The sequence below is a fragment of the Streptomyces sp. NBC_00691 genome (genome assembly GCF_036226665.1).
Classification (GTDB): domain Bacteria; phylum Actinomycetota; class Actinomycetes; order Streptomycetales; family Streptomycetaceae; genus Streptomyces.
In genome coordinates, this window is sequence record NZ_CP109007.1 from 8188646 (window position 1) to 8245218 (window position 56573).

The following is a 56573-nucleotide window of genomic DNA, read 5'->3' on the forward strand; positions in this document are numbered from 1 at the left end:
GTGAACCGGCCACAGCGCCCACGACCCGAACGCGACGACGGCGGCTGTCACTGCGAGCACGGCTGCGACTCGGTGGCGGGGCGTGGAGAGAAGACGTGATATCACCAGCGGATACTACGGAACGGCACACAGGCTGCCTCACCTCACGGAGAAGCGAGCGCGTAACGCCCGGGAGGAGTAGGCCTTGTATGCCAGGCAATTGCCGGTGTGGTCCTGGATCCGCCGACCGGGGCTACTGCTGCGACGACGAATCACGACGCGCGAGGCGAGCCCGGACCTCGAAGCGGATCACGAGCCGTCGCGACGTCGGAGACCGACGTCCGCGGCCTGCGATACGCCGACGCCGGACGTGTCCCAGTGCTGCTCCGGGGAAATTCGTGGAGGGGTGCCGGAAGGCAGGTCTGGACACGCCGGAAGTGTCAGGCGAAGGAGAAGCGCGCGGCGGCTTCGGAGGGTGTGGTCCCTTGGCGACGTCCGGGGACATCGTGAACGGTCGTTGCGCCCTCGGAGCGGAGCTGGTCGGCACCGGCGTCTCGGGCCATGACCGCGGCGTAGGCATGCACGTCTGCGGCGGTGAGGTCGGTGCGGCCTCGCTCGGTGTACTGCTGGAGGAGGTCGGCGGCGTCCGGATTGAATCGCAGCATGGTCACCGGGGCGTCGAAGCTCCTGGCGATGGCGATGAGCCGTGCGCGTGCCTGCGGGGTGACGTTCGTCGACTCGGCGACCGCGCTGCGTCCGGTGGCGAGCCTGGCGACGATCCTGCGGTCACGTTCCTCGAAGATCCGCGCGTCCGCCGCGTCGGATTCCGTTTCCGCGGATGAGGTGCCGAAAAGCTCTCCGCGGATCTCGTCGCTGGACACCACGGCTTCCGCGTCGATCTGCCGACGCGCGATCAGTGCCCGAACGAAGCTGGTCTTGCCCGAGGCCGGTGGGCCGACGAGGACGACGAGTCCCGCCGGCACCCGGATGGCCCGCGCGAGAGCGTTGAGGAAGAGGTCGCCTGCGCAGTCGAGGGCTTCCTCCGGGGAGCCGGCCGGCAGTCCGCTGGGCAGGGTGTCGTCCCGGTAGCCGTCGTTGCCGGCCAGAGGGAGGGCGAAGCCCCAGGTGTGCAGGACGCCCGTGAAGCGCAGTCGGCACAGCGGCAGTCTCTTCCCGCCGGGCAACTCGGCCGCCACGTAGGCGAATCCTGCGCGAAAACGGACCGTGAGGGCGTCGACGAGGGGCCAGCATGCGCGGGCGTGGCGGTTCAGGCGCTGGCGCAGGTGGTGCTGCATCGATTCCGGGGGGTTCTTCGGCACGGGCCCATCCTGCCGGGCGCGGCACCAGCCCGCCATGATCGTCGGCAGTGGAGGGTGGGCGACGAGCGGGGACACCGGTGGCGGTGGCGATCGATTCGCGGGTCCGCGAGCGGCTGGGCTCACCCGCCCCTCCACTTACTTCCGCGGAGCAGCACTGGCGCTGACCCTGTGCCTGATCCGCTCCGCCGTCCCCCGAGCCCAGACCGCGTCCTGCCCGCCACCATCGAGAACGACCGCTACCACTGAGAACGCCCGCTACCACCAAGAACGCCCGCCACCAGGACCCGTCCACGCATCAGGCCGACTGGCCGTCACCACCCTCGGTTTGCGTATCGCCTTGCGTACTTCTACGGAGGTGGCCGGCTCCTCCGGCCGGACAGGATGTGGGCCGCCCACCCGAACCGCTCCAGATCGGAGGACCCGTGAAGCTCCGCCAGACCCTGGTCGCCGCCACCCTCGGCGCGACGTGCTCACCGCCGTGCCGGCGGTGACCGCCTCGTACACCGCCTACGCCTGCGAGGACAACCAGACCAGCTGCGACCACGAGGAGAACCCCTGGCCGGACGAGGACCCGGGCGGTTTCCCCGGTGGCGACCCCGGCTACGGAGGCTGGGGCGGCGGAGGGGACGGCGGCGGCACCGGCGGCTCGTGGGGCGACATCGACATGTTCTCGGCGCCAAGACCGAGGTGCCGACCGACTGCCACCGCAACGCCGACTCCATGCCCGTACGGGGCAACAGGACCGTCAAGTACCAGGTCTCCTACCAGGTCAGCGCCAACATCTCGGCCAACGCCGCCACGGTGCTGTCGTCCTCGCTCGGTGCGCAGCTCAACACCCAGATCGAGCAGTCGTACTCCGTCGACGTCACCCTCGAACCGGGTCAGTCCTGGGCCCTGTTCGTCGAGTACCAGACCTTCACGTACTCCGTCACCTCCACGAACTGGCTGGGCTACACCACCACCGAGTACGTGGACGTGGTGCGGCCCACCGGGAAGGTCACCAGCCGGTGGTGCTGACGACCCCACGCCCCTCGGGCCCGGCGGTGCGACGGGTCGCCCCCGTCGTACCGCCGCTGGACGCGGAGGCGATCCCCCCGGCGGAACGACAGAAGGCGACCGCCGCACTGGCCGAACTCGCCGACACCGCCGGGCGGCACCTGACCGACCCGGACCTCTTCCACCGGCCCCGGTTCCGCACGGTCGTGCACACCCGCCACCTGGCCCGCACCCCGACGGGCTGGTGACCGTCTGGATCGCCGCCGCCGAACGGCGCGCCGAGGCCGGGCTGCTGGCCGCCGCCTCCACCCGCGCGGAGATCGCGGAACGCCCCGGCCGCAGACCCTGCTTCACACCGGACGCCCTGAGCGGACTGCACACCCTGATCGTCGCCGGAGACCCGAGCATCCCCGCCCCCGGCGGCCTGCGCCGCTCCACGGCCAGGATCACCTGGGCCGACGGCCAGGTCTTCGCCATCGCGGTGGCACCCGGGCGGGAACTCCGGAGCCACGTGGACGGCTGGTACCGCTGGGCCGCACGCACCACCGCCCCACCCTGGACGCGGCCGCCCTCTCCATGGCCCGGCTGCTGACCGTCCACCCCTTCGCCGACGGCAACGGCCGGACCGCGCGCCTCCTCGCCCGCCGTCTCCGCAGACTGGCTGTGCGACCGCGTCCCCTACCCCCCGGAGCCGGTCCTCGCCCGACTGACGACGAGGGGCGTCCTCAGCCTCCACCCCCGCCTCCCCGGCGCCCTGGTACACCCCCCTTCCCTGGCGGTCCTCGAAGAACCCTGGACCCCGGAGCGCTGGACAGGCATCGCGTCCAGACATGCCCCTTGTGATGGAGGTGGATAGAGCCGCCCTGCGAACCTCGTCGCGGTTCCCGGGGGCGGGGTCCGCGATCACCTACGACTGCCAAGCGCGCACCTCGCAGCCATGCGCATCTGGGCTGCGAGGTGATGCTCAGGAATCGGCCTGGGGGGCGTCTAGTCGATCATGTATCGAGATGCCTGGAGTGGCTCGTCCTCGTAGGTCCCTTGACCGTGTCCCGGCTTCCGGGGTGTCCGGCTTCCTCTGTCCGCTCCGGCATCGTGCACGCTTTTCGCCCCTCCGACGACGACGGCGGTGGGGGGCACCGGCTGACCGTCGTCCACTCCCGGCCTTTCCCTCGCGCTTCGCAGAGTCCCGCCTGTCCGCCGAACGGCGCCCCGAGCCGCGCCACGCGGAAAGGGAGGTCGAGATCCCTATGAGTCGGAGGGCTATCGGGGAGGCCAGGGCAGACGCCGCCCGCGGGCCGATCGGCCCGCGTCACGCATCCGGCGGCCTTCGGCTCGCAGAGAGGGATTCTGGAGAGCCTTGCCGTCGGACTCCTTCATCAGCCCCCGGACCTGCATGTACGCGGCTTTCACGACGCCCATCGGTTGCTGTCCTTCCGGATCTTCTACGCCAGCGGGCTCCTGGGACGGGCTCGCCCGCAGGAGTTTCACCAAGTGGTGTTTTGTACGGTTTGCCCACGTCTTGGAGGCGGAAACGTCCCTTGCCGATACGAAAGCGCCGACACGGGGGATCCGGACCTCTCGCGGGAGCGAGGGCTCACAGAACCCGTAGCGAGAGGCGGACGCCCGACTATGAGGGCCCTCGCCACCGACTGTCAGGGGCACCGGCCTGGCCGCCACCGGCCCGGGTCGCAACCGGGCGCGGCAGGCAGATGCCGCGCCAGAGCCGGTACCGCAGGCCGGATCCCGCGCCCTGTGTGGTGACCACCCGCCGGGGGAGCGGCCGACGTGGACCGGGAACGCCACGTCGTGTGTCTGCCCCTGCCCGCCCGACCGGCGGCCGACGCCCGCGCGGGAGATCCTGAGTACGCGAGCACCGGAGGCGGCCCGGGCAGAACCCCGGGCGACTTCTCGCCAGACACACGGCGGGCGGAGGCACTCGTGGGGATCCCTACGCACCGCCGACCCCTGCGAGACCGCACGGTGGTGGTGACCGGCGCCGCGCACGCGCTGCGCGCCGAGGTCGCGCACCAAGGGGTCCCGGTGGGCAGCGCGTACCTCAACTGGATCGACACCGACATGCCGACCGGCACGCCGTCCTGCGGGAACTGCGTGCCCACATGCCGCCCCCACACGCAGGGTCTACCCCCCCGGACCAGGTCGCGGAGCGCCTGGCCACCGCGGTGGAGCGTCGGGCGGGATCGATCTACGCCCGGCCTGGCTCCGCGCCGTCCAACTGGCGCGCCCGTTCCAGCCGCCCCTCGTCACCCCTATGGCGCGCACCGAGCTGCCGCGCTTCGAACGGTCCGAGCCGTTCGAACCGACCGGCCTCGGCGCCGGGGGTCAGGCCGCCGACGACAGGCCCCGGGGCCACCGAGACCGCTGACGTCGGGTGCGAGGCCTCAGCTACCCGCCGCGCCCGGCGAGGGCGGCGTACCCGTGGCCACGGACCCGACAACTCCGGCTTGGCAGTGGGTGTCCACGTCCGTGGTGGTCGCCCCGCACTCGGCGAGCCACCGCCCGAACCTATCCCAGTACGCGTCGGCGCCGGCAGCTTCCTCAGATGCGCGGTGACGGCGGTGTGGTAGCCGTCCCAGGCGACGAACGTCGGGGACAGCTGCACGAGGGGGCGGTCCTGCGCCTCGGCGAGGGCGCGGGCGGCATGGGCGCCGATGTCGTAGGGATACAGATCGGCCGGGTCCTCGTCGTAGACGGCCCTCAGCCGCGGGAGCGTCTGGACGGCGTCGTCGAGGAAGAGGACCCGATGCCCGCGGGCCGCCAGCTGGCGGATGAGCGCGAGGCTGGGCAGGACATGGCTGACGATGGGGGCACCGATCATCGCGACATGGGCGCGGCGACGGGGCATGGGTGATCCATCGTTTCTGGCGTGTGGCCGGGTGGGGTCGGCGTGGCGAGGACGCGGTGTCAGGGCTGATCGACGTGTGCGGCGGCCTCCTCGAGGTCGGCGACGGTCCCCGACATGATCGTCCGTACGTGCCGGGTGATGTGCTCCACGGGCCAGTCCCACCACGCGACGGCGAGGAGCCGGGCGACGTCCGCGGCGTCGTAGCGGCAGCGGATGAGCCGGGCGGGGTTGCCTCCCACAATGCCGTAGTCGGGGACATCCCCGGCGACCAGGGCGCCGGCGGCGATGATCGCGCCGTGACCGATCCGTACGCCGGGCATGACCGTGGCGCCGTGGCCGAACCACACGTCGTTGCCGACGACCGTGTCGCCCCGGCCGGGCAGGCCGGTGATCAGGTCGAAGTGATCTGCCCAGGAGCCTCCCATCGTCGGGAAGGGGAAGGTGGAAGGGCCGTCCATGCGGTGGTTGGCGCCGTTCATGACGAACCGGACGCCCGTACCCAGCGCGCAGTACTTGCCGATGACGAGCCGCTCGGGACCGTAGTGGTAGAGGACGTTGCGCGTCTCGAACGCGGTCGGGTCGTCCGGATCGTCGTAGTAGGAGAAGTCACCGACCTCGATCAGCGGCGACTTCATCAGCGGCTTGAGCAGAACTACACGCGGGTGCTCGGGCATAGGGTGCAGCACGGTGGGGTCTGCGGGAACGGGCGGCATCGTGGAGGCGGTTCCTCTCTCGTGGACCTGGGAGGTCATCCTGAAGTGTGGGGGAAGGTGTCCTGTTGTAACACTTCTTGTGGAGACCCTCGCGTGGGCGAGGCGGTCGCCGATGTCAACGGCGCCCCGCAGAAGTCGTGTTCGAGGCGGTGACCGCATCACGCTCGATGGAGGGTGCCCTCGCCGCGGAGCCTTGCGCGGGTTGGGACCCCATCGGCCAGAGGGCGGTGAACACCGCGGTGGTTGCCGCTCGTGCGGCCCACCGCCTCCATCGTCCCCGGCGTATGACGGGGACCGGGGCGTAGGGCAGTCCGAAGCCGAACGGTGTCCCGTGCGTCGTTCAGACGTTGACTCCGGCGAGTGCTCGGCGGCCCTCGGGGCTGGGGTCAGGCCGGTCCGGCGGCGGCGATGACCGCAGGCAGGTCGACGGACCCCGCGCGGCGGGCCTGCACCAGCCTGAGCCGGGGGCAGGCGAGCGCCCGCCTCTCGGGGGATGTAAGGCGGGCACTCACCTGCACTTCGGTTGCCCGGCCCGACCCGGATGCAGTCCGCGTGACTCCGATCGAGTGCCTGTGCACGATCTCGTACTCGCTGGGGGAGACGCCCCAGCCCCGCCGGTTCTCGTCCGTGCGTCGAAGGAGGCGTCACCCACGCCCGATCCGCAGAACTCCGGCGCGGTCGCGGACGACGAGGTCTCCGACAGGGCCACCCACCAGGTTGCTCGCCCGCCGAGTCCGTCCCATCGAGGTCGGGGGAGCGGGCGTCACTCTGCCTGGTCGCCCTTCCGGTCGGAAGCCGGCCAGACGTAGGGAAGGTCGTCCGGGACGCCGGGGAACTGGGTCCGGTAGAACGCGGGATCCTTGCGCAGCAGCGCCGACTGGTGGCTGCGGTGAAACGCGGACTCGCCGAGCCAGGGAGGCAGCTCGCCCGCGGCCGTCAGCCCGCTCTGCTCGCGCACGGAGGCCGACGGGCGCCAGGCGCGATAGTCGTTCATGAGGGTGACGGAGCAGGTGTCGGCGCGGCCCTCGTCGGTCCAGACGCCGCAGACGTCCAGGCCGTACCGCACCAGGGCCTCCTCGTATCCGACCCACATCCGCACCGCGGGGTGCCGGCGCCACCCGTAGTCCGGCACGGTCAGGCCCCGGAACACCTGGAGGGCCTCGACGCGCTGCTTGCCCAGACGCTTCGGGTCCAAAACGGCCGCAGAATCGGTGAAATTCTCGAAAGGGAGGAATGTCTGCATACGTACTTGGTCCCCGGAGCAGGGTGTCCGCATACCTGGGCGTCGGGCGCCTGGTCGTCACGACACGTGGTCTCGCCCGGGCGCGCAACGAGCGAACGCCTTTCTCCGGCGGGGCCCGTCCGGGCTTCGGGAGACGATCTGTCCCCTCAGCGCAGCGCTGAGCGAACCCCGCCGTCGAAGGGCCCGTGCCAGGCACGACGAGCATTGCCTGGGGTTCCCCTTGATCCCGGCGACGGGCCGCGATGCCCGTTCGACAGGGCCCGACAGCCGAACCTCTCCCGCCTTCCGGTGGCCAGTCCGAGAGCGAGTACGTGCGGTCACCGGCGAGGAGCCCGTAGGCGCGGCGCGCCGCGGGCGCGAGTCGGGCCGCGGCCTCAGGACCGACGTGCTCCGTCTCCGCCGGTCCCGGGGGAGGGAGAGCTCCTCGAACGGAGTGCATCGTGCATGAGTACTCCCGTGAGCGGTCCGACGCGGTGTACAACGATGTAAGACCGTGTCGCAGCATCGTGGTCTGAGATGCGCATGTCAATCTACTGGTACGGACCTACCTGCCCCGTGCGACGGTAATTGTTGAATTTCATGTTCTTCCGCGAGGGATTCCGTTGAGAACTGTTCCATGTTAGGTTCCCCGGCACCTCGGCCCATCCGAGGAGCGGGCCACTCGCCCGCTGTCTGAGCCGCTCGCCAACTCCGCACGGAACCAACGAACTTCGACCGTCATGAGGGTCGGCGTGCCGACGGTTCCGGGCGCCGTCCCGCCCAGGAGGAGTTCGATGCGACGCATCGTCGCCTGTCTGGCGGCCCTGTTGGCGATGGCCGGAGGCCTTGTCTTCACCGGCACCACCGCCGCCTCCGCCGTCGTCCCGAAGACGCCGCCCCTGACCACCCCGTGGACCTCCCAGGTGTCCACCACGAACCCGCTGCCCGACTACCCACGTCCCCAGATGACGCGGCCCGACTGGATGTCCCTGAACGGGGAGTGGGAGTTCCTCAACCCGCCCGCCGACGGAGCCGGGAACGTCGACCGCAACGCCGCGCCCCCCGTCGGGCAGACCCTGCCCGAGCGCATCCTCGTCCCGTACCCGGTGGAGTCCGCGCTCTCCGGGATCATGCGCAACGACAACCGGGACCTGATGTTCTACCGCCGCACCTTCACCGTGCCGCAGAACTGGTCCGGCCGCCGGGTCCAGCTCCACTTCGGCGCCGTCGACTACGAGGCCACCGTCTGGGTCAACGGCACCCGCGTCACCGGCCACCGCGGCGGCTACGACCGCTTCGAGGTCGACATCACCCCGCAGCTGCGCGCGGGAGCGAACGAACTCATCGTGCGCGTCTACGACCCCACCGACGGGCGCGGCGAGAAGCAACCCGTCGGCAAGCAGACCGTCAACCCCAGCGGCATCTTCTACACGCCCACCTCAGGCATCTGGCAGACCGTCTGGCTGGAACCCACCCCCGTGTCGTCGATCTACTCGGTCGACATCCGCGCCGACCTCGCGACGAACACCGCACGGGTGAAGGTCTTCACACGGGGCGACGTCGCCGGCCACAGCGTCCAGGCCGAGGCGCTGAACGGCGCCCAGGTCGTCGGCACCGCCACCGCCGGCTTCACCGAGTTCTCCGTACCCGTGCCGAACGCCCGTCGATGGTCGCCCGAGGACCCCTTCCTCTACGACCTGCGGGTCACCCTGCGCAACCCGTCGGGCGCCGCCGTGGACACCGTCACCAGTTACTTCGGCATGCGCGAGATCGGCAAGAAGCTCGTCAACGGCGTCATGCGACCCACCTTGAACGGCCAGTTCGTCATCCAGATCGGCACCCTCGACCAGGGCTTCTGGCCCGACGGCCTCTACACAGCGCCCACCGACGCCGCTCTCGCCTCCGACCTGCAGAAACACAAGGACCTCGGCTTCAACATGGTGCGCAAGCACATCAAGGTCGAGCCCGCCCGCTGGTACTACCACGCCGACCGGCTCGGACTGCTGGTGTGGCAGGACATCCCCTCCACCCTCGCCTTCGACGCCAACCGCACCCCGGCGCAGATCGCCGAGTTCGAGACCGAAGCCCGCGAGATCATCGACGAGCACCGCTTCTCGCCGGCCGTCGTCACCTACGTGCCCTTCAACGAGGGCTGGGGGGAGTGGAACCTCGACGACACCCGGCGGGTCACCACCGACCTGGAGAACTACGACCCCGGCCGGCTGATGAACCCGCACAGCGGCTACAACTGCTGTGCCTCCAAGGGGGATCCGGGCACCGGCGACATCATCGACTGGCACGTCTACACCGGCCCCGACGGGCCCAGGCCCTCCGCCACCCGCATCTCCGTGCTCGGCGAGTTCGGAGGCATCGGACTGCGTACACCCGGTCACGAGTACAGCCCCGACGGACGGTTCTTCGCCTACGAGCAGGTGTCCAGCGCCGCGCAGCTCGACGACCGGTACACCGGCATGGTCCGCGACACCCAGCAGCTCATGCCGACCAAGGGCCTGTCCGCGTACGTGTACACCGAGATCACCGACGTCGAGGGCGAGTACAACGGCCTGTTCAGCTACGACCGCAGGGTCCAGAAGGTCGACACCGCCCGACTCCGCGCCGCCCACGGCGCCCTCATCGCCGCCTCCCGCAACCTCAACGCCACGCCGGGCCTCACCCTCGGCCACGTCCGTTCCTTCCGAGTCACCACCCCCGGCTACACCGATCGCCACCTCCGCCACTCCGACTCCCTGGCCCGGACCGACGTGCTGACCGCGGCCTCCGCCGACGGTGCCCGCCAGGACGCCTCGTTCCGCACCGTCACCGGCCTCGCCGACCCCCGCTGCTACTCCTTCGAGTCGGTGAACCTCCCCGGCCGCTACCTGCGCCACTCCGGTGGCCGGGTGCGCCTCGACGGCGACACCGGCGGTTCGTTCGCGGCCGACGCCACCTGGTGTGCCCGCACCGGACTCGCGTCCGGCGGCTCCTCGTTCGAGTCCCTGAACTTCCCCGGCTCCTACCTGCGTCACTACGCCGACGGCGTGTACCTCGCCCGCAGCGGCGGCCCCAACGCCTGGGACGCGGCGTCCTCCTTCGCCGCCGACGCGACCTGGAGCACCGGTGAGCCGGCCCTGTGGCGCAGTTCGGTCCTGCTGCCCACCGACGTGCGGCGCTCGCTGCGCGTCACCACCTGGGGACACACCGACCGTTACCTCCGGCACGCCGACAGCCTCGCCTGGACCGAGATCGTCGACGCGGGCAGCAACTCCCTGTTGAAGCAGGACGCCACGTACACGCTGCGCCGCGGACTCGCCGACTCCTCGTGCTATTCGTTCGAGTCGGTCAACTACCCCGGCCGGTACCTGCGGCACGCCGACAGCCGGGTGCGCACGGCGGCGGACGACGGATCGGTGCTCTTCCGTCAGGACGCCACCTTCTGCGCCCGCCCGGGCATCGGCGGGACCGGCGTCACGTTCGAGGCGCTGAACATTCCCGGCTCCTATCTGCGCCACTTCGATTCCGCGGTGTACATCGCCTCGGGCGCCGGAAGCGAGGGCTTCGACCGCCCCCAGACCCTCGGTGCCGACAGCAGCTGGTCGGTCGAGGCGCCCTGGGCACCCTGACAGGATCCCCGCCCGGCCCGCGGGGGCCGGACGGGGATCATCACCGCGGGTCCTTCCGAGCGCTTGCGCCCGGAGGGACCCGTTCGGTCTTACGGGCTCAGGTGGTGTGCCGCCGCAGGCCGTACCGGCAGACGACCTCCTTGATCGACCAAACTCCTTAATCGACCAAAACCGCGTCTCCCACCGCCATCACCGACCCCTTCCACCGTCATCACCGACCCCCCACCGCCCGGCGCGCCCAATGCTTCTCGCCGGGGGGCCACGGCTAACTCCCCGACAGTCCTTCCGCAGCCGTCGACCGCCCCAGATACCAGACCGGTCCAGGGTCGGCCACGTCCAACAGCCCGAAGCCCAGCCGGTCGTAGAACGCCCGCGCCCCCGTGTTCGCCTGCACCATGCACAGGTGCACGGCGGGCACGCCGCCCTGACGCAGCGCCGTGAACAGTGCCTCCATCAACGCGCGCCCGTGCCCACGGCCCTGCCACTCCGGCAGCAGATCGATATGCAGATGCGCCGGGTACGCTGCCAGCTCCGCGAGCACCATCCGCTCCGGTGTGTGCAGGAGCCCCGCCATCATGTCCGCCGCCGTCCCGCCACCCGACTCCGGTGCCGGGAACCTCTCCTCCACCACCGGCAGCCACTCGTCACGGAACCGTTTCACGAACGCGGCCGTGTCCGGTACACCGAGCACGTACCCCACAGCCCGCCCCGTCCCGTCGTCCAGGACGAAGGCGAAATCCGGCTCCAACTCCACATACGGATAAGCGAAGATCGTCGGCATCAGCTCCGGATCCGGGTACATCTCGGACGAATCTCCGCCCTCGTGGGCCGTCCTCACACAGATCTCTGCGAGCTCCGCCCGATCCGAACCCCGATAACGGCGAATAAACGGTTCTGTCTGCATGCTCGGGGACGATCCCAGAATGGGAGCGCTCCCGCACGCCATTTCGCAGGAGGCGGAAGGACCTCGTCGGTGCCCCCACGGCATCCGCCGCTCCGCCGCCGAACCCCCGTCAGCTTCCGAGGCATCCGTCTCCGCCCCTCGGGAACCACGGCCACGGCGTTCGTGTCTGGTGCTGGCAGAGGGGGCGACTGCTCAACTGCGCGGTCCCCGGCCGGCCCCTGGTAGAGCCGGGCGCCACACCGAGACGGGGGCGACGTGGACTGGTGGCTGACCGACAGTGAGGGGATCGTGGCCTTCTGGCTGCTGATCTTCGCGCTGTGCAACGGACTGCGCGGGATGTACTGCTGGTTCCGCGACCAGGACGAGCGGCGCGTGGTCGAGCGACTCCTCGCCTTCAAGCCCCATCCCGTACAGGCCTCGTTCCTGCTCGGCGGACTGACCGAGGCTGCCGAGACCGCGGTCTGCATGCTCGTCGACGACGGCACCGTGAAGGTGTCCTCCACGGGTGGGCTCCGCCCCACCCACCGCGGGAGGAAGCAGACGGACCATGCCCTCCGCGCCCTGGCGGAAGCGATCCGCGCCACGCCGTCGAGGGCGGCTACCCCACTTCACGAGATCCCCACCGAAGCCCGCTTCGCCCCGTTCCGACAACTCGTCGAACACCGCGCACCCGTAGTGCACTTGACCGCCTCGGGCAAGAGCCAGTCCCTCATGCTCGCGACCTCGCTGCTGACCACGTTCGGCATGGGCGTCCACGCCGGCGGAGCCTTGGCCCCCACGGCGTTCTTCCCCGAAGCCCACCGCATGTCCTGGCTCTACGTGTGCATGGCCGCCTTGCTGGTCCAGTGGGCCCCGGCATGCCTCTGGCCGTCCGAGAAACGACGCCGCTGGAAGGCCCTCGACGCCGTCTGCCGGGACGAGACCGAGATCGCCCGCGCAGCTCTTCCCGACGCGACCCGCCAGGCGATCGCCCGCACCAAGGAACGCCCGAAGCCATCACCCCCGCCACCACTGCCCACCCGCCACCGCACCCGCGGCGACAGCGGTGACACATCAGGCGCCGGCGGCGACGTCGACTCGTGCGGCAGCGGCAGCGACAGCGGTTGCGGTGGCTGCGGTGGGTGCGGGGGAGAGTGAAGCCACCGGACAGGCTTCCGGCGGCCGCCCGGTACGGACTCCGGCGGCCGCCCGGTACGGACTCCGGAGACAGCGGTGACGGTGATGAGCGTGATGTGCACGTGTCGAGGATCACGTCGCAGGGCGTCGGCATGCCCTCCGGTAACCGGGGTACGCGGGGCTTCGAGCCTGGCGGTCGGCGCCCGGGCGGTGAGGAGAGATCCACTGTGTTGATGGCTCATCCCGTGGTGCTGAGCAGGCTGGTCGAGGAGTACGAGGCACTGAGCGTGTTGCACGCGGAGGACGGGAGCCCCGAGGTGCGGCGGCGCATGGAGGACCTCGCTTACACGCTGTGTGTCTCCACCGGTACCCGGGACGTCGACACCGCGCTGATCGCCGCCCGCCACCGCCTGCCCGGAGCGCGCCCCGAGGACGACTCGGTCCTGCTGGCCTGAACCGGTCGGATCCGCGCCGGGGGCGGGCGCGGAACCGGACCGGGACAGCCCGAAGGCGCCTGCCGGGCATGGCTCGGCAGGCGCCTTCCTCGTGCCCAGGGGCAGGAGCCGGAACCGTCAGGTCGGATCCGCGGTCGGGAGACAAGGGCGAGCCGACGCCTGCCTCGATGAAACGCCTCGTCAAAGCGCTCCCCTGCCGGTGGTCCGGAGGAGTGATGGGAGACTGGCGGGTATGGATATCCGCCGCAGGAACAACGTCACCGTCACCGGCCGGGCGGAGGGGCCGGTCCTTCTGCTGGCGCACGGGTTCGGCTGCGACCAGAACATGTGGCGACTGGTGCTCCCCGCCCTGGCCCCGGAGTACCGGGTGGTGCTCTTCGACTACGTAGGCTCGGGCCGGGCGGACGCCGCGTCGTGGGACGAGCGGCGCTACAGCTCGCTGGAGGGCTACGCGCTGGACGTGCTGGAGATCTGCGAGGAGCTCGACCTGCGGGATGTGACCTTCGTAGGCCATTCGGTCAGTGCGATGGTCGGGGTGCTCGCCGCGGCGAAGGCGCCGCAGCGGTTCTCCCGCCTGGTGATGGTGGCCCCCTCGCCCCGCTACATCGACGACGAGGGGTACCGGGGCGGGTTCGGCGCCGACGACATCGACGAGCTGCTGGAGTCCCTGGAGTCGAACTACCTCGGCTGGTCGGCCGCGATGGCCCCGGCCATCATGGGGAACGAGGACCGGCCGGAACTGGGTGAGGAGCTGACCGCCTCGTTCTGCGCGACCGACCCGGACATGGCGCGGGTTTTCGCCCGCACGACGTTCCTGTCCGACAGCCGGGAGGATCTGAAGACGGTCGCGGTGCCGACGCTGGTTCTGGAGTGCGAGCAGGACGTGATAGCCCCCCGCGAGGTCGGCGCCTTCGTCCACGCCTCGATCCCCGGGAGCCTTCTGGTGACGCTGCCGGCTACCGGGCACTGCCCGCAGCTGAGCGCACCCGGGGCCACCGCCGCGGCGATCACCGGCTTCCTCGGGACGACCGGATGATGTGCCGTACCGCCCAGGACCCGGACGGGGAGCCCGACGTGGACCTCGCGGACGCGGCGTTCACCTCCATGTTGGAGGACAGCGCGGAGGAACTGTACGAACAGGCTCCGTGCGGGTACCTGTCGACGTTGATGGACGGCACCATCGCGAAGATCAACCACACGCTGCTGGAGTGGCTCGGTCTGGAGCGGGCCCGGGTCGTGGGGCGGATGCGGTTCGCCGACCTGCTGACGGTGGGCGGCAAGCTGTACCACGAGACGCACTTCGCCCCGACGCTGCAGCTGGAGGGCGAGGTCAGCGGTGTCGCCCTGGACATCAAGGCTGTCGGTGGGCAGCGGATGCCGGTGCTGGTCACGTCGAGGGTGAAGACCAGCCAGAGCGGTGAGCCCATGCTGATCCGCACCAGCGTCTTCGACGCCCGCGACCGCCGTGCGTACGAGATGGAGCTGCTGCGCGGCCGCCGTGCGGCCGAGGAAGCCCGCCGACAGGCCGAGGCCGACCGCGACCGTCTCCAGGAAGCCCTCGCCGTCCTCCAGCAGAGCCTGCTGCCGGCCCAGCTGCCCGCCATCCCGGGCCTGGAGGCCGCGGCCCACTACCACACCGCCTCCCGGGACCTGCTCGGCGGAGACTTCTACGACCTGTTCCCCCTCGGTACCGGCCGGTGGGCGTTCTTCCTCGGTGACGTGTGCGGCAAGGGGCCCCAAGCCGCGGCGGTCACCTCGCTGACCCGGTACACCCTGCGCGCGGCCGCCCTGCACGACCCCGACCCGATCACCGTCCTGACGACCCTGAACACCGTGCTGCACCAGCGGTACACGAGCGGCGACACCCGCTACTGCACCGCCATCTTCGGCACCCTGCACCCCGGCGACGGTCACGTAGACGTCCACCTGGCCTCCGGCGGACATCCGTCGGCACTCATCCAGCGCGCGGACGGAAGCGCCGACTACCTGCCCACCCCCGGAGGCATGCTCGTCGGCGTCCTGCCGGACGTCCAGTTCGCCTCCGCGCACACCCGGCTGTCCTCCGGCGACACCATGCTGCTCTACACCGACGGCCTCACCGAAGCCCGCACCGGGCCCAAGCGGGAGCTGTACGGCGAGGACGCCCTGCGCGCCTCCGTCGTCGGCCGGCCCCCGGCCGGCCCGCAGGCACTGATCAGTGCCCTGACCGAGCTGATCGCCGGATTCGGCGACGGACTCGACGACGACACCGCACTGCTCGCCCTCGGCGTGCCCTCCGCGCGCCCCGCGTCCCTTCCCACCCCCGCGAGCGAGACCTGAGATGAGCCCGCTGACGATCACCGCCCTCGACGCGTCCACCGGTCCCGTACTGGAGATCACCGGGGACCTCGACTACGCGACGGCGCCGCAACTCCGCCAGGCCGTGGGTCATCTGACTCTTGTCGGCGGCCAGTTGCTGGTCCTTGACCTCGGTGGCCTGGAGTTCTGCGACTCCAGCGGCATCACGGCTCTGCTGGCCAGCCGGAACCTGGCCATCGAACAGCGGGTCGACATCGCTCTGGCCGCGGTCCCCGCCAACACCGCCCGGATCCTGGCCGTGGTCGGCCTGGACCGGGTCTTCACCATCCACCCGGACACCGCGACGGCCACGGCGCCCCGCTCCGAGTCGCTCTGAGCCGTCCTCGACAACCATGGGCTCCCGGCCATGGGCTCCCGCCCCTGGCCGGGCGGTGAACTTGCGTACGCGATTACGTAGTTCTACTGATGCTTCCGGAAGCCGGCGTTGGAAGACTCGCCCCACCGGCTTCCTGGCGGAGCCGTGGTGTCACGTCGGGCAGCCCGCTGCCTCCTGGGCGACCGTCGCCGACGGTTCGACGGGTGACGAGCACTGTCCAGCGACACGAACCCGACAGAACATGGGAGAGTCCTCCGTTGGTTTCCAAGCTTCGAGTCCTTCTGGGCATGCTCGTTCTCCTGGCGCTGGCCATCGGCGCCATCGTCCTGCTGGCGGCCGTGAAGGCCGGTGCCATGTGGTTCACGGTCGTTCCCCTCGGCATCCTCTTCATCGGCTCGTCCGTCATCCGGTCGCTCGGGTGGTTCTCGAAGGAGCGGTGACGGAGGTCGGCGGCACGCACGGCGGCTCATCGGCACACGCGAAACCCCCCGTCCCAGCCCCGCGTTCCCGGATCGGGATCGATCCGGAGGACGGGAAGGACGAGGGGCGGGGCGGAACCGTCGGTCAGCCGAAGGCCTTGACCGCCTGGTAGTAGGTCCATGCCGTGCTGTTGCAGGCAGTCTTCGTGGCTCCGCCGTAGTTGAGACAGACGCGCTTGAGGTCCTCGTACAAGGCGCTGTCCAGACGGGACTTGTTGGCGCTGAAGGAGCCCGCGGCCTTGTAGTTGCGGTAGCCGAAGTCGTGCCGGGCGCACGACATCGAGAAGGGGAAGCCGAAGGGGTTGTCCGGCGAGGTGGAGCAGTAGTCGGTCGACCAGTCGAAGGCGTAGGCGGACCAGGCGCCTTGGTTGTTCCGGGCGGCGGCCCAGAGGTTGTAGCTCGAGGCGCTGGTCTGCGTCCAACTGGAAAGCACCTGGGGTTTGTCGGCCGGGGCGGCCGTGGCGACCGTGGCGGTGCCGACGGTGGTGAGCAGGGCGAGGGCCGAAGCGGACAGGCCGACGGAGAGCCTTTGGCGCATCCCATACCTCCATGAGGCTGCGCCCCGCTTGATGGGGCGCAGGTACATGACAAAATGATTGACGGGGCGACAGCGTTTGTACAGCCCCTGGCAGGTGGGTCTTCGCGTCGCGCGGGCGGCGCGAGCGGCCGGGGGGAGCCGTGACCCCGCCTCATGCCATCGCGGGCCCGTGCCCACGGGGGGCCGGCAGCGCTCAGCGGAACGCAGCGCACCCAGCACGGCTTGGATGCGGGCGTCCTGGGTCGACCCCACTTCTATGGCCAGCTCTTAGAAGCCGAAGCCGAAGCCGAAGCCGAAGCCGAAGCCGAAGCCGAAGCCGAAGCCGAAGCCCAAGCCGAAGCCGCGGGCCAGTTGGCCGGGTCCCGGAAGGAGGCAGGACTCGTCATGGCGTGATCATGCCGCACGGCGCTCCCTCGGTACCGTCCGCACCGGCGGCACCGGCGGCACCGCGGCACCGCCGGCCGGCACCGTGACCGGGTCGGCCGATAGTGTCGGCCCATGTCAAGTCCTGGAGACGTGCCGCCGGAGATCCTGAACAGGCTGCGGTCGATCTGCCGCCGGCTGCCCGAGTCGTACGAGGAACCAGCCTGGATCGGGGTGCGCTGGCGGATCCGCCGACGGACGTTCGCCCACGTCTACGCGCCGGAAGTGGAACGCTCCCCGGTCTACGCCTCGTATGCGACCGCGGAGCGGGAACCGGTCGTGATGACGTTCCGGGCACCCGCCGACGAGTTGCTCGGCCTGACCGCCACGGGGTCCCCGTTCTTCCGTGCCGAGTGGGGGCACAACGCTGTCGTCGCCGTCCTCGGTGACCACACCGACTGGACCGAGCTCTCCGAAGTGATCACCGACAGTTATCGCGAGATGGCTCCGAAGTTCCTCGCCGCCCGGCTTCCGCTCCAGCCGCCGCCCAGCTGACGGGCGGGCCACCGCGCGGCGCACAGCCCGACTGGTCGTGACGCTTCCGACGACCCGCGCTCAGGCCGTCGGGGGCGGGGGTGCGGAAGGCGGATCCGCCTCCGCGGTCCGCGGTCGCACTCCGGACCGTACTGCGAACGGAGCCGACGCCGACGACGCATGCCGAGCGCCACCCCTACGGCGATCAGCGAAATCATCACCACAGCGGGTATGGCGCGGGCCGGAACCGTTCCTGCTGGCACCGGGCTCGCCCCTTCGGGGGTCGTCCGTAGGCACGACGACAGCGGGCGGTGAGCGGGGGCGTCGCCCCGCTCGGGAACGTTCTCGCGGGGGCGTCGCCCCTTTCGGGAACGTTCCCGCTCGTCCGGACGCCGGTCCCCGGCGGTGCGCGGGACGAGGCGGAGGACACGTCCTCGCATGAGGTGCGCCGGCACGGGCAGGCGGACCGACGTACGGGAGCGGATCACTCCGAAAGGACAGCGACGTGCCCCAGGGCCAGCTCAAGAACATCTTCGTCGTCGGACTCGACGACGCCAACCTGCCGACTCTGCAAGCGGTCCCGGACGCGGACTCCTACCGCTTCCACCGTCTGCTCACCATCGAGGAACTCCAGGAAGGGGAGGTCTCCGTGAACCACCTCCTCGACAGAGCCCGGTCCGTCCTGGACGCCCACGACGGAAGCATCGACGCGATCGTCGGCTACTGGGACTTCCCCGTCAGCACCCTCGTTCCGATACTCGGCGAGGAGTACGGCACCCGCACCACGAGCCTGGAGTCCGTGGTCAAGTGCGAGCACAAGTACTGGAGCCGCCTGGAGCAGCGGAAGGCCGTCGACGCGTACCCGCGGTTCGGCCGCGTCGACCTGGGCACCGACGATCCGCGGCCGCCCGACGGCGTGTCCTTCCCCATGTGGCTCAAGCCCGCCCTCGCCTACTCCTCGGAGCTCGCCTTCGGCGTCAAGGACGAGGCCGAGTTCCGGGCCGCGGTGCAGGAGATACGCGCCGGCATCGGCCGCGTCGGGCGGCCCTTCGAGACCGTCCTCGATCTGCTGGACCTGCCGGAGGAGATGCGCGGGGTCGGCGGGGAAGTCTGCCTGGCCGAGGACGCCATGACCGGTATCCAGGTGGCCGTCGAGGGATACGTCTACCAGGGCCGGCCGACGGTCTACGGCGTGCTGGACTCGATCGACTACCCCGACTCACCGTGCTTCCTGAGGCACCAGTACCCCAGCACCCTTCCGCCCGACGTGATCCGCGTACTGCACGAAGTCAGCGAGCGGACCATGTCGCAGATCGGCTTCGACTCGGCGACCTTCAGCATCGAGTACTTCTACGATCCTCATACCGGCGACGTCAGCCTGCTGGAGATCAACCCCCGCCACTCGCAGGCGCATGCGGAGCTCTTCCTGTACGTCGACGGCGCCCCCAACCACAGCCGGATGATCAGCCTGGCGCTCGACCGCGACCCGGCGCTCCCCAGCGGCCGCGGGAAGTACGCCATGGCAGCCAAGTGGTACTACCGCTGGTTCGCCGACGGAACCGTGCACGGGATACCGAGCCCCGAGCGGATCGCCGCCATCGAGCGGGAGATCCCCGGCGTCCGGATCGACATCGTCCCCGAGGAGGGGCAGCAGCTCTCCACTGTCTCCCAGCAGGACAGCTACAGCTACGAGGTCGCCCACATCTTCACCGGCGGCGACGACGAGGCGGACCTCCGCCGCAAGTTCGACCGCGCGGTGGCGGCTCTCGGCCTCACCTTCGGCTGACCGGCCACGGTCCGTCGGCCGAGCCGCCCACGATGCCAGACTCACCGACCACTCAGGAGGTCGCTCCCCCATGCGATACGTGGACCAACTCCCCTGCGCGATCAAGGAGGAGAAGCACGTCACGATCCCGATGGCCGACGGAGCCCGGCTCTCGGCGCGGATCTGGCGCCCGACCTCGTCCGACACCGAACCCGTCCCCGCGGTCCTGGAGTACATCCCGTACCGGAAGAACGACCTCACCTCCACCCGCGACGCCATCCACCACCCCTACATCGCCGGACACGGCTATGCCTGCGTCCGGGTCGACATCCGTGGCACCGGAGAATCCGACGGCGTCCTCCTCGACGAGTACCTCGAACAGGAGCAGGCCGACGCCGAGGCGGTCCTGGCCTGGCTGGCGGAACAGCCCTGGTGCGACGGCAACACGGGAATGATGGGCATCTCCTGGGGCGCCTTCGCCGCCCTCCAGGTGGCGGCCCGCCGACCGCCGAGCCTGCGCGCGATCTGTGTCTCCTCGTTCACCGACGACCGGTACGCGGACGACATGCACTACCTGGGCGGCGCCATGCTCTCCGACAACCTCGCCGAGGCCGGGACCATGTTCGCCTACGCCACCTGCCCGCCCGACCCGGCTGTGGTCGGCGACCGTTGGCGCGAGATGTGGGGCGACCGCCTAGAGGCGGCACGCCCGTGGGTACTGGAATGGTTGCGTCACCCGCAGCGCGACGACTACTGGCGCCACGCCAGCCTGAGCGAGGACTACAGCGCCCTGCGGTGCCCGGTACTCGCCTCCAGCGGCTGGGCCGACGGCTACTCCAACGCCGTGACGCGCCTGCTCAAGCACGTCGACGTGCCGCGCAAGGGCCTGATCGGCCCGTGGTCGCACAAGCTTCCACACCTCGGTGAACCCGGCCCCGCCATCGGATACCTCCAAGAGGTGGTGCGGTGGTGGGACCACTGGCTCAAGGGCGTCGACAACGGCGTGATGGACGGACCCATGTTGCGAACCTGGATGCAGGAGAGCGTCCCGCCCTCCACCTCGTACGAGGAGCGGCCGGGCAGGTGGATCGGCGAGCCTTCCTGGCCCTCCCCGAACGTGACCGAGACCGTACTGCTCCTTCGGGGCGGCGGGCTCCGGATGCCCGGGACGCCCGGTCCGGACGACGGCCCCCCGGTCGCGGATCACGCACACACGGTCCAGTCCCCGCTCTCCGTCGGCCAGTTCGCCGGCAAGTGGGCGTCGTACAACGCCCCGCCGGACCTTCCGTACGACCAGCGCGAGGAGGACGGCGGCTCGCTCGTCTTCCAGACCGAGCCTCTGGCCGAGCGCATCGAGATCCTCGGCGCACCCGCCGTCGTCGTCGAGCTGTCCGCCGACGCTCCCGTTGCGCAGCTGAACGTCCGTCTCTCCGACGTCGCACCGGACGGCCGATCGACCCGGGTGACCTACGGCGTGCTCAATCTCGTACACCGCGACAATGAGGCCGCCCCAGACGTCCTGAGCCCCGGCCGGCGCTATACGGTCAGGGTGCCGCTCCACGGAGTCGCCCAGGCGTTCCCGCCCGGTCACCGCATCCGGCTGTCGCTGTCCACGTCGTACTGGCCGCTCGTCTGGCCCGCCCCCGAACCGGTGCTGCTCACCGTGTACGAGAGCGGCAGCTCCCTCACCCTGCCGGTCCGCACCGCCGACGAGGCGTCCGACGCGGAACTGCGCCCCTTCGGCGAACCGGAGGGCTGCGCGCCGCCGGTCGTCACGCGGCTGAGCGAACCGGAACAGGCCTGGACGGTCTCGCGCGACCTGGTGAACTACCGGTCGGTGCTCGACATCGTCAAGGATCAGGGGGTCCAGCGGTACGAGGACGCGGGCATCGACGTGGGGCTGAGGGCCTGCGAGCAGTACAGCTGGATCGCCGAGGACTTCGGCTCGGTGCGCGGAGAGTCGGCCTGGACCATGACCTTCGCCCGGCCGGACTGGGACGTACGGGTCGAGACCCGCACCGTCCTCACGTCGGACGCCGACACGTTCCACGTCGACGCGACCCTGGACGGCTACGAGGGAGGGCGCCGGGTGTTCTCGCGGACCTGGAACGAACACGTCCCACGCACCCACGTCTAGGCTGTTTCGTTTGGATCTTGCGGGGCTTGTCATACTTCCCGAGTGGAGATGCAAGCCGAGGAGGCAGCGCGGCAGTGGCTGGCTGATCAGGGCGTCAGCCAGGTGTGCGACGGGTGGGTGAGCGACGAGAAGCCAGACGCGTTGCTCACCGCCAACCAGTTAGCGCACTCTTGGGCCGGTGATGTGTTTGCCGAAGACCTGGACGCGGCCGACCAGCTGCGGCTGGCTTTCGGGCTGCTGGACCTCCTCGACGAGTACTGGGTCACGTGCGAGATCCGGTTCGCGAACGAGGATGAGGAAGGTCCCCTGCCGACCGACGTGTTGTGGGACGGCTACCGTCAGCGGCTGGAGGCGGACCGGGACGTCGAGGCCGTCACCTACTCGCTGTGGGTGGACTGGTTCGAGGACCACACCACGTCCGCGACGGCCTTCGCCGAGACCCTCGGCAATGACATCGACCGCGTGGTCGCCGAGGCATCGGAAGCCCTGCTCCGCCGAGCCCGCCGGGTCCTGGAGTGCTCGGGCCCGGTGCGCTGGACGGTGAAGGAACCGATATACCGCACCGCCATGCGGCTGCCCGCCTTGCACACGGCCGTTTTCCGCGGCCTCCTGGCAAGCTTCCACGACGTCTACGGCGATCTGGAACCGGCTGCCGCACTGGACCTGCTCGACCTGCTGGACCTCCCCGCGGACACCCGGCACCTTGCCGAACTGCACCACGTACTCGCCGCGGGGCACAAAAACCACTACCGCAGTCCCGGCGCCTGGGACGATGCGCTTCGCTCCGGCCCCTGAGTCGATGGCCTGGCGGACCAAAGAAAGATGCCCGCGATGTGGAGTCCGGTCAGGTAGATGGCCGCGGTCTTCTCGTAGCGGGTGGCGATGCCCCGCCACTGTTTCAAGCGGTTGATGCAGCGCTTGACGGTGTTGCGCTGCTTGTACGCCTCGCGGTCGAAGGCAGGTGGCCTGCCGCCACGGCTTCCGCGCCGCAGCCGGTGGCCGCGTTGATCGGCCGGAACGGGGATGACCGCCCGGATCCCACGCTTGCGCAGGTGCTCGCGGATCGCGCGGGAGGAGTACGCCTTGTCGGCCAGGACCACGTCCGGCCTGGTACGGGGACGGCCTCGCCGACGAGGGACGCGGAGGCGGGCCATGACGTGAGCAAAGGCGGGCGCGTCACCGGCCTGCCCAGCGGTAAGCACGAAGGCCAGCGGCCGGCAGTGGGCGTCGGAGGCCAAGTGGATCTTCGTGGTCAGCCCGCCGCGGGATCTGCCGATGGCGTGGTCCGCAGGTTCGCCGGTCGGAGCCCCTTTTTGCGGGCTCCGGCCGCGTGCTGGTGGGCACGCACGACGGTCGAGTCGACCGAGACGACCCAGTTGAGTTCCTTCTCAGCGTCGGCCTGCGCGATGAGCGCGGTGAACACCCGCTCCCAGGTGCCGTCGACGGCCCACATCCGCAACCGGTTGTAGACGCCTCGCCAGTTTCCGTACTTCTCGGGAAGGTGGACCCACTGCGATCCGGTCTGAAACTTCCAGGCGATCGCATCGATCACCTCACGGTGATCCTGCCACCGGCCACCCCGTCGCGGCGTCCGATCCGGGAGCAACGGCTCGATCCGCGCCCACTGCGCGTCAGTCAACGGCACGACCAGACCAACGAGTCGACGACCGGGATGAAACGGCCGTACCACCTCGTCTCATACGAGCTACTGCCCTGTCGCCCCGGGCCGGTAGTTCGGATTTGCCTGGTAGCCGCCCGAGAGCCGGCCGCGAGCGTCTACCTGCCAAGCCGCGATGATGGCCTCAGGGGGCACAGCCCCGTTCGGATCATCGACCATGTTCCCGTCGATCTCGTATACCCAGCCCCCTGGGTTTGCCTTGGCCTCGGCAACCAGCTCGGGCGGAGGCATCCGCTGCCCACTGCGCTTCCTTCGGAAGATTCCCATGTCTCACGCCTCCCCAGTCCTGAGGGGCGATGTTACGCAGCTCTGGATGATCCAAAAGAGGTGCCCTAGGGGTACTTGTGGGATGCACGGCACCAGACACCGCTTCCTGAGCCTGCCTGAGACGACGTAGTCGTGTCGGCCCGACGGGCCCGTACGGGCGCAGGACGGCGGGCAGGACGGCTGGCAGGGCGGCCTGCTGAGGAGGGGCGATGTCGGTGTACCCGCGCAGGTGGTCCGCGTGGACGCGGTCCGCCAGATGCCTCTCGACCACCGTGACCGCCGAGGGGCGTCGAGGTTGTCGTAGTACACGCCGTCGGGCGCGACCCCCACGTTGGCGACGGACCGATCGCCTTCCACATGCGTGCACCCCCACGCCAGGTGCGGCCGGCCGTCACTGCTGGTGAGCCGTCGGCCCTCCAGGTCTGCTGCCCATGCCTCACGAAGCCGAGCAGATGTGCCCGGCCCGAGCCCGCCGAGAGCCCCGACTCGTACCGACGGCCCCAGGGGCGCGGGGCGTGCCTGGCCGCAGCGCGTGGGGTGGAACAGGGGAGTGGGGGCGGCCTCGGCGATCGCGGCGGCGAGTCGTCGGCTACGACGGCGAGTTCGGCGCCCGGTTCGTCCACGCCGGGGGAGTCCCCGGCGGATCCCGCGGACCTGGCGCAGCGGCTTCTGGGCACTCTGCGCGAGCCGCTCGGCCAACGCGTGCCGCGTCCAAGGTCCATCCACCCCTCCATCCACCCCGCCGTCGGCGCCCCGTACGCCGTGCCCTCCCGGTGATTCGGGTCCTGCTGGGGCTGCGCCATGTCTCGTCCTGGGATGAAGGACGATCGGTGTGGGAGCGGTCGCGTTCGGGTTCCCCACACAAGCTCACCCACGTGTATACGAGGGGCACCGGAGCGGCAGCCCACGTGAGCGTCGCAGCCGCCTTCTCCGACCGCGACGCCGACTGGCCCGCACGGCAGCACGGCCGCCCCCGAGAGCCGCGCGCCACCCCTCCGCGAGGAAGTCGCCGGTCGCCCGCGCCGGTCAGCCCTGGACGCCGGCCAGTCGTGGAATTCAGGGGATCGTGGAGACTGGAGAGGTGGCGGAAAGCGAGAGGGAGACGGTCCGGCGCCTGGAGCAGACGATCCTGGGGCTCCTGCAGCGCCGTGCTCCCGGCGCGTCGATCTGTCCTTCGGACGCGGCACGCGCCGCCTACGAAGAGGACGACGACGGCTGGCGCGCCCTGATGGAGCCTGCCCGCCTCGCGGCCCGCCACCTGGTCGACGGGGGAGAGGTGGAGATCACCCAGCACGGCCGGCCCGTCGCACCAGGCGAGACCCGAGGCCCGATCCGTATCCGACGGGCCCGATGACCGAGTACACCAGATCGCGTTCGGACCGACCTGTTCCCGAGCGTCCCACGGTGGCTCCGGCACGCGGTGTCTGCTCAAACCGTTCGGTCGCCCGTGTGGCGGCCGAGATGGGCATCTCCCGGGCCACGGCCCACAAGTGGATCCGCCGGTGGCGGGCCGGCCTGCACGACCGGTCGAGCCGGCCTCTCACGACGCCCCACCGGACCCCGGCCGTGGTGGAAGACCGCGTCTGTGACCTGCGACGGACCCGCAAACTCGGCCCCGCCCGGATCAGTCCGATCCTGGGCCTTCCCGCCTCGACCGTCCACCGGATCCTGACCCGCCACCGGCCCAATCGCCTGGCCTGGCTCGACCGACCGACCGGCACCGTGATCCGCCGCTACGAACGCGACCGTCCCGGCGAGCTGGTCCACGTCGACGTGAAGAGACTCGGCCGGATCCCCGACGGCGGCGGGCACCGCTTGCGGGACCGCGACGCGGGCCGCCCGGTCCGCGGCATGGGCTTCGACTACGTCCACTCCGCGGTCGACGACCACAGCCGGCTGGCCTACAGCGAGATCCACCCGGATGCGAAGGTCGCGACCTGCGCGGCCTTCCTCATCCGCGCCGCAGCATTCCTCCACAGCCAGGGCGTCGACCGCATCGACCGCATCGAACGCGTCCTCACGGACAATGCCTGGGCCTACGGCAAGGGCCTGGCCTGGAAGAACGTCCTGGGCGGCCTCGGCGCGACCGGCAAGCTCATCCGGCCCTACCGGCCGCAGACCAACGGCAAGAGAGCTCGGGAATCCGGAGCACCAGTGAGGAGTGAGCACAGGAGAAGAGGGCAGGCGGTCGGTGCGCCGTGCTCGCCGATTTGAGAGGCCTCCTATGCCCTGCGTGTCCAGCCTGATCGCTGTGCGTCTCGATACGGGCGAGAGGGCGGTGCCCCTCTTCGCTCGATTCGCCTACTCCGCGGACCGTCCATATGCGGTGCAGGCGGACTTCCTCGACGGACTGGCCGTCCTGGCCTCCTGGCAGTTCGACCGGACGATGCTTGCCGACGGGCTGCGTCGGCCCGTAGGCGAGGGCGACGTCACGTTCCGCCCTCATCGGGGGGCCGGCGGTCACGAAGTCCGCATCGGGTTGGGCAGCCCCCCTGACACCCGGGAGGGACATGCGGTTCTCTTTGCCGAGGCCAGAGCGCTCAAGGGATTCCTGCGTCAGACGTACGACGTTGTCGGCGAAGGCGAGGAGTCCATGGATCTCGACGAGCTGCTCGACGAGATCCTGGCCCGCTGAAGCAAGGAGCGTGTCGACCATGGCGAACGACCTGTGGGGCTTCAACCCGTCGTGCGGAGACCTGAGCGACGTCGATCTGACCGGATGGCGGGTCGAAGCCGCTGACGGGCGGGTCGGCGTAGTGGACGCGTACTCCGATGCGACCGGCGAGGCGTTCCTCGTCGTGGAGGCCGACGGATGGATCTTCGGAAAGGTCATGATTCCGGCCGGCGCGGTGACGCACCTCGACCCTGCCGGACGCACGCTCGGGCTCGACCTGAGCCGGGGGCAGATCGAAGACGCCCCGCAGTACCTGCCCGACCAGCACCGTGCAGACCCGGAGTACCGCGCGGAGATCGCCGAGTACTACTGGAAAACCGGGCCTTGCTAGGCAACGTCCTCAAATGATCACCGCTGGGGGATCGCGGCATCGCGATACCTCACCATGAACTGCCCGATGCCGAGTGGGAGTTCGTCCGACCTCGCGCCCCTGATGTGGGCGTGACAGTCGACGACAGGACTCAGTGCCGCATCAGGAAAAGTCTGCCCTGTTGTGACGTGCCGTCCGGGTGCTGCCGTCACCACTACCGGACGCCCGCGTCACGCACCGAAGTGCGTCGGGTCGGCTGCCAGCTTGGTCGCGATGAGGTTCGGGTACGCGCCCGTGGTGCGGTCGCACCCGTCCCGGTCAGGATGCCGAGCGCCGGAAAGGGGTCGCCGACGACATACGGGCGTCCGTGTGCTTCGGTCCGCGCTCCAGCTGGCCCCGTGCGGGTGGTGGACACCTGGCCCGACAGGTTCCGTCCGAGGGTCCTCACGGGCCTCGCCGTAAGGGCGAGTCCTGGCCCGGGCGTCCTTCGTCTCCCCGGGCTGCGACGGCCGACGAAGTCCGGACCATTTCCGCGGTCCTCGTGTCACTGACAGGTATGTAACGCCTGCTACATTAATCTTCGTGATGAACGAGCAGGCTGTCCGGTGGCTGATCCTGGTGATCAAGCTCCCCGCTGAACCGTCCCGGCACCGCGTCGCAGTGTGGCGGGAGCTGCGCAGGATCGGCGCCCTCTCGCTGGGTCAGGGCATCTGGGCGGTGCCGGAGGTGCCCGTCTTCACCGGGGGAGTACAGCGCGCCCTCGAACTCACCGAGTCCGCCGGCGGCCAGGCCGTGGCGCTGCAGGCATCCGGCCGCTCCGAGCAGGACGCGGCCCGTCTCCGGGACATGTTCACCGCCGCCCGCTCCGCCGACTGGACCGAGTTCCTCGCCGACTGCGGCAAGTTCGAGGAGGAGATCGCCAAAGAGATCCGGATCGGCAAGTTCACCCTGGCCGAGCTGGAAGAAGAGGAGCAGTCCCTGGAGAGGCTGCGCCGCTGGCACCGCGACCTGACCGCCCGGGACGTCTTCGGCGCCCCCGAGGCTGCTGAGGCCGCCGCACGGCTCAAACACTGCACCGCCGTCTGCGAGCACTACTCCGAGCGCGTCTTCTCCGCCCTGCACTCCACCGACGAGGCCGCATCGTGACCCCAGAGCCCATAGGCCCGGCCGCACCGGGAGCGGCCATGTGGCCCTTGTACGCCGCCGGGTTCACCACCGCTTTCGGCGCCCACGGCATCGCCGCCAACCTGGGCGGCTTCTCCGAGGACGCCGTCACCTCCCTCCTCGTCCTGGGCGGACTACTCGCCCTGTACGACGGCGCCGAGGTCCTCCTCAAGCCCGTTTTCGGCTCGCTCGCCGACCGTATCGGCGGCAAACCGGTACTCCTGGGCGGACTCATCGCCTTCGCCGGGGCCTCCGCGCTGTACGCGGTCGCCGACAGCCCCGGTTGGCTGTGGGCCGCCCGCCTCGGCCAGGGCGCCGCGGCCTCCGCGTTCTCCCCCTCAGCCTCCACCCTGGTCGCCCGCCTCAACCCGGCCGCCAAGCGCGGACGGGCTTTCGGCTCCTACGGCTTCTACAAGTCCATCGGCTACACCCTCGGCCCCCTCCTGGGCGGCGTACTGGTGTGGGCAGGCGGCCTGCGCCTGCTGTTCACGGTCATGGCTCTGTGCGCGGCCGCCGTCGCCCTGTGGGCGGTTCTCGCCGTGCCCGCCGTACCGCCACTGCCCCGCCAGCGCCAGACCGTCGCCGACCTCGCCCGCCGTCTGGCCTACCGCTCCTTCCTCGCACCCACCGCCGCGCTCGCCGCAGCCACCGCCGCACTCTCCGTCGGAGTGGGCTTCCTGCCCGTCTCCGGAGCCGCAGCAGGCCTCGGTACCGTCGCCACCGGTGCCGCCGTCTCCGTCCTTGCCGCTACCGCCGCCATCGTCCAGCCCAAGGCGGGCCGCGCCCTCGACGCCGGTCGGCTGACCACCCGCACCGGACTGCTCACCGGACTGCTCATCACGGCTGCCGGACTCGCGGCTGCCGCGCTGCCCGGACTGGCCGGAGTTCTGCTCGCCTCCGCTCTCATCGGAACCGGCACCGGCCTGATCACCCCGCTCGGCTTCGCCGCACTTGCCGCTTCCACTCCCGAAGAGCGCATGGGCCAGACCATGGGATCGGCCGAACTGGGACGTGAACTCGGCGACGCCGGCGGCCCCCTCCTCGTCGCCGCTGTCGCCACCGTTTCCACCCTCAGCCTCGGCTACGCGGCCCTGGCCGGTTGCTGGCAGCAGGCCCCTTGCTGGCTCTGGCACTGGGCCCCCGCAAACGGCGAAGCAGCCCAGCAGCGCCATAGAACGGCTGAGCCACAGGCCAAGGCCCGGCCCCCCTCACGGAGCAGCAGGTCGTAGGCGCGGGGTGTTCTGCCGGGCACTTCTGGTGCGGCCCCTGCGCGGGCGCGAAGGCGTCGAAGGGGAAGAGAGGGGCGGGGTCCTGCCTGCGGGCATCCGCCAGGGCCTGGTGCAGGCATCCGACGATGGCCATGCCGAACTCTCCGGACGCCTCAGCCGTGCGGTGCCGCCGAGCCGGGCCGACTGCCGGTGGACGCTGGCCGCGCCGAGAGCCCCGGTGCCGTCGGGCGTCCGCGGTGGTTTCCTGTCCGTGATGACCAGGTAATGACCAGGACCTTCGCACAGCGGCTGCCAGCCACACGCGTACCCCCTGCGGCCGGTAGGCCACCAGCAGGTGCTGTACGTACACGGCTGCGACGGACCGGCTGGTCACATCGAGGCAGGCAGGAAGGCTGAGGGCCGGAATGCCGCCTTCGCGCCCGCCGTGCCCGGGCATCCGCCGCCTGCGCAGCCACCTCCGAACGACAGGCCCGTCAACGGCGCGACCGCGACGAACGCGACCGCCGCTGTGCCCCTTCCCGAGACCACGGCGATCCCGGCTTCTGCGGGTAGTCGTCTGTGCCGCCGAACGCCGGGCGGGCCCGCTTCCCATCTCAGGGCACCGACCACTTCTAGATTCGACGGAGGTCATGTCCTTGGCATGGATGAGTGCTTGGCGGGCACTCGCTGCTCGAGCACGACCTCACATTCCGCACTACAGGTATCGATGAAGGAGTCCTGTATGAACAACGACATGTGGAGCTACGTTCCGACCGCTGGTCACGGCCCGGACAGTGACCTCACGGGGTACAAGGTCGAGGCCGCCGATGGTCAGATCGGCAAGGTCGACAAGCATTCCGACGAGGTCGCCAACCAGTACATCGTCGTCGACACCGGCGTATGGATCTTCGGCAAGGAAGTTCTGCTGCCCGCCAGCACCGTGACGGCCATCGACAACGAGGAGCGGCGGATCCTCGTCTCGCTCACCAAGGAGCAGATCAAGAACGCGCCGGAGTTCGACAAGGAGAAGCACCTGGGCGACCCTGCCTATCGCGACCAGCTCGGCGGGTACTACGGCCCGGGCCACTGAGCCCCTTCGGAGCCGCGCCGACTCGGCAGGATGTGACCTTGCGCGGTGTCCAGTCGCACGCGTTGCACGGTGACTCGGTGGTGCCGCTGCTGCGGGCGGTTGCGAAAGCATTTGGGTCTGCTGAGCGTTGCTTGTAGGTCAAAGACGCGAGGTCATGAGCCCCAGCCGGACGGTCACCGTCGGCTGAGCTACGTGGCTCACGCGAGGAGGAGCTCGTTGCGGTTGTTCCGGTCATCGGCCGGGTCCGGGATTGCCACCCCCTCGTCGTCCGGCGGTCATCAATTCTCAGTAACTACCGCCAAGCGGCCGGAAGGGATTTCCGTGACCCGGACGTCGTCACCCGCACGGCCTCTCGAACAGGCCAGCCGCACCCCGCCCGGCGGCTGAGGCCCGATCAACCCGGGCAACTACGCGTCCACTGCAGCAGCGGCAACGACGAGGCTCAGCGGCCCGCCGACGTAAAGAGAGAACCAGGCGCGCGCATGGCGAGTGCTGGACATCATCGAGGCCACCCTCGTGGCGGCGGCCAAGCCTCGCGCAGGCAGCCCCCCAACGCGGGCTCGTCATCGCAGGGTAGTCGCCCCGGCCGCCCCGTCCCACAGGCCGTGCGATCACTGAGATCATCCAACCTCACGACGCGGGGCGTGAGCATCCATGCGCTGCTCCCGAGTCAGTATCCAGGCTCCCGAGCAGGTCGAACTTGCGTACGCAGACTCTCCACGCCACCCAGATCCCAGTTCGACACGCCCGGACAAGATGTATGGCCCGTTTGCCGGTTTCGGTGAGAGTGGTTCAGACAGGACCGAGGCTGCGGCAAAACTGCGGCTCAGGAAGTCTGCTCCCCGCACCCGTAGGGATGGTCGCCGGACAGGATCAACAAGGGCACCGTCAGCAACTGCGCCCCGCAGTCCAAGCGGTTCCGATTCTCCTGCGTAGCCGGCTGATCTCTCCGCCACCCCTCGGCCGGGTTACGTCAGGGTGAGGGGCACAGTGATGGTGAGGTGTCCGTCGCCGGTGGGCAGCGCGGGGGCAAGGGCGTTCATTCGAGCCGCGAGGTGACTGATCACCCGGCCGGTCAGTTCCTCGTCCCAGGCTGCTGTGCCTTCCGGTGGCAGGAGCTTTTCCTGCCTGGTCGGTGGGCTGTCACCGAGATAGCGCGCAGTGTCCAGGTTGACGACCCAGCAGGCCAGCGCGATCTTCACCTGCCCGGGCTCCGTTGCCCACTGCGCCTGTACGTGGGCGCACATGCTGAAGCCGTCCCCGCCGCAGCTGACCGTCGTGGAGAACCGTCTGCCACGTGGGTATCGCTGAACCAGCGTGAGTACGGCCGGTTCCACCACGGTCCGCGCCATCACTTCCGTATACACCGTCTGTCCCCCGTCGAGCCTGGCCGTCAGCATCCCAGACGGGGCCCGCGAGGAACAGGTCTGCCCCGGCACGGGCCGGCGGGCGGGCCGGACCGCGCCGCCGTGATCACTGCCCCGGCCCGGGGACGCCACCGATCCCCCGAGGAGTCAGTCGGCGACGCCCCTCTCGGGCTCATGGACCGCCCCTCACCCGGGGCGCGACCTTACCCCGGGTACGCCGCGAGGCCTCACCGGATGGGTCGTGAATACGCCGACGGCCGGTACGGCTCCACCGACCGACCGACCGACCGACCGACCGACCGACCGACCGACCGACCGACCGATCGAGCGAGCGCGCGCATCGGGCTTGCGGAGACCTTATTCCACAGCGAGCCGCCCAGCCTGTCCGCCAAGGCCACCGGTGGGTCGACGGGGAATTCAACGGGGAACGCGAGGGCACCCGCAGCTCCATGACGATCGGGGAAGTCCTGCTGCTACCTGACCAGTGTGCTCGGCGTGTCGTGGCCTCGTCGATGACACCGGTACCAAGACCACACGTATTGCTACGGCTTTCGCGGCGGGCGGGCGGCGGCCTCCGGGAAGGTTTCGCGGCCCGGCCGGCTCGACGGCGGCTGCCGGGACGCCCGCCGGCCTGTACCACTTCCAGGCCCGCCGTTTCGGCCCACATCTCCGCCGCTTCAACCAGCGGGCCCCCTCCGGCCAGGCGAACAGCCCTTGCCTCTACGCCGAGGGTGACCCCGTCAACCGCATCCACCTCAGCGGACAGTTGAGCTTTGGCAACATGTTCGACGGGCTCGCTCCGTGGGTGACGCCCTCGACGTCGTCGAATCGGGCGCGGTCTGGGGAACCGCGATGTGGCAGGGGCGGCGCAGGGCGCCGCCAAGCCTCTACGCCGACGTCGATTCGGAGCGGCCTGTGAGGCGGCCGTCGGGCCGTCGACCGGATTCCTGGCAACGGCGGGGTGCGCGGCCGCTGGCGCCAACACGGCCGGCCTGGGGGCCGTGGAGTGCGGCCCCCACCAGGTTGGGGGAGGAGAACCATGTCCGAAGAAGCCAGCGTCACCCATTCCCCGCACCCGTGGAGAAACTTCGTCCTCGCCTTCGAGGGCCTCTACACGGTCATGGCGGCCGTCATGACCGTGACCGGTGCGGCACCCGCAGCCGCGTTCGGCACCCCCGCGGGAGTTCTGACCTGTCCTGCGATCGGGATGGGAATCGTGCGCCGCAGAAGGACACAGGCCTCGTGAACCGGCTCGGATGCACGATGGCAACGCCGGCGGCGGGTCTCGGCAGCAGTCCCGCCGCCGTGGATGGGCACCGGTTCGTACGGGTGTGGGGTCAGGTTCCGCTGGCGTAGTGCGTACGGACCCACAGGGGCAGGGCGAACCAGCAGAGCAGGTACCAGAGGAGGACACCGGAGACCAGCCAGGGCACGTAGGGGTCGTGCGTGGCCACCCTCAGAACGAGGAACAACGCGGACGTGAGCGTCGCGAGGAGGAGCAGGATCCCCGCGAAGGTGAGGCGGGATGCCCAGACGACGGCTTCGGGCTTGACCTGCCGTCCGGAGACGATCCGGTGGACGGAGACGGGGCCTATCAGTGCGCCTGTGGCCAGCGAGCCGAGCACGACGGTGACGAGGTAGATCGTCTTGTCGGTCTGCTCCAGATCGTGGAAGAGCGGAGTGAACACCACTGTCAGGAGGAAGCCGAGAAGGATCTGGACGCCGGTCTGGGCGACCCGTATCTCCTGGAGAAGCTCCTGCCAGCGCCGGTCCGCGCGCTCTTCCCCGGTCTCGGCCCGCCCGTCCCCATCGGCGTCCCGCTCCGCCGCGGGGTCTCTGCGCTCCTTTGCGTGCTGCTCACCGTGCTCGCCGCGTTCCGGTTGTCCGCCGCGCTGTCGCTGCTCGGCCTGCCTGCCCTGCTGGCCCTCCGGCGCGGAGACGCCGTGTCGCTCGTCCATGAAGATCCTCCTCGGGAATGTGGACCAGGGGCGCACACACGCCGTGATCCCCGCTCCTCCGAGTCACGGGTGCACGACGCGGAGAGCAGCGCGTCGGGCCGGACGCCGTCGTGCCTCGGGGCACGTCAGGAGACCTCACCCCGGGCACCGTGCCGGGTGCCGGGCGGAGGAACGTGGATCGCGTGGCGGGCGGGCGCCCTCTCGCTCTGCGTCCGTGTGCCCCGGCGACGGGACCCCATGCACACCGCCCGCACGCCATCAACACGCGGCCTGCCGGAATCGGGGGCGCATCGGGCACATCGGGCACGCGGCCGGGAGCCCGGGACGTGCGGGGCGTCGTATGCGGCCCGGGTGCTGGGGTATCGGTCCGCATGATGAGGGGACGTCCTCCTCGGTCCGGCGTGGCAGCATGCGGCGATGCTCTTGGTGGACCGGGTGGACCGGGTGGACCGGGTGGACCGGGTGGGGCGGGTGGACCGGGTGGGGCGCTGTTGGCAGCGGCACGGTGCGAGACTGTCGCCGGATCCGTTGAAGGCTCCGGGTTCCGCAGCCCTGCTGGCTCAGGGCTCGCCCTCGTTCGCCGGGGCACCGCACCACGTCCGCCTGGTCACTGACACCCCCGACGCCGTCAACCCCTCCGGATCCCTCCTGAAGCGGCTGTCGGCCAAGCGGTTCGAGAAGAGCCTGCGTGTGGTGGTGAACTCGGTGGTCTTCCGCTCCTCCGGTCAGAACCTGACCACCGTCGGCACTTACGCCGAGATGACCTCCCGGCTGACCGAGCCCGTCCTCCTCGGCTTCGCCGCCCTCGCGGTCCGCGACCGAGTCAAACGCTGACCGCGCCCAGTATGCGCATGCTCACGTGCGCACACCACGAGCTGGTGAGCCGGGCCAGCTGACGGATTTTGACTTCCCGTGGGTCATGAAGGACGCGTCAGCCGGCTCTGCGAAGTACGGGGCCACGCCAGATAAGCCGGTTCTCTGAGTGGGGTGATACCGCTGGCGCAGACCGAGGATGGGCGCCACGGGGTGCTCCCCGCTCGCGCGGGGGATAGTCCCGCCATGCCGGATGTCGGCGCACAAGTGATGCGCTCTGCCGGGTACGGGTGGACGTGTCCGGCTTCGGTGTGTGGCCCGGGCAGCGCCGAGACTCCCGGTGGGGCGTGTGGTGGTGACCGGGGGAAGGCCCGGGTGGGGAGTTGACCCTGACAGTGTGTGAGGGCGTTGGCTGGCCCCACCACCCACCCCACCACCTCACCCCGCCCCGCCCCTCCAACTGCCCCGATGATCAGCCCGCCCGGGCGATCCGCCGGTGGTGATCACCTCTGTCTCTTAGAAGGGTTCCTTGTGCTCGGCTATATCGGATCCGGCCCGTACTGCTACACGAACTCGCTGTCCATGATGCTGGGTGGGGAGTCTCCCACCACGGCGGTCATCGAGACGTTGACCGGTTCACCGTTCGGCGCCCAGCTCATCGGCGGTTCCCTGCCCCTGTTCGATCCCTACGGCTGGGACCCCGAGACCGGCCTCGACGCGGCCATCGCATTGCTGGGCTGGACCTGTGAGCGCAGCGACGGCGGGACGCCGGCCGAGGCACTGGACCGGCTGCGGACCGCCTGCTCGCGCGGGCCGGTCCTGGTCGGGCCGGTGGACATGGGCCTGCTGCTGTACCAGCCCGGCACACCGAACGCCGACGGCGGTGACCACTACGTCGTGGTACTCGCCGCCGACCAGGACACCGTCGAACTCCACGACCCTCACGGCCACCCCTACGCGATGCTGCCCGCACAGGCTTTCCTCTCCGCATGGGAGGCGAGGGCGGTCAGTTACACCGATGCCCCGTTCGTCCTGCGGGCCGGCTTCGCGCGCCATGTTCGGATCACTCCCGCCGTCGCGCTGCGGCAGTCGCTTCCACAGGCCGAGCGGTGGCTGGCCGGCCGTGAGCTGCCCATGCCTCCCGGTTCGCTGGGCGGGACCGCCGCCGTCGAGGCGCTCGCCGACCTGGTCGCCCGGGGCACACCTCCCGGCATCCGCACGTTGCTCACCGCCTTCGGTGTCCGCGTAGGAGCACGGCGTCTGAACGACGCGGCGACGTGCCTGCAAGAGCTCGGGCTGTCGCACGCGGCCTCCATCGCGCAGCGCCAGGCCAGGATCCTGGGCGGCCTGCAGTATCCGCTGGTGCGCGGGGACGACGCGACCGCAGCGGCGCAACTGCGCCACCTCGCCCCCCTCTACGCGCAACTGCACACGGCGCTGGCCACGGCACTGGACAGCGTCACCTGATCGACGTGAGAAGTACACCCCTTGCCTGCGCACAGGAACCTCTTCCGGCTCCCCGGCCCCCGCGCCGTCCGTACCTGGACCCGTACCGCCGCGCGCCGTCTGGCCCGCGCGGCCGCCGACCACGGTGACGCGGAGGCCGGCCTGCGCGCCGAGTACGAGCGCTACGCCGTCGGCCCCGCCCGCCACAGCCCCGACCATGACCTCCCCGCCGGAGACGGTACGCGTACGCCCCCGACGAGATTCTGCCGCGTGACGTCTCAGGCGGTGGGGTCCCAGAGCCCGGCGGCCTCTCCGCGGGCGAGGTGCTCGGCGTAGACACCGGCTTTCCAGGCGATGAGGGACCGGCACTCTTCCAGCGCCTGGATCTGCGCGTCGACGCGTTGGCGGTGCGTGTCCAGCAGGTCCAGGCGTTGGGTCTCGTTGCCGGGACCCTGCCGCACCAGTTCGGCGAACCGCTTGAGGTCGGCGAGCGGCATACCGGAGGCCCGGAGCCTGACGCAGATCAACAGCCAGTCCACGTCGGACGCGGTGTACTGCCGCCGGCCTCCAGGCGTGCGGCGGACCGGTCCGGCCAGCAGGGCCTCACGCTCGTAGAAGCGCAGGGCGTGCACGCTGAGTCCGGTCCGCGCGGCGACTTCGCCGATGCTCAGCAAATCCCCATGAGTCCCAGCGGATCTCATGCCACCCGTACCACCCGTACCACCCATGCCACCCGTGTCGCACAGTCGAGGACTTGATCTAGACCGTTCTCTAGATCGTAGCGTCAGCGGCATGACCTCTCCCGATCAGCATCCGCTCGGCTCTCCCTTCTCCGCCACCACCACCGCCGAAGACGTCATGGCCGGTCACCGCCTCTGCGGCAAGACGGCCCTGGTGACCGGGGGTTACTCCGGACTCGGGCTGGAGACCACCCGACGTCTGGCGGCCGCCGGCGCCCGCGTCATCGTCCCCGCCCGCCGCCCTGACACGGCTCGCACGGTCCTTCAGGACGTGGAAGGGGCCGAAGTCCTCGCCATGGACCTGACCGACCTCCACAGCGTGCGCGCCGCTGTTGCACAGATCAGCCACCGGATCGACCGCCTCGACATCCTGATGGCCGTCGCGGGCGTCATGGCCACCCCGGAGCGGCGCGTAGGGCCCGGCTGGGAAAGCCAGCTGGCTGCCAACCACTTCGGCCACTTCGTACTCACCTGCGAGCTGTACTTGCTGCTGGCCGCTGCGGACGGCGCGCGTGTCGTCGTCAACAGCTCCGCCGGGCACGTCCTGAGCGACATCCGCTGGCAGGACCCGCACTTGCGGACCGGCTACGACAAGTGGCTGGCCTACGGGCAGGCCAAGACCGCCAACTCCCTGTTCGCCGTCCACCTCGACACCCTCGGACGCCACGACGGCGTACGAGCCTTCGCCCTCCACCCCGGAAAGATCATCACCGGGCTCCAACGGGAGATGAGCCTGCGGGAACAGATCGACCGCGGGTGGGTGGACGAGCACGGCAACGTCATCGGCGCCGGGTTCAAGACCCCCTCCCAGGGCGCCGCCACGGGCCTCTGGGCGGCTACCTCGCCCCTCCTCGGCACACGTGGAGGGCTCTATCTGGAGGACTGCGACGTCGCGCACCTCTCCGCCCCCGGGCAGCCCATGGACGACGGCGGCGTCCGCGCGTACGCCGTCGCCGCCGACTCCGCCGCACGCCTCTGGGAACTGTCCCTCGCGGCGACCGGCACCACTCCGATCACCCGATGAGGACGCGCTCCGCCCACACCCCGCCGTTCGGCCTTGCGCTCGTAGCGCCGGTGGAGCCGTCGGCAGCTGGCCGACCAGGACACTGTCCGCTCTTGAACCCGTCGGTGGCGACCGGGCCGCTGTGAAGACTCGAGGCCTTTTTCGGGCGGTGCGGTGGCGAATGCCCCGGATGCGAAGCGCCACCGACGCAGAGGGCCGTAGCCACAGCCCTTGCCGGCGTGCGGCTTCGCCTGGCGTCGGCGGCGCGGGCCGCGGCGGGAGGGGACTGGCGGGATCCCACGCACCGCGGCTCCAGGCCCAGGCTGTCGTGCATGTTCGGTCGGGAAATTGCTCAGGGACAGCGGCCGTCCGTCGCGGTCGGTGATCAGGTGAGTCTTCGGTCCTGGCTTGCCGTGCTCGGTGAACGCGGGGACCCCTGGTGGGGGCAGAGCGCCACCGAGCGGACCGCCGGCTGGGGAACAGGCTCAAGGCCCTCGGCGCCGCCGCCGTGGGGCTGCCGATGACAGGTGACCCGGGGGTTCAGGCGACCGGTGCCGTCGGGTCCGGGGTGAGTGCGTCCCACGGGGCCGGGGTGAGCTGGTCCGTCCACGCGGCCAGCGCCTCGCCGTCCACGCAGATGATCCCGCAGGTGGCCGCGTACTCGGCGGCGGGCGCCGTGAACGAGCTGGTGGTCACGATCACGGCCACATCCGCTTCGTGGATGGTGAAGCAGGTGCCGCCGAACCTCTGTAGGTCCTGGGAGCCGACGCGGTTGCTCTGCGCGTAGTGCTTGCACTGGAGCACGACCCGCCGTCCGTCCGGGGCCACGGCGATCACGTCGGCGCCCAGGTCACCCGCTCCGCCGACCACCTTCACCGCGGTGCAGCCGTCCCGCGCGCAGAGCGCGGCGACCGCGTGCTCGAAGCCGTCGGCGTCGACCGCCTCGTGATCGAGGGCCCCGGCTCCGACGTCGGGCACGTCCGGGGCGGGGGCCGGGCCGTCCGGCAGACCGGCGGGACGTGCGCTCGCGCGGCTTTGGACGGGTGCCCTTCCGCGCCGGGTCACCGCGAGGACGCCCAGGGCGGCGACCGCCACGAGAACAGCGGCCAGGACACCCGGTCTGCGGTCTCCCGCCACTTCCGCCGTCTTGAGGAAGAGAGCCAGCCCGCCTGCGCATATCCCCAGGAGACCGACCGCCAGCACCAAGTCGCGCCACGCGCGCGCCCAAGGGCGCCTCACCCCACGCCTGTCCTCCCCGGCCGCCTTCATCCGGGCCCTCCCCTCATAGCTCGACGGCTCACGCGCGCCGAACCCCCGCCCCGGAGAGGTTTCGGGGCCGTGTCGCTCCGGGCCACGGGTCGGTGCCGCGGCGTCCCCTCCGAGAAGTCGATGTTCCCGACGGACGCCGCCTATCCGTGAACGCGCCCTCGAAACCCGTCCGGGCGGAGCCGGCCGGCCTCCGCCACTCCGCGCGCATATGGGATCTACGGCGACGCACCGCCGTCGTGACGGGTGCGGCACGGGATCTCGGCGAGGGCCCCTGGCCCGCCGGCCCTCGGGTAGCCCTCCTGGGCCGTGGGGCCGCCACGCTACCGGCGGCGGCGACGCTGGACACGGAGACCCAAGAGGCCGACGTCACCGACGAGGACGCCAGAGTTCGTACGGCCGTTGCTGCCTGAGTCCCTGCGGGGGCGGAAACGGCTGGACGACTGCCGGGTCCTGAACGGCTGCGGGCACGTGTTCTCGCGAGATCCTGAGCCCGGGCCCAGGACCAGGCCGGGCCTGCGGTCTTGCCCGACCTGCGGATCGGCGGGCCAAGAAGCTTGTCGACTTCCATGGCCGCGACGTCGAGGAGTTCCTCACCGAACAGGCAGAGCGACTCTTCCCAAGGGTGGCCAAAACTGCCGAAGCGGAAGTCCTCCGCAAGGAAGATGAAGTAGTCCCCGTCGGGATACGGGCTCAGTGGCCAGGCCGGTTGCCCAGGACCGCCGACCTCCTGCGGTGCGAAGCGGTACGACGTGTGCTGCCAGTCGAGGGCGAGCAGCGTACCCGTCGGGCCAGCGCAGGAAGACAGCCCCTGCTCGACGACCGCGACGAGGCGGTCCAGACGCTCATCACCCGGATCATCATCAAGCGCAGCAAGGCTCCAGGTCACCGAAGCGACGGGCTCCTCGATGGCTGGCCATTTGATCGGACTCATACTCGGACGGAAGCTGAAGTCCTCGTAGAAACGGTCCCATACACGTCGGTACTCGACTTCCGGCAGCACGACTACGGGATCTCCGATCATCCGACGATCCTACCGATCCGCCTGGTGGCCACTGAAAGATCGTTCACGGACTCCGGTCAGAGCCCTGTACCTCCCCAGTGGTGCTCAGAGGTTCCCGAGAGGTGCTCATTTTCTCCCCGCCCGCCGCGCGTTGAACTGCGGACGTATGCCACTCGGGAGGGGCCGCTTGATAGCCAGCCAGCCAGCCAGCCAGCCAGCCAGCCCGGCCAGAGCCGGAAGTCCCGATGCTATGGCTGCTCGGTTGCCGCCGTCAGATTGTGCCACGCATGTCTGCAGGCGCCTTTGCAGTTCGTCTCGCGCCGGCGAGTGTCAGTGACGGCGAACACGGAAACGAGGACGCGGAACGCCTTGACGTGTTCGTCGGAGGGCAGGCCCGCGAACCCGTAGCGGGGCGGGTCCATGCAGATCATTACCGAGGGGTTGGCCGTGGGCTTCACACCTGACCGCGCCACCCCCGCATGGCCGTCCGCAGCAGTAATGTGCGCCTGCATCGCATGGCCGGCGACTTCCTGCAGAACCATCTCCTGGAGTGTCGGGACGAGGCCGGAGAACCAGCTCACACCAGCGTCCAACGTGCGGAACCCCTGGGCGATCTCGTTGACGATCCGCCCGGTCTCGCGCCGGAAGGTGCGGCCGTCGGCGCTGGTCGGTTCGGTCATCGCTCGATGATTTCACGACGCCGGTCTGTTCCGGGCGAAGGTCCGGTACCCGCACTCGAGACGGCGCGGGCGAGAACCGGGAACAAGCCGCTCCCGCGATCTGGCAGTGCCGCAGGACTCCCCACTCCGCAGCTCGCCATGTGCCCCGCAGCACTTAAAGAGCGTTTTATCCCGTCCAGGGTGTTTGGCGGTCTTCTGGGTAGCAGGCCGGGCTGGGACTGCCGAGGTCAGGGTCGCTATCCGTGACGTGAGGGGCGGCTGACGCCATTACCGGGCACGTTTCCGCCCTTTCGCTCCTGTCTGATCCCGAGACGCCCCCACTCACTCCCGTTTGCGCCCTGTGGCGGGATGTCGCTCGGCGGAACTATCGAAACATGTCTCGACAGCGCCCGTATCCGAGTGACCTGTCCAATGCTTGATGGGAACTGCTCGAGCCCATTGTGTCGGCCTGGCGGGCCGACCGGCGAGGGAAGGGCCTGGATATCGGGCGGCCGCCCGAGCACGACCTGCGCCGGATCATGGACGCGGTGTTGTATGTGGACCGGACCGGGATCCCCTGGCGCTACCTTCCCCACGACTTCGCTCCGTGGGAAACCGTCTATGGATACTTCGCCGCCTGGCAGAAGGACGGCGTGTTCGACCAGCTCAACGGCCTGCTCCGCCGACTTGTCCGGGAGGCTGCAGGCCGGGACGCCGAACCGAGCGCATGCGTCCTGGACGCCCAGAGCATCAAGACGTCCGCCAACGTCCCGGCCACTGGCCAGGGCATCGACGCGGGTAAGAAGATCGCGGGCCGCAAGCGCCATATCGGCGTCGACACCCTCGGCCTCCTTATCGCGGTCTGGGTCACCGCGGCCAGCGTCTCCGACAACGCCGGTGGTATCCATCTGCTCTCGCACATCGCCAAGGCCCACCCCAGAATCACCAAGGCATGGGCCGACAGCGGTTATCGAACCAAGGCCATCGACCACGGCGCCACCCTCGGCATCGACGTCGAGGTCACCCGCCGCGACCCGGGCCAGAAGGGCTTCAAGGCCATCCCGCGGCGCTGGGTCGTCGAGCTGACGTTCGGCTGGCTTATGAATCACCGCCGCCTCGCCCGCGACTACGAAACCCACCCGCACCGCTCCGAAGCCATGATCCGCCTCGCGATGATCGACCTGATGAGCCGCAGGCTCACACGAGAGTCGACTCCGAACTGGAAGGACTCATAGCCGCCGGGCCACACTGACCCGCGCGTCCTCGCCCCTCATAGCCTGCGGCCAGCGGTCATCAATGACACCCGCCGCTTCCCGGCAAGCGCGACAGGCATTCCCCAGCTGCGGCAGCCATCCGTAATCAGACGGCGACATGCCGACTTGCTGGACTCCACACAGCGTCCTGTCGAAGATGCCGAAGGCGTGGGAAACGTCGAGGTGAAGGCCGTCCGCGACCGCCCTTTCCCAGCGCATCTCCACGGGCAAATACGGCTGGAAGCCGATGGCCAGGCCCTCATCGGGCAGGTTCGGGGCGGTGCGGGGGCTCACGTCATCGGCTCCATACGGGTCGCTCGGGCAACAGGTGCCACCCCATCTACGCCCGCCCACAGCCGCCTCGGGCCCCCGGCCGCCGAGGACGCCGTGGGGCGGGAGGATGCGGCGCACAACCAGGCTGCGCCTCCCGCCCCACGGACTGGGCGGCCCCGGGCAGTGCCGCCACGCCGGGCACCGGCCGCCTCCCGGCCGATTCCGCCTGCGGGGAGGGCGGGGGCAAGTCGCGGAGCCAGAAGGTGGGACCGCGGCCACCTGCAGGCCCCGGCACTGCTGTTCCCGCTCTGCGGACCGGCACCCCAAGTTGCCGTTGCAGGCCGCGGGAGCCGGGCGGCCGAGCCGATCACCGGCCGCGACCAGATGCGCAGCTTCGACCCTGCCAGGCCACTTCCGCGCCACATTCCTCGAAAGGCTCCTCGATGATCCGTGCTACGCGCCGCGCCGGTGTGCGGTCCGCCGCCAGTGACACCCCGTGGACCGCGTGCGGTGGTCGGGGCGAGTACCGCTCGCCCCGCCGGTTACGCGCAGTTATGGCCCTCCGGGATGGCGAAGCAGCGGGGCTGCCAGCTGGTCCAGTAGCCGTTGGAGTGGCGCACACGGGCCCAGTCGTTGCCGTCCGAGCCGGTGGCGATGATGTAGAGGAGCGAAGTGCTGTTCTCCTGCTCAGGGGTCGCGTAGATGCGGCTCTGGACCCACCCGCCCATGGACATCCAGCCGTTCCAGGATCCGTCGGACCTGGTCCAGTTCGTCCACACCGCGTGATCGGCACCGACGACGAACTCCTCCTTCGTCCCGTTGGCGAATCTCATGGTCGAGACGCCGTACTCACAGATGTATGTCTGCCCCTTGGTCGAGCAGTAGGTCGCCGCCTGTGCCGGCGACGCCGCGACCCCCACCCCCGCGAAAGCGGCCAAAGCCGCGACTGTCGCGAGGGCACTCTTGAATCCGCGCATGTCCATATTCCTTTGCCGAGTGGCGTGGTCATGTCGGGGAGCGGGAAGAACCAACCCCCCTGCCACCCGACGTGGATATCCTCGCCCTCTCCTCTAACGTCCCACTGGCGCTTCGCTTACGTCCTCGAGATGGAGGGCGGCCTGCCGCAAGCCAGCTAACCGCTTGTGCGATACAGAGCCGGCTACACCCTCGCCGTACTGGACCGCATCCTCAGCGAGGACCCATCACAGCCGGGACTCCTGAAGGCCCAAGACGACAAGGTCACAGACCCCACGGGCCGCATTCCGACGCCGCGAGGGCCCGTGACGGTCGAGTCTCTTCGATCCCCCCGGCCATCCAAGGCTTCCCATCACTGATGACGAAATCGTCGACAGAGCTGTGGCAGCTCAGACATTGGCGGGCAGCCCAGTCACCCTGATCACCTACGACACCGGACAGGCCATGCGAGGACGCGCAGCCGGCCTCAAGGTGTGCAAGCTCAGGCTCGAACTCGGGGAAGAGCCTCCCTCGAACCAGAAGTAGCCAACGCCTGTGGCACGCCGACAGCGTCCTCGTGAGCGGTCACTTTCTCCCCAGTCGGAATCGGTCAGCGATTCCTCCGAAGAGGGCTTCGGCAGCGTCGACGTGGGCGGCGTTGCGCTGGCCCCGCTCTGCCGGGTCGAGCCCAAAACCGTCCCAGGCCGAGCCGTACTGCTCATCCAGGCCCAGCATCACCGCAGGGGGCCGCTCCCGATAAGCGACGAACGATGGCACATTCCGCACCCCCTCAGACGTGTTGCAACTGGTGCACAGCAGGCCCCGCACGAGACCAGTCCGGTGACAGTGGTCGACCAGTAGCCGCTCAGGGTGCGCGCTGCACATCGCGCAGGCGCCAGCTTGCCAACGCCGGACCGCCTGCGTGGCAGAAAGGTGCACTGGCACCTCAGCTGGGGCCGTTGATGGCGACGACTTCGCAGTGGTGCAGGACCTCAGCGCATCAAGAACTCTGCACGTTCATCCGTACGCAGCTATGTGCGTTCACGTGTACGCCGACACCGCCGACATTGGGCGACTTACCAAACACCCCAGACGGGATAAAACGCTCTTTTAGAGGCCGCCCACCGCTGCGGTTCACGGGGAGCAGGCGGGCGGGGACACAGCCGCTCTGTCGTCCTGCTCCTGTCGACACTCAACTGGCGAAAGCCCGGAGCTCAGCCGGGACGTTCGCGCAAACGGGGCGACTTTCACGGCCCGTGAGGACCTTCGGTCGCCGGGGTGAACGTCTGGGGATCGGCAAGGACTGCAGCCTTGTCGCCACCGGCGCCCGGTGAGCGCTTCGCCGTGCCGGGCAGGAGCGAGGCCGGGAGCCGTTTCGTCAGTATCAGCGATCCGGTGTCAGGACAGTCATCAGGCCGGTGAGGGCGGCTCTGACGTGGTGCCTGTTGGTGAGGGGTGCGCTGTGGCTGGGTGGAGGGGGCGCCGCGGGTGGGGTGGGCGCGGCTCACCCATGCGGCGGTTCGTGTCCCTGGTGTTCCCCGCAGCCGCGTCGGTTGTAGACGCTAAGGGCTGTCCCGTAAATGATCTTCTGGTCGTCTCAAGCGTGGTGGGCTGCCGTGCGGCCCGCTTCCTATCCGGCGAGGGCGAGGTTGTGCATCCGGGCGATGCCGAGCATGGCGTGGTGGACGCCTTCGCCCTTGAGGCGGCAGTCGCGGAGGATCTTCCAGGTCTTCATGCGGGCGAAGACGTGCTCGACCCGGGCCCGGACCTGCTTGTGGGACTTGTTGTGTTCCTCCTTCCAGTCCGGCAGTTCGGTCTGGCCGCGCTGCCGGCGGTGCGGGATGACGAGTCCGGTGCCCGGGTATCCGCCGTCGGCGATCGTCATGGTCTTGCCGACGGCGGCCCTGGCGCCGGACTCCTCCCATGCCTTGCAGTCGTTGCGGTTCCCGGCGAGCGGTCGGCCGACCACGACGACCAGGCGGGTGTCGGCGTCGATGACGACCTGGTGGTTGGTGGAGTACCGGTAGTTCTTCGACCGCTCGGCGATGGTGTGGTCCCGGGTGGGGACAAGGGTTCCGTCCACGATGAGCACGGCGTCCTTCGCGAACCGCTTGCGGGGATGGAGCGCGAGCATCGGCCCGAGATGGTCGATGATCCGGTCCGCCGCCGACTTCGACACTCCGAACAGCGGAGCGAGCTGCCGCATCGTGAGGTTCGTGCGCCAGTAGGCCGCGACCAGCAGGGCCCGGTCCTCCAGCGGAAGACTCCACGGCCGGCCTTTGCGGACCGCGTCCGCACCCTGACGCCGCAGAACCGTCACCAGCTTCCCGAAGGCGAGGGCTCAGCCCGGAGAACGGGGCTATCCAGGAAGATTCCGACGCCGTGATTACACCAGCCATACCAAGATCGTTTCATGGGGTGACTGGTGACTCGGCACACCTCTCAGCTGCCGCTCAGCGGAGACGCCCATGTGGGGTCGTGTCGGGATCTCTTCGTGAGATGGGCGAGGAGGTGCTCCGCCGCGATGGAGGCAGTCTCTTGCGGCGCGCCGACTGCGGTCAGGGCGGCGATGAGCTTTGCTGATGCTGTTTCCGGCACGTCCGGGTCGGTGAGGAGGGGAAGCAGCAGCAGAAAGCGGGTGGCCGCGTCCTGGACGCCTTCGTCCGCAAGCGACGGACTCTCAGCGATCCGGATCAGTTCGTGCCATGTCAGCCCAGTACCCGAGAAATCTCCGTCCCAGCTGGCGATCTGCTCGGCGTAGCTTCTGCCTGGATGGGTGAGGAGGTAGTCGGTGCCGTAATCGCCATCCAGGTTGCGGTAGATCACCACGGCTCCGGGGCTGTCTTCTGCCGGCACCCTGAACGCTGGCCAGTGCTCAGGATCGAAGAGGACCTCGGACAGGGCATCGACATCGGCGCCGTCCTCGCCGAACCACTCGGGAAGCGGGCGCTCGGGACACCCCCCGTCGCTGCACATCGCCAGGAGGTAGTTCGACCAGAAGCCCGGATGGACCAGCAATGACTCGCCCGGCACCAACGGGCCGACGTCGTATCCCGTGATCAGCACGCCTCGATCCTGTCATCAGCCACTGACACGGTCCGATCCGGGATCGGCACGGGAGCCCTCCAGTTACGGGACAGCTCTTAGCCAGTTGCCGCGCTTCTCCGGCAGATGAACTCGAGGTATGCCGGTCTGGGCGTGCGGTCGACCTGGTGGCCGCCTACGTGCGCGGCGATGTCGAGCAGATCGCGGCGTGCGAGGGCCAAGGCGATGAGCTCGCCCGCGCCTACATGCGGCAGATGCTCGAAGGGATGCTCAGTGACGCCGTCCTTGCGGACCCGGGTTTCGACTTGAGCCGCCGTGCGGTCATGCCTGCGGCGGGCGTCCAGTGGCTCTCCGCGGTACCGATGAGCGAGGACGTCGCGGCCGTCGTCTGGGGACTCGCGGGGGACGGCGGTGTGGGCCTGTGGCTGAGGGTACCGGCGGGCGACCCGGCAACCGCGTATGCGACCTCGGTCGGCCCGGGGCTCGCGGTCAGGGGCTCCGACGGACTCCTCGTCCGGCGCGCGCGGACGCGGGTCATGATGTCCCGCCCGTAAGCCTGGCAGGTTCGAACGGTGTGGGCCACCTTGCGCCCGAAACCCGACGCCATCGAGGTGGTCGTACGCGATCACAGCTCCCGCGCAGCGTGGATGCGCGCCTCTGATCTGTACGGCGGGACGGGCGGCTTCTGCTGACCGATGAGCGACCGTGTCGCGCGGACCACTGCCGTGACTCTCCGGGCGGACGGCGAGAAGACCGTGAGCGCCCTCCCGTCCCGGAGGGCAGCACCGGATGCAACAGAGACAGCCGGGCCCGGCAGGGGCGGGTGCCGTGCCCCGGCCGGGACTGCGGCCGGTCGGTCAGGCGGCGGTCGGCTGGGGTCGGCGCAGGTCTGTCTGGCCGAAGAGGAGGGGGTAGCCGTCGGGGAGCTGGTGCAGGATCCGGGTGATGAGGTCGGGGCCGGCGAGGGGGGTGATGGCGGTGAATACGGCGCCGGTGTCCCAGCGGGCGGTGGCCGGGGTGCCTCCGGTGCGTTCTGCCAGGTCCTTGACGAAGCCCCAGCCGGTGAGGGGTGTGGTGTCGGGGATCTGAGCGGTGAGGGTGAGGGCGGCCTCGACGGGCAGGCACTGGGCGAGGTCGACGCGTTCGTCGCCGGTGAGCTGCCGGCCGAGGGCGGCCAGGACGTTGTGAACGGATTCCGCGGCTCGTTCGCGGGTGGGGTAAGCGCCTTCGTAGCGCACGCGTTCCAGCATCTGGTCGAACGTCATGGCTGTCTGGGGCCGGTTCGCTCGGGGCTGGTCGTACATGGCTGCGGGTGCCTCTCTGTGCGAAGGACGCCGCCGTGCGCGGGTGGCGTCCGGGTGGTGGTCAGGTGGGCTGGGGGTGTCCGAAGAGGAGGTCGTAGCCGGGCGGGAGCTGGAGCAGGACCTCGCGGGTGAGGACGTCGCCCGCGGCTGCGGCCGTGGTGGACAGGACCGCGCCGATGTCCCACAGGGCGGTCTTCTCCGTGGCGCCCTCGATCCAGGCCGCGGTCGCGCGGACGAAGCGTTCGGGCGAGAGCGGTTCCGCCGCCTGTAGCGGATTGAGGAGGATCAGGGCGTAGGTCTCGGGGAGCCGGGCGGCCAGGTCGGCGCGCACGGTGCCGACCAGGTGCGCGCCCAGCAGTGCCAGGACGACGCGGGCGACGCGATCGGCTTCTTCCGGGGTCTGGTACTCGCCGCGTTGCTGGACGTGGGCCAGAAAGGATTCCCTGTGCATCGACATCACGTCACCTCAGGGACCGGTGTGAAGGGCGCAACGGGGGTGCGGAGGGCGGGGCGCCGGGTGGACGCGGATCCTCCCCGCCCTCCGCTGTTCGGCTGGCGCTGGAGGACTCAGCCGGAGATCTGCTTGCGGCCGGACTCCCCGCCGATGCTGATCTTGCGGGGCTTGGCACGCTCGGCGATCGGGATCCGCAGGGTCAGGACACCCGCCTCGTAGTCGGCCTCGATCCGCTCAGTGTCCAGGGCGTCGGCGAGCACGAGCTGCCGCGAGAAGACACCCAGCGGGCGTTCGGAGAGCTCCATCTTCACCGAGTCGGCCTGCGTGACCGGGCGGCGCTCCGCCTTCACGGTCAGCATGTTCCGCTCGACGTCGATGTCGACCGCCTCCGGGTTCACCCCGGGCAGGTCGAAGGCGATCACATACACGTCGCCCTCGCGGTAGGCGTCCATCGGCATGACCGACGGCTTCGACCACGTGCCTGACGTCCCCGACAGCTGCTGGACGATCCGGTCCATCTCGCGGAACGGGTCGGTGCGCATCAACATCGCGAAACACCTCCAGTTGGTTCAGGCAGAAACTGCCAATGCGCTTCAACGTGCCACCGTTGTAACATGTCATCGGAACGATGACAAGTCGGAAGTCATCTGGAGGATGACACAACGAAGAGGTACCCCGTGAGCCAAGCCACCCCGCCCACCACACCCGTCTCCTTCCCCGCCGCCGCCGCGGCGCTGGAAGCCATCACCCAGTCCATGAAGGTCGCCCAGCAGCCCCCCGCCCCCACGCCGGCCACCACGGCACCGCCACCCGACGCCGGCCCACACCCGGCCCTGGCCGCACTGCTGATGCTGCGCGAGGTCCGCGAACAGCTCGCCAGCTGGGAAAGCGGGCTGATCGAAACCGCCCGCGACCAGGGCGCGAGCTGGGCAGACCTCGCCGGACCCCTCGGCGTCGCCAGCCGCCAAGCCGCCGAACGCCGCTACCTGCGCCTGCGCCCCGGAACCCCGGGAAGCACCGGCGAGGAACGGATCCAGGCCACCCGCGACACCCGCGCCGCTGATCGCACCGTCACCGCCTGGGCCCGCGACAACGCAGCCGACCTGCGGCGCCTCGCCGCGCAGATCACCTCTCTCACCGACCTGCCGCCCGGTGCACAAGACGCCGTCGGTGAGCTGGACCTGGCCCTCGCCGACAGCGACCCCGCCCGCCTCCTGGAACCCCTGACCGCCACCCGGCCCCACCTGCGGCCGGTCGCCACAGACCTCGCCGACCGCGTCGAGAACCTCACCCGGCACACCGAACAGCTCCGCCGCGACAGCCACGACCAGCGCGGCATGTGAACCGCACCCAGCCGCCCGGCCACACGGCCTCTCCCGGCCTGCTGGGCGGAGACTTCTACGACCTGTCCCTCTCGACGCAGGCCGTGGGCGTTCTTCCTCGGCGACGTGTGCGGCAAGGGCCCCCAGGCCGCAGCGGTCACCTCGCTGGCCCGCTACACCCTGCGGGCCGCCGCCCTGCACGACGCCGACCCCCGCAACGTGCTGACCACGCTGAACACGGTGCTGCACGAGCGATACACCAGCGGCGAGGGTCGCTACTGCACCGCCATATTCGGCGTCCTCCAACCCGCCGACGACCAGGTCGAGGTGCACCTGGCATCCGGCGGTCACCCTTCGGCGCTGATCCAGCGCGCGGACGGCGGCGCCGACCACCTGCCCACCCCCGGCGGGATGCTCGTCGGGGTCCTGCCGCAGGCGTCTTTCTCCGCCGCCCGCGCCCGGCTGCTGCCCGGGGACACCCTGCTTCTGTACACCGACGGCCTGACCGAGGCCCGCACCGGACCCGACCGCGAGCTGTACGGCGAGGACGCTCTGCGCGCCTTTACCGCCACCCCCACCCCTGCGGGCCCGCAAGCCCTCATCACCACCCTGTCCGCGCCACTGGCCTCCTTCGCGACGGACTCGACGACGACACCGCGCTGCTCGCCCTCGGCGTGCCGGCCGCCCCTTCCACCCCCGCAAGCGAAGACCTGACATGAGCCCGCTCACGATCACCTCGTCCGTGCCGGAGCCCGCTTCGAACGCGGCCAACTCGTCGAACGGCCACAGACGACCGCGGCATGAATAGGGTGGCAGGCCTACCTCGAAGTTCGAGACCATCCGACCATGTCGAATAGCGCGCCAGGGCAGGACCTTCCGGTCGGCTTCGGGTTCCAGCCGTATCGCGGCGACGAAGACCACGGCCCCATGGCCGCGGTGCGGCTGGGTTGTGCTGAACGGGACCAGGCCGACGCCCATTCGGTTGTGGAAGGGCTCCCGACAGCGACCGAGATCGCCGAAGCCTCTGCCAGGCTGGAGGAGCCGTCCAAGAACCAGATCCTGGTGGTGCATGACGGGAGCGTCGTCGGCTACTCGACGATCCGATGGTGGCAAGAGCGGGACGACACGTGGCTGTACCTTCACCGCGGCTACCTCTTGCCCGAGCATCGCCGCCAAGGCATTGGCTCAGCCATGCTGAGCTGGGCCGAAGAACGGATCCGCCGGCTCATCAAAAAGCATGGAACGGCGCGGGCGGCAGTAATCGGCGCGAACGCCATGGCCTCCGAGCAGGACGCCACGGCGCTTCTGCTCGCAACCGGCTACCGACGCGTCTTCAGCCTGGTCGAGCTGGAGCTGGGCGATCTGCAGCAGTTGCCCGAGCGGGGCAGCGAACTGCCAGCCGGGATACGGACGGGCCCGATCGAGTCAAGCCACTACCGCGCCGCCTGGAGGACGGTCGTCGATTCGTATGCGAACACCGGCTTCACACAGAAATGGCCATTCGAGGACTTCGTCGGCACCGCCGCCCCGGCATGCTGGAGGGCTGCATGGAACGGGCAGGACATGGTCGGCGTCGCCCTCTGCAGCATCCGCCGTCACGACCACACCGTAGGCGAGGTCGAAGAGCTGAGTGTCCGGACGGACCAGCAACGCCTCGGAATCGGCCGGGCCCTGCTGCTGGACGGGCTGCGGAGCCTTCGCGGACAGGGTGCAACGACCGCTCGACTGTTCACGGGCACGTCAAACCCGCACCGGTCCTACGATCTTTACGAGAGTGTGGGGTTCCGGCGGCAGAACGAGTACGTCCGTTACCGCAAGCCGCTTGCTTGACCGGCCGGTCATTGGGCGGTCCGATCAGTCCACAGGATTTGACAATATCTCCCCCCAGCAGAGGGCAGGGGCGCTGCCACGTCCACCGCCGACCCTCCGGTCACTCGTCACGGTGGGCCCGGGCCGCGCCGCCCACAGACCCGACCGAGGTCCGGCAGCGCGGGCACCATGCACCCCCGCCGTACGACGGTCCTCCTCCTGGCCGCCTCCTCACCAGCGGCTGCGTGGGCGTCCCCCGAACTACCACCCTGGCCCCGCCCGCACGGCCCGCCGAGGCGGCCGCATGGCCCCTGTGTTTGGATCACGGTCGAACGGGGCCACGATGTCGTCGGCTTGGTGGATGTAATGCCTACAGCGGTCCGGGCCAGGAAGGCTGTGGACCGCGCCAGCGTGGTCTGGTGCTGGGGGTGGCTGATGCGCGCGAGCTCCCGAGCGCATGCGAAAGGGCAAAGATGCGCCGCTGGCTGACTTTGAGGCAGGGCGGCCGCCCCTGGCGCTGTCACCATCGCCGTCGTGGCCGAACGCCGGAGCCTTGCCGCCCTCCTCTGCCCTGAACAACCCCGCAGCAGTAGCGCGGCGGACATGGGAGGCAGCGCAGACCCCGTCACCTTCGACGTGCCCACACACGGGCAGCGCGCCGAACACCTGCGCCGGGAGAAGGTGGAGAAGACATACGACGAGCTGGCCCCTCTGACAGGAGTGTCGGCCGCGCCCCTCTAGCGGGCAGCCTCCGGCAATGTAGTCGCCCCCGCGTCGCCCGCGGCCACACCCCTGCCGGCAATCACGACCGTGACGACGACGTGGTGGGCGCCTGATGAGCGGTACCCACCTCGTGTTCTACGACCCGTCCACAACCCGGCCGTCGGCCAGGTCTGGACGCGGGCAGAGGTCTGCCAGGCCTGCGCCGGTATATAGGGCTGCAAGACCCGGCACCCGCACCAGCGGCCCATTTCGCCGCAGCGCCTGTGGCCTACAGGGGGCGAAAAGCTACGCCTGCCCGGTGACGACGTGCGAAGGCATCCCGGGCAGGCGGTAGGCCCATCATGAGCACTGATGCCGGGAACGTCAGGGACTCGGAGTAACAAAGACCCCCTTGCCGTCAGGCTCGGTGGTTGAGTTCACGGCCATAGCAGTTCTGAGGTTCATCGATCACACTCCACTGAGAGGTGGGCGGAAGATCTCTGCCACTCGACAGTGGACCCGTCAGGGCTGCGTCACACCGGGACACGCAGCTCCAGCTAGATGGCAGTAGACCTGGCGCTCGGCGAACTCACGGGGTGTTGCTGCCATGACGTCCTAGTGTCGCTGTCCGCGCACATTCCTGCGGCGGAGAGCAGCCTGGTGGATGCCGGAGACCGGTCCGGGTTGCGCATCAGGCGACGCCGGCTTCTTCTGGGGGACCGGAACAAGCCCCTCACCTGATGGTGCCACTCTCCGGTACCGCAACGGCACCGCACAGGCGGGGCGCTCCAGGCTTGTTGGCGGTGCTTCGGTCGCTTGGTCGCCCGGCGGCGCCGTACCTGAGAACGCTGCCTGACAACCCCCACACCGTCTACGGGCCACCGTGGCGTACGGGCCGGCGGCGCGGTCAGAGCGGGCGGGCGGCGTCACCGAGCTGGTCGTCGGACAGGGAGATCGCAGCCTTGATCCGCTTGCCGACCGGCTCGCGGTGCATCTCCACGCTCCGGCAGACCGCCATGATGATCTCCAGGCCGTGCTGGCCCACCCGACCCGGATCCCCGGCTCGCGCCATGGGCAGCGTCGGGGCGCTGTCCCACACGGTCACCTCGACGGCGCCCTCGTTGACCTCCAGGGTCAGCAGACAGGGCCCGGGCGCGTACTTCCGGGCGTTCGTCACCATCTCGCTCACGACCAGCAGCACCGTGCCCATGACGTCCACGGATACCGGGAGCCCGTGCACGGCCTGCACCTCGGTCAAAAAGCCGCGGGCCAGGTCCCGGGCCAGGCCGATTTCCTCGCCCTCGCTGCCCTCGAACGCGGCGGACACCGATGGACAACGCTCCACAAGAAACTGCTGGCCCCTGTCCTGCCCAGCCCTGTCCATACAGTCCGCCTCACGTCCCAAGCGCCGATCTGCGCACGACACGGTTACCCCGGAAACTTCACGGCACTCCCCGGACGAGCAGGATCCGGCCTGCCGGGTCTCACCCTGATGCGGTGGGTGCACAGTGTGGTGGATCTGTCCGGCGATGGTGCGCGTCCGACCACCGCAGGCCTCGCCCGGCTTGTGCTTCAGCTCCAGCTGGCCACGTACGGCGGAATGGCAGCGCTTCTCGTTCCGTTCGGAATTCGCCTCTGACACCGGCCCCGAAGCGAGCCCCGCCTGATCGCGTAGGTCCGCGACTTCGCCCGTACACGCTGGGGCGCGGTGTCCCTTGGCACAGGTGGTACACACGAGAACCGGCTGCGGGCGCATGGAAGGCGGCTGGTGAAGCATGAGTGGAGGATGGGATGCGCCATACATGCGCAGGACTCCGGCAGGTCCGACCTGGCTCAGTACCTGCCGCCGTTGACCGCGAGGCAAGAACTGGAGCAGGGCTCCGGGATAGTCCACAGATCCGTCGCCTCGGTGACGGGGGGCAGACCTCCCTCGTCTGCGCGCCAACCCATCGGGCCGGTGCCTGTAGTGGATCCAGGACTGACCACCCCCACCGGTAGAACCGTCCCTGGGGCTGACGAAGGGAGTACGGATGTCGGTTGACCTCGTCGGGTTCCTTGGCGTGGTGTTGGTGGCCTACCTCGTGCCGGGCCCGGACTTTCTCGTGGTGCTCCGGTCGGCGGCCGAACACCCATTGAAGGGCCGTGCGGCGGCGGTCGGCGCCCAGGCTGGGCTGTGCCTGCACATGCTCGCCGCCGCGACCGGCCTGGCGTTGGTGGCCGCGCGTTCACCTGTGGTCTACGACGCCATCAAACTGCTTGGCGCGGCCTACCTCATGTATCTCGGGGTTCGAACCGTGCTGGCAGCCCGACGAGCCGCACGTGAGCGTTCAGCCGCAGGGGCGCCGCCGACCCGCCCCGAGCACGGTCCGAAGCCGGAGAACCTCGCGGAGGTCGAGGCCTCCGGAGGCCGGTGGCGGGCAGGCTTCACACAGGGTTTCCTCACCAACGTGCTCAACCCCAAGGCAGCCCTGTTCTTTCTCAGTATCCTGCCGCAGTTCGTCAACGGGGGTGGCTCGATGACCGGGCAGATCTTCTTCCTCGGCACGCTCGACGTCCTCATCGGCGTCGTCTACTGGTACGCCCTGGTCGCCGCCGCCACACGACTCCGATCGCTGCTTGCCCGACCGAAGTTCCGCCACCGCTGGGAACTCACGACAGGCTGGCTCTTCATCGGCATTGGCATCAGCGTCGCCGCCATCGCCTGAAACCCACGTGTCGTGAGGTCCGCCCCCCTGCGCCTCAACCTCACGCCCAGGCACGGCGCAGACGGCGCCAGGCATGGTGTCCCAACCGGATCCCTCCCGCCTGGCCCGGGCGCCGACCGGTCGTCGCTCCCGATGTCCCCGCAGCCTGGTCCCCTGTGCCCCAGTGCAGGGGCATTCGTGATGCTGGCGGTGGCTCCGGACGGCGTATCCGATACGCAGAATTCGCGCTGACGCCAGGATACGTGCGGTTCAGCCCGATGCCCTGCGTGGTGCTCTGGCACCCGGCCCCGGGCACCCGATCGGTCTGGTCCCCTCGCCTGCGCCTGCCCCCTGCGCAACCATGGGGCGCACGGGGCAGACGCAGGCCGTGCACAGTGTGCTGAGCCGTCACTGGCTGCCTGCCGGCTCCCGACCGCAAGTCTGCGGCTTCTGGTTGAGGCGGGGTAGGAGGCCAGGATGACCACGACACTCGGCGCCTTCGTCCTTGGCACGCCCGACCCTCCCGCGCTCGCCGACTTCTACCGGGCCCTGCTGGGGTGGGAGGAAGTGGAGTGCGGTCCGGAATGGGTGCGCTTGAAGGAGCACGGGCGAGACCGCCCCAGCCTCAGCTTCCAGCTGGAGAGCGATCACCTGCCTCCGGTATGGCCACCTCGGCCGGGCACGCAACAGATGCAGGCGCATCTGGACGTGCTAGTCGACGACCTGGAAGCGGAAACTGGACGAGCCTGCGCTCTGGGAGCGACGGTGGAAGAGCATCAGCCTCAGCAGAGGGTAAGGGTCCTCCGCGATCCCCATGGGCACCTGTTCTGCCTCTTCCTGCCCGGTGCCTGAACGCTCACCGGAATCCGCCTTCTCACGCCAACCGGGCGACGATCACCGGTCCAGGTGTGACCTCGTGCGGAGCCCCGGTGATGACCATGCCCCCGCACGCCAACCTCACGCCCTGGCACGGCCATGTACGGCGCTTCCAGCGTGTCACAGCCGGTACCCTCCGGCCTGGCCTCGAGCGCCGACTGATCACCACTCCCGCTCCCCCTGCCAGGCCCCCTATGCCCCCATGCAGGGGACCCGTTACATGGCAGGCCGTACGGTGCGCCCCTACCGCTCCGCGACCCGTTCGCGCCGCGCCTCGTTCGTGGAGTCAGGCGGCGAGGGCGCTGGGAAGGCTTTTGCGGCAGTCGATGAAGGCGTCGATGCCGACGATGGTGATGACGCGTATCACCGCCTGGCTGGGCACGGCCAGACGGAGCCACCCCTCTGCTGTGGTGAGGGTGCGGTGGGTTCGGATGAGGGTGTTGATGCCGCTGGAGCCCATGAACGAGACCTGCTGCAGGTCCAGCACCACACGGGGACGCGTTCTCTCACAGGCCGCGGCCAGTTCCCGGCGGGCCTGGAGCTGGGAATTCGCTGTCATCTCAGCCACATGGGTGATCATGATTCACCGGAGAACCGTTTGACCCCAGTCGGTGACGCGGCAGCCGCCCGCGGCCACGCCCTTCGACCGGCCTCAGCGTTCGTGTCAGGGGTGGTCCGTACCGTCGGGATCGAGGGCCTGGAACGGCCGGCCCCCTGGTCCCGGGAGCCCGCCACGGATGAGATCACCGTCACTGCCCAGGACATGCAATACCTCCTCCGCGACCCAGCGAGCGCATATGGCGCCCCGTACCAGCAGGCATACGCAGACCTCGCCGCCTCACACCTCGGCGGTTTGCGAGCCTCCCGCCGGGCGGCGGTCCAGGTGCTTACTCCGGAGTCCCAGGCTTCGGCGAGCGGGACAATGTGGCCGGGGACGGTCGACGCGGCGAGAGCTCGTCCGTGAGCGCGGGGCGGGAGCCACGGCAGCGAATCCGCACCAGTCCGACTGGTCGTTGGCAGGCCTCCCGATGCGCCCCCGCACCACGATCCCCGATTCGGGAGCGCAGTACATCTCCGGCCTGGTGAGGGGGCGGGGGTAGTGGACGACGGTGGTCTCGCAGGCGTCGGCGTACACCTCCAGCGAATCGGCTTCGCTCTGGTCGGCTGCCAGGCCCCAGCGGAGCTTGGTGGCGAACCGTTCGCCGATGTAGCGGCAGTGCGCGTCGGGGAGCGGCGGCATCCACTGGGACGGATCCTGGTCGGCCTTCGACCGGTTCGTACGCGCCGTGACAGCGACGAGCGAGGTCGACGCGTCCTGGTCGGGGGCGTCGAATCGTCCCGCTGTTCCGCGCGGCGCCAACGCCGCGCTCCTCGGCTTCACTGGCGCCGACCTGCTCGAGCAGGCGCAGGCGATCAGCAGCGGCGCACCGTACGAGCTTCGCGTCCGTGTCACCGGCCCCTGAGACGGTGGTGGAGTAGCGGGCGGTGATCTCCCCTGTGGAGCATCACGGCGCAGTGCCAGAGCCGCCCGGGTCGCACGCGGTGACGCCGGCGTTCGTCGCCCCATTGCATTC

At 69.8% G+C, this 56573-nt stretch carries 53 protein-coding genes and 6 pseudogenes; 36 read left to right on the forward strand and 23 right to left on the reverse strand.

The window, feature by feature from the left end; translation table 11 throughout:
* Window positions 1-419: 419 nt before the first annotated feature.
* The gene (locus tag OG392_RS36680; protein WP_329286814.1) at window positions 420-1298 is read right to left on the reverse strand and encodes an ATP-binding protein; all 879 of its coding nucleotides are present in this window, start codon (window positions 1296-1298) and stop codon (window positions 420-422) included.
* Window positions 1299-1946: 648 nt separating this feature from the next.
* Between OG392_RS36680 and OG392_RS36685 the strand changes: the two genes are divergently transcribed.
* From OG392_RS36685 to OG392_RS37640, 4 genes are read left to right on the forward strand one after another with little or no spacing between them, the layout of a single operon-like run.
* Window positions 1947-2315, forward strand: coding sequence for a DUF6426 family protein (locus tag OG392_RS36685; RefSeq protein ID WP_329286816.1), 369 nt, complete (start codon window positions 1947-1949; stop codon window positions 2313-2315).
* Window positions 2306-2542, forward strand: coding sequence for a hypothetical protein (locus OG392_RS36690; protein ID WP_329286817.1), 237 nt, complete (start codon window positions 2306-2308; stop codon window positions 2540-2542). The genes OG392_RS36685 and OG392_RS36690 overlap by 10 nt, the downstream gene beginning before the upstream one ends.
* The gene (locus OG392_RS36695; RefSeq protein WP_329286818.1) at window positions 2539-2886 is read left to right on the forward strand and encodes a hypothetical protein; all 348 of its coding nucleotides are present in this window, start codon (window positions 2539-2541) and stop codon (window positions 2884-2886) included. Before OG392_RS36690 ends, OG392_RS36695 begins: the two co-directional genes overlap by 4 nt.
* Entirely contained in the window at window positions 2871-3137 is a 267-nt protein-coding gene (locus OG392_RS37640) for a Fic family protein (protein ID WP_443055036.1), read from the forward strand. The genes OG392_RS36695 and OG392_RS37640 overlap by 16 nt, the downstream gene beginning before the upstream one ends.
* Window positions 3138-4768: 1631 nt before the next feature.
* On the opposite strand, the pseudogene OG392_RS36705 reads toward OG392_RS37640, so the two are convergent.
* From OG392_RS36705 to OG392_RS36715, 3 genes and pseudogenes are all read right to left on the reverse strand, one after another.
* Window positions 4769-5157: pseudogene (locus OG392_RS36705) on the reverse strand (glycosyl transferase); the annotation flags it as partial.
* 59 nt (window positions 5158-5216) lie between these two features.
* Window positions 5217-5870: a CatB-related O-acetyltransferase gene (locus OG392_RS36710; protein ID WP_329286819.1), complete on the reverse strand. Its 654-nt coding sequence runs from the start codon at window positions 5868-5870 to the stop codon at window positions 5217-5219.
* A 763-nt stretch (window positions 5871-6633) separates the two neighbouring features.
* Entirely contained in the window at window positions 6634-7113 is a 480-nt protein-coding gene (locus OG392_RS36715; protein ID WP_329286821.1) for an MSMEG_6728 family protein, read from the reverse strand.
* Window positions 7114-7886: 773 nt separating this feature from the next.
* Here OG392_RS36715 and OG392_RS36720 point away from each other — a divergent pair.
* Window positions 7887-10217 (forward strand): annotated as a pseudogene (locus OG392_RS36720) (AbfB domain-containing protein); the annotation flags it as partial.
* A 60-nt stretch (window positions 10218-10277) separates the two neighbouring features.
* Window positions 10278-10712: pseudogene (locus OG392_RS37645) on the forward strand (AbfB domain-containing protein); the annotation flags it as partial.
* 265 nt (window positions 10713-10977) lie between these two features.
* Here the strand turns inward: OG392_RS37645 and OG392_RS36725 are convergent.
* Complete coding sequence (locus OG392_RS36725; protein WP_329286824.1) at window positions 10978-11616, reverse strand: GNAT family N-acetyltransferase; 639 nt, start codon at window positions 11614-11616, stop codon at window positions 10978-10980.
* A gap of 255 nt (window positions 11617-11871) precedes the next feature.
* On the opposite strand from OG392_RS36725, the gene OG392_RS36730 reads away from it, so the two are divergent.
* The 6 genes from OG392_RS36730 to OG392_RS36755 all read left to right on the forward strand — a co-directional run bounded on the left by OG392_RS36730 (window position 11872) and on the right by OG392_RS36755 (window position 16301).
* A complete protein-coding gene (locus OG392_RS36730; RefSeq protein ID WP_329286826.1) occupies window positions 11872-12753 on the forward strand; it encodes a hypothetical protein in 882 nt (293 codons plus the stop codon).
* A 206-nt stretch (window positions 12754-12959) separates the two neighbouring features.
* Complete coding sequence (locus OG392_RS36735; protein WP_329286827.1) at window positions 12960-13187, forward strand: DUF5133 domain-containing protein; 228 nt, start codon at window positions 12960-12962, stop codon at window positions 13185-13187.
* Window positions 13188-13419: 232 nt separating this feature from the next.
* Complete coding sequence (locus OG392_RS36740) at window positions 13420-14223, forward strand: alpha/beta fold hydrolase (protein ID WP_329286828.1); 804 nt, start codon at window positions 13420-13422, stop codon at window positions 14221-14223.
* On the forward strand, window positions 14223-15506 hold the full coding sequence (locus tag OG392_RS36745) for a PP2C family protein-serine/threonine phosphatase (protein WP_329287676.1): 1284 nt from the start codon (window positions 14223-14225) through the stop codon (window positions 15504-15506). Before OG392_RS36740 ends, OG392_RS36745 begins: the two co-directional genes overlap by 1 nt.
* Before the next feature lies 1 nt (window position 15507).
* Window positions 15508-15861, forward strand: coding sequence for an STAS domain-containing protein (locus OG392_RS36750; RefSeq protein WP_329286830.1), 354 nt, complete (start codon window positions 15508-15510; stop codon window positions 15859-15861).
* A 287-nt stretch (window positions 15862-16148) separates the two neighbouring features.
* Window positions 16149-16301, forward strand: a complete 153-nt coding sequence (locus OG392_RS36755) for a hypothetical protein (protein WP_329286832.1) — start codon at window positions 16149-16151, stop codon at window positions 16299-16301.
* A gap of 124 nt (window positions 16302-16425) precedes the next feature.
* Here the strand turns inward: OG392_RS36755 and OG392_RS36760 are convergent, their stop codons facing one another.
* Entirely contained in the window at window positions 16426-16878 is a 453-nt protein-coding gene (locus OG392_RS36760; protein WP_329286834.1) for a phospholipase, read from the reverse strand.
* 498 nt (window positions 16879-17376) lie between these two features.
* Here OG392_RS36760 and OG392_RS36765 point away from each other — a divergent pair, with 498 nt between their 5' ends.
* The 4 genes from OG392_RS36765 (at window position 17377) to OG392_RS36780 (ending at window position 22472) form a co-directional block, all read left to right on the forward strand.
* The gene (locus OG392_RS36765) at window positions 17377-17796 is read left to right on the forward strand and encodes an MmcQ/YjbR family DNA-binding protein (RefSeq protein WP_329286836.1); all 420 of its coding nucleotides are present in this window, start codon (window positions 17377-17379) and stop codon (window positions 17794-17796) included.
* 484 nt (window positions 17797-18280) lie between these two features.
* Window positions 18281-19561 carry an ATP-grasp domain-containing protein gene (locus tag OG392_RS36770; RefSeq protein ID WP_329286837.1) on the forward strand — a complete coding sequence of 427 codons (1281 nt, stop codon included), beginning with the start codon at window positions 18281-18283 and terminating at the stop codon, window positions 19559-19561.
* A 70-nt stretch (window positions 19562-19631) separates the two neighbouring features.
* Complete coding sequence (locus OG392_RS36775; RefSeq protein WP_329286838.1) at window positions 19632-21677, forward strand: CocE/NonD family hydrolase; 2046 nt, start codon at window positions 19632-19634, stop codon at window positions 21675-21677.
* A gap of 48 nt (window positions 21678-21725) precedes the next feature.
* Window positions 21726-22472 carry a hypothetical protein gene (locus OG392_RS36780; RefSeq protein ID WP_329287678.1) on the forward strand — a complete coding sequence of 249 codons (747 nt, stop codon included), beginning with the start codon at window positions 21726-21728 and terminating at the stop codon, window positions 22470-22472.
* Here OG392_RS36780 and OG392_RS36785 read toward each other — a convergent pair.
* A protein-coding gene (locus tag OG392_RS36785) for an IS5 family transposase (RefSeq protein WP_443055124.1) occupies window positions 22424-23328 on the reverse strand; the annotation gives its coding sequence in 2 pieces (ribosomal slippage) (window positions 22424-22980 and window positions 22980-23328; 906 coding nt in all). The two genes, OG392_RS36780 and OG392_RS36785, sit on opposite strands and share 49 nt — an antisense overlap.
* A gap of 1375 nt (window positions 23329-24703) precedes the next feature.
* On the opposite strand from OG392_RS36785, the gene OG392_RS36795 reads away from it, so the two are divergent.
* From OG392_RS36795 to OG392_RS36825, 7 genes and pseudogenes are all read left to right on the forward strand, one after another.
* On the forward strand, window positions 24704-24976 hold the full coding sequence (locus OG392_RS36795) for a DUF3253 domain-containing protein (protein ID WP_329286839.1): 273 nt from the start codon (window positions 24704-24706) through the stop codon (window positions 24974-24976).
* Window positions 24977-25026: 50 nt separating this feature from the next.
* Window positions 25027-25761, forward strand: a pseudogene (locus OG392_RS36800) (DDE-type integrase/transposase/recombinase); the annotation flags it as partial.
* Window positions 25762-25855: 94 nt separating this feature from the next.
* Window positions 25856-26257, forward strand: coding sequence for an SsgA family sporulation/cell division regulator (locus tag OG392_RS36805; RefSeq protein WP_329286841.1), 402 nt, complete (start codon window positions 25856-25858; stop codon window positions 26255-26257).
* A gap of 19 nt (window positions 26258-26276) precedes the next feature.
* Window positions 26277-26627 carry a PRC-barrel domain containing protein gene (locus OG392_RS36810; protein WP_329286842.1) on the forward strand — a complete coding sequence of 117 codons (351 nt, stop codon included), beginning with the start codon at window positions 26277-26279 and terminating at the stop codon, window positions 26625-26627.
* Window positions 26628-27191: 564 nt separating this feature from the next.
* Window positions 27192-27752, forward strand: a complete 561-nt coding sequence (locus tag OG392_RS36815) for a Chromate resistance protein ChrB (protein WP_329286844.1) — start codon at window positions 27192-27194, stop codon at window positions 27750-27752.
* Between the two features lie 38 nt (window positions 27753-27790).
* Window positions 27791-28999, forward strand: coding sequence for an MFS transporter (locus OG392_RS36820; RefSeq protein ID WP_329286846.1), 1209 nt, complete (start codon window positions 27791-27793; stop codon window positions 28997-28999).
* Window positions 29000-29720: 721 nt separating this feature from the next.
* Window positions 29721-30068, forward strand: coding sequence for a PRC-barrel domain-containing protein (locus OG392_RS36825; RefSeq protein WP_329286847.1), 348 nt, complete (start codon window positions 29721-29723; stop codon window positions 30066-30068).
* A 968-nt stretch (window positions 30069-31036) separates the two neighbouring features.
* Here the strand turns inward: OG392_RS36825 and OG392_RS36830 are convergent.
* A complete protein-coding gene (locus OG392_RS36830) occupies window positions 31037-31270 on the reverse strand; it encodes a hypothetical protein (protein ID WP_329286848.1) in 234 nt (77 codons plus the stop codon).
* A 1204-nt stretch (window positions 31271-32474) separates the two neighbouring features.
* Between OG392_RS36830 and OG392_RS36835 the strand changes: the two genes are divergently transcribed.
* On the forward strand, window positions 32475-32681 hold the full coding sequence (locus OG392_RS36835; RefSeq protein ID WP_329286849.1) for a hypothetical protein: 207 nt from the start codon (window positions 32475-32477) through the stop codon (window positions 32679-32681).
* 91 nt (window positions 32682-32772) lie between these two features.
* Here the strand turns inward: OG392_RS36835 and OG392_RS36840 are convergent, their stop codons facing one another.
* Complete coding sequence (locus OG392_RS36840) at window positions 32773-33393, reverse strand: DUF6328 family protein (RefSeq protein WP_329286851.1); 621 nt, start codon at window positions 33391-33393, stop codon at window positions 32773-32775.
* A 417-nt stretch (window positions 33394-33810) separates the two neighbouring features.
* Here OG392_RS36840 and OG392_RS36845 point away from each other — a divergent pair, with 417 nt between their 5' ends.
* Entirely contained in the window at window positions 33811-34227 is a 417-nt protein-coding gene (locus tag OG392_RS36845; protein WP_329286853.1) for a hypothetical protein, read from the forward strand.
* A 510-nt stretch (window positions 34228-34737) separates the two neighbouring features.
* The gene (locus OG392_RS36850) at window positions 34738-35673 is read left to right on the forward strand and encodes a hypothetical protein (RefSeq protein WP_329286855.1); all 936 of its coding nucleotides are present in this window, start codon (window positions 34738-34740) and stop codon (window positions 35671-35673) included.
* Window positions 35674-35930: 257 nt separating this feature from the next.
* Here OG392_RS36850 and OG392_RS36855 read toward each other — a convergent pair whose 3' ends face one another.
* The gene (locus OG392_RS36855; RefSeq protein WP_443055037.1) at window positions 35931-36353 is read right to left on the reverse strand and encodes a MerR family transcriptional regulator; all 423 of its coding nucleotides are present in this window, start codon (window positions 36351-36353) and stop codon (window positions 35931-35933) included.
* A gap of 91 nt (window positions 36354-36444) precedes the next feature.
* On the opposite strand from OG392_RS36855, the gene OG392_RS36860 reads away from it, so the two are divergent.
* Window positions 36445-37416: an oxidoreductase gene (locus tag OG392_RS36860; RefSeq protein ID WP_329286859.1), complete on the forward strand. Its 972-nt coding sequence runs from the start codon at window positions 36445-36447 to the stop codon at window positions 37414-37416.
* Between the two features lie 519 nt (window positions 37417-37935).
* Here OG392_RS36860 and OG392_RS36865 read toward each other — a convergent pair.
* The 3 genes from OG392_RS36865 to OG392_RS36875 all read right to left on the reverse strand — a co-directional run bounded on the left by OG392_RS36865 (window position 37936) and on the right by OG392_RS36875 (window position 40344).
* The gene (locus OG392_RS36865) at window positions 37936-38634 is read right to left on the reverse strand and encodes a restriction endonuclease (RefSeq protein ID WP_329286861.1); all 699 of its coding nucleotides are present in this window, start codon (window positions 38632-38634) and stop codon (window positions 37936-37938) included.
* A 58-nt stretch (window positions 38635-38692) separates the two neighbouring features.
* The gene (locus tag OG392_RS36870) at window positions 38693-39685 is read right to left on the reverse strand and encodes a DUF2716 domain-containing protein (RefSeq protein ID WP_329286863.1); all 993 of its coding nucleotides are present in this window, start codon (window positions 39683-39685) and stop codon (window positions 38693-38695) included.
* A 227-nt stretch (window positions 39686-39912) separates the two neighbouring features.
* Window positions 39913-40344 carry a DUF5958 family protein gene (locus OG392_RS36875; protein ID WP_329286867.1) on the reverse strand — a complete coding sequence of 144 codons (432 nt, stop codon included), beginning with the start codon at window positions 40342-40344 and terminating at the stop codon, window positions 39913-39915.
* A gap of 425 nt (window positions 40345-40769) precedes the next feature.
* Between OG392_RS36875 and OG392_RS36880 the strand changes: the two genes are divergently transcribed.
* Window positions 40770-41558: an IS5 family transposase gene (locus tag OG392_RS36880; protein WP_329287679.1), complete on the forward strand. Its 789-nt coding sequence runs from the start codon at window positions 40770-40772 to the stop codon at window positions 41556-41558.
* Here OG392_RS36880 and OG392_RS36885 read toward each other — a convergent pair.
* The 5 genes and pseudogenes from OG392_RS36885 to OG392_RS36905 form a co-directional block, all read right to left on the reverse strand.
* Complete coding sequence (locus tag OG392_RS36885; protein WP_329286869.1) at window positions 41553-41870, reverse strand: hypothetical protein; 318 nt, start codon at window positions 41868-41870, stop codon at window positions 41553-41555. The genes OG392_RS36880 and OG392_RS36885 overlap by 6 nt on opposite strands.
* Before the next feature lie 521 nt (window positions 41871-42391).
* Entirely contained in the window at window positions 42392-42682 is a 291-nt protein-coding gene (locus OG392_RS36890) for a hypothetical protein (RefSeq protein WP_329286870.1), read from the reverse strand.
* Window positions 42683-43388: 706 nt separating this feature from the next.
* Window positions 43389-43748, reverse strand: a complete 360-nt coding sequence (locus OG392_RS36895) for an endonuclease domain-containing protein (protein ID WP_329286873.1) — start codon at window positions 43746-43748, stop codon at window positions 43389-43391.
* Between the two features lie 685 nt (window positions 43749-44433).
* A pseudogene (locus OG392_RS36900) lies at window positions 44434-45202 on the reverse strand (transposase).
* A gap of 43 nt (window positions 45203-45245) precedes the next feature.
* A complete protein-coding gene (locus OG392_RS36905; protein ID WP_329286875.1) occupies window positions 45246-45869 on the reverse strand; it encodes a hypothetical protein in 624 nt (207 codons plus the stop codon).
* 146 nt (window positions 45870-46015) lie between these two features.
* Here OG392_RS36905 and OG392_RS36910 point away from each other — a divergent pair, with 146 nt between their 5' ends.
* Entirely contained in the window at window positions 46016-46402 is a 387-nt protein-coding gene (locus OG392_RS36910; protein ID WP_329286876.1) for a hypothetical protein, read from the forward strand.
* Window positions 46403-46705: 303 nt separating this feature from the next.
* On the opposite strand, the gene OG392_RS36915 is transcribed toward OG392_RS36910, so the two are convergent.
* From OG392_RS36915 to OG392_RS36925, 3 genes are all read right to left on the reverse strand, one after another.
* Window positions 46706-47152: a DUF2267 domain-containing protein gene (locus tag OG392_RS36915; RefSeq protein ID WP_329286879.1), complete on the reverse strand. Its 447-nt coding sequence runs from the start codon at window positions 47150-47152 to the stop codon at window positions 46706-46708.
* Window positions 47153-47213: 61 nt separating this feature from the next.
* Window positions 47214-47609, reverse strand: coding sequence for a DUF2267 domain-containing protein (locus OG392_RS36920; RefSeq protein WP_329286880.1), 396 nt, complete (start codon window positions 47607-47609; stop codon window positions 47214-47216).
* Between the two features lie 110 nt (window positions 47610-47719).
* On the reverse strand, window positions 47720-48154 hold the full coding sequence (locus tag OG392_RS36925) for an Hsp20/alpha crystallin family protein (RefSeq protein ID WP_329286881.1): 435 nt from the start codon (window positions 48152-48154) through the stop codon (window positions 47720-47722).
* Between the two features lie 129 nt (window positions 48155-48283).
* Between OG392_RS36925 and OG392_RS36930 the strand changes: the two genes are divergently transcribed.
* The 4 genes and pseudogenes from OG392_RS36930 to OG392_RS36945 all read left to right on the forward strand — a co-directional run bounded on the left by OG392_RS36930 (window position 48284) and on the right by OG392_RS36945 (window position 51478).
* The gene (locus OG392_RS36930; protein WP_329286883.1) at window positions 48284-48949 is read left to right on the forward strand and encodes an HSP18 transcriptional regulator; all 666 of its coding nucleotides are present in this window, start codon (window positions 48284-48286) and stop codon (window positions 48947-48949) included.
* 20 nt (window positions 48950-48969) lie between these two features.
* Window positions 48970-49647, forward strand: a pseudogene (locus OG392_RS36935) (PP2C family protein-serine/threonine phosphatase); the annotation flags it as partial.
* 127 nt (window positions 49648-49774) lie between these two features.
* Window positions 49775-50758, forward strand: a complete 984-nt coding sequence (locus OG392_RS36940; RefSeq protein ID WP_329286884.1) for a GNAT family N-acetyltransferase — start codon at window positions 49775-49777, stop codon at window positions 50756-50758.
* Between the two features lie 582 nt (window positions 50759-51340).
* On the forward strand, window positions 51341-51478 hold the full coding sequence (locus tag OG392_RS36945) for a hypothetical protein (protein ID WP_329286887.1): 138 nt from the start codon (window positions 51341-51343) through the stop codon (window positions 51476-51478).
* An 868-nt stretch (window positions 51479-52346) separates the two neighbouring features.
* Here the strand turns inward: OG392_RS36945 and OG392_RS36950 are convergent.
* Window positions 52347-52823: an ATP-binding protein gene (locus OG392_RS36950; RefSeq protein WP_329286888.1), complete on the reverse strand. Its 477-nt coding sequence runs from the start codon at window positions 52821-52823 to the stop codon at window positions 52347-52349.
* 646 nt (window positions 52824-53469) lie between these two features.
* Between OG392_RS36950 and OG392_RS36955 the strand changes: the two genes are divergently transcribed.
* Window positions 53470-54144 carry a LysE family translocator gene (locus OG392_RS36955; protein ID WP_329286890.1) on the forward strand — a complete coding sequence of 225 codons (675 nt, stop codon included), beginning with the start codon at window positions 53470-53472 and terminating at the stop codon, window positions 54142-54144.
* A gap of 456 nt (window positions 54145-54600) precedes the next feature.
* On the forward strand, window positions 54601-54975 hold the full coding sequence (locus OG392_RS36960; RefSeq protein WP_329286892.1) for a VOC family protein: 375 nt from the start codon (window positions 54601-54603) through the stop codon (window positions 54973-54975).
* 310 nt (window positions 54976-55285) lie between these two features.
* Here the strand turns inward: OG392_RS36960 and OG392_RS36965 are convergent, their stop codons facing one another.
* Entirely contained in the window at window positions 55286-55579 is a 294-nt protein-coding gene (locus OG392_RS36965; RefSeq protein ID WP_329286895.1) for an STAS domain-containing protein, read from the reverse strand.
* A gap of 706 nt (window positions 55580-56285) precedes the next feature.
* On the opposite strand from OG392_RS36965, the gene OG392_RS36975 reads away from it, so the two are divergent.
* Entirely contained in the window at window positions 56286-56462 is a 177-nt protein-coding gene (locus OG392_RS36975; protein WP_329286897.1) for a hypothetical protein, read from the forward strand.
* The last annotated feature ends 111 nt before the right edge of the window (window positions 56463-56573 follow it).

Bases quoted from the DNA above. Each gene is read 5' to 3' on its own strand.
- OG392_RS37640 (WP_443055036.1), top strand. From the start codon at position 2,871: ATGGCCCGGCTGCTGACCGTCCACCCCTTCGCCGACGGCAACGGCCGG.
- OG392_RS36710 (WP_329286819.1), bottom strand. From the start codon at position 5,870: ATGCCGCCCGTTCCCGCAGACCCCACCGTGCTGCACCCTATGCCCGAG.
- OG392_RS36715 (WP_329286821.1), bottom strand. From the start codon at position 7,113: ATGCAGACATTCCTCCCTTTCGAGAATTTCACCGATTCTGCGGCCGTT.
- OG392_RS36725 (WP_329286824.1), bottom strand. From the start codon at position 11,616: ATGCAGACAGAACCGTTTATTCGCCGTTATCGGGGTTCGGATCGGGCG.
- OG392_RS36740 (WP_329286828.1), top strand. From the start codon at position 13,420: ATGGATATCCGCCGCAGGAACAACGTCACCGTCACCGGCCGGGCGGAG.
- OG392_RS36745 (WP_329287676.1), top strand. From the start codon at position 14,223: ATGTGCCGTACCGCCCAGGACCCGGACGGGGAGCCCGACGTGGACCTC.
- OG392_RS36750 (WP_329286830.1), top strand. From the start codon at position 15,508: ATGAGCCCGCTGACGATCACCGCCCTCGACGCGTCCACCGGTCCCGTA.
- OG392_RS36755 (WP_329286832.1), top strand. From the start codon at position 16,149: ATGCTCGTTCTCCTGGCGCTGGCCATCGGCGCCATCGTCCTGCTGGCG.
- OG392_RS36760 (WP_329286834.1), bottom strand. From the start codon at position 16,878: ATGCGCCAAAGGCTCTCCGTCGGCCTGTCCGCTTCGGCCCTCGCCCTG.
- OG392_RS36765 (WP_329286836.1), top strand. From the start codon at position 17,377: ATGTCAAGTCCTGGAGACGTGCCGCCGGAGATCCTGAACAGGCTGCGG.
- OG392_RS36775 (WP_329286838.1), top strand. From the start codon at position 19,632: ATGCGATACGTGGACCAACTCCCCTGCGCGATCAAGGAGGAGAAGCAC.
- OG392_RS36780 (WP_329287678.1), top strand. From the start codon at position 21,726: ATGCAAGCCGAGGAGGCAGCGCGGCAGTGGCTGGCTGATCAGGGCGTC.
- OG392_RS36810 (WP_329286842.1), top strand. From the start codon at position 26,277: ATGGCGAACGACCTGTGGGGCTTCAACCCGTCGTGCGGAGACCTGAGC.
- OG392_RS36815 (WP_329286844.1), top strand. From the start codon at position 27,192: ATGAACGAGCAGGCTGTCCGGTGGCTGATCCTGGTGATCAAGCTCCCC.
- OG392_RS36820 (WP_329286846.1), top strand. From the start codon at position 27,791: ATGTGGCCCTTGTACGCCGCCGGGTTCACCACCGCTTTCGGCGCCCAC.
- OG392_RS36825 (WP_329286847.1), top strand. From the start codon at position 29,721: ATGAACAACGACATGTGGAGCTACGTTCCGACCGCTGGTCACGGCCCG.
- OG392_RS36835 (WP_329286849.1), top strand. From the start codon at position 32,475: ATGTCCGAAGAAGCCAGCGTCACCCATTCCCCGCACCCGTGGAGAAAC.
- OG392_RS36840 (WP_329286851.1), bottom strand. From the start codon at position 33,393: ATGGACGAGCGACACGGCGTCTCCGCGCCGGAGGGCCAGCAGGGCAGG.
- OG392_RS36845 (WP_329286853.1), top strand. From the start codon at position 33,811: ATGCTCTTGGTGGACCGGGTGGACCGGGTGGACCGGGTGGACCGGGTG.
- OG392_RS36855 (WP_443055037.1), bottom strand. From the start codon at position 36,353: ATGAGATCCGCTGGGACTCATGGGGATTTGCTGAGCATCGGCGAAGTC.
- OG392_RS36860 (WP_329286859.1), top strand. From the start codon at position 36,445: ATGACCTCTCCCGATCAGCATCCGCTCGGCTCTCCCTTCTCCGCCACC.
- OG392_RS36870 (WP_329286863.1), bottom strand. From the start codon at position 39,685: ATGATCGGAGATCCCGTAGTCGTGCTGCCGGAAGTCGAGTACCGACGT.
- OG392_RS36875 (WP_329286867.1), bottom strand. From the start codon at position 40,344: ATGACCGAACCGACCAGCGCCGACGGCCGCACCTTCCGGCGCGAGACC.
- OG392_RS36890 (WP_329286870.1), bottom strand. From the start codon at position 42,682: ATGAGATTCGCCAACGGGACGAAGGAGGAGTTCGTCGTCGGTGCCGAT.
- OG392_RS36915 (WP_329286879.1), bottom strand. From the start codon at position 47,152: ATGTACGACCAGCCCCGAGCGAACCGGCCCCAGACAGCCATGACGTTC.
- OG392_RS36920 (WP_329286880.1), bottom strand. From the start codon at position 47,609: ATGTCGATGCACAGGGAATCCTTTCTGGCCCACGTCCAGCAACGCGGC.
- OG392_RS36925 (WP_329286881.1), bottom strand. From the start codon at position 48,154: ATGTTGATGCGCACCGACCCGTTCCGCGAGATGGACCGGATCGTCCAG.
- OG392_RS36940 (WP_329286884.1), top strand. From the start codon at position 49,775: ATGTCGAATAGCGCGCCAGGGCAGGACCTTCCGGTCGGCTTCGGGTTC.
- OG392_RS36945 (WP_329286887.1), top strand. From the start codon at position 51,341: ATGGGAGGCAGCGCAGACCCCGTCACCTTCGACGTGCCCACACACGGG.
- OG392_RS36950 (WP_329286888.1), bottom strand. From the start codon at position 52,823: ATGGACAGGGCTGGGCAGGACAGGGGCCAGCAGTTTCTTGTGGAGCGT.
- OG392_RS36955 (WP_329286890.1), top strand. From the start codon at position 53,470: ATGTCGGTTGACCTCGTCGGGTTCCTTGGCGTGGTGTTGGTGGCCTAC.
- OG392_RS36960 (WP_329286892.1), top strand. From the start codon at position 54,601: ATGACCACGACACTCGGCGCCTTCGTCCTTGGCACGCCCGACCCTCCC.
- OG392_RS36965 (WP_329286895.1), bottom strand. From the start codon at position 55,579: ATGATCACCCATGTGGCTGAGATGACAGCGAATTCCCAGCTCCAGGCC.